This window comes from Cellulosimicrobium composti, assembly GCF_009711085.1.
GTDB classification, from domain to species: domain Bacteria; phylum Actinomycetota; class Actinomycetes; order Actinomycetales; family Cellulomonadaceae; genus Cellulosimicrobium; species Cellulosimicrobium composti.
Map to the genome: position 1 here is coordinate 111,630 of NZ_WMKA01000006.1, position 48,086 is coordinate 159,715.

Annotated in this window: 43 protein-coding genes, 1 pseudogene and 1 riboswitch (1 of these 45 only partly in view); of the genes and pseudogenes, 22 read left to right on the plus strand and 22 right to left on the minus strand. The window is 75.4% G+C overall.

Translation table 11 applies throughout. From position 1 onward, the window contains the following. The 4 genes in view from tsaE to GJV82_RS04500 are tightly spaced (at most 31 nt apart) and all read left to right on the plus strand, a layout consistent with a single transcriptional unit that may run on beyond the window. Positions 1-112: the final stretch of a tRNA (adenosine(37)-N6)-threonylcarbamoyltransferase complex ATPase subunit type 1 TsaE gene (gene tsaE / locus GJV82_RS04485; protein WP_155098374.1), read on the plus strand. It extends 431 nt beyond the left edge of the window; 112 of the gene's 543 nt are visible here — the last part of the coding sequence; the start codon falls outside the window, past its left edge; it ends in the stop codon at positions 110-112. Between the two features lie 31 nt (positions 113-143). Next, positions 144-878: a tRNA (adenosine(37)-N6)-threonylcarbamoyltransferase complex dimerization subunit type 1 TsaB gene (tsaB, locus tag GJV82_RS04490; protein ID WP_318657264.1), complete on the plus strand. Its 735-nt coding sequence runs from the start codon at positions 144-146 to the stop codon at positions 876-878. Continuing rightward, positions 875-1,426 (plus strand): ribosomal protein S18-alanine N-acetyltransferase, encoded by a 552-nt coding sequence (gene rimI, locus GJV82_RS04495; protein ID WP_024840354.1) that lies wholly within the window; start codon positions 875-877, stop codon positions 1,424-1,426. Before tsaB ends, rimI begins: the two co-directional genes overlap by 4 nt. Continuing rightward, entirely contained in the window at positions 1,423-2,325 is a 903-nt protein-coding gene (locus tag GJV82_RS04500) for a sulfurtransferase (protein ID WP_404812921.1), read from the plus strand. Before rimI ends, GJV82_RS04500 begins: the two co-directional genes overlap by 4 nt. A gap of 95 nt (positions 2,326-2,420) precedes the next feature. Here GJV82_RS04500 and GJV82_RS04505 read toward each other — a convergent pair whose 3' ends face one another. After that, the gene (locus GJV82_RS04505; RefSeq protein WP_155098375.1) at positions 2,421-3,068 is read right to left on the minus strand and encodes a malonic semialdehyde reductase; all 648 of its coding nucleotides are present in this window, start codon (positions 3,066-3,068) and stop codon (positions 2,421-2,423) included. 101 nt (positions 3,069-3,169) lie between these two features. Between GJV82_RS04505 and tsaD the strand changes: the two genes are divergently transcribed. Beyond that, positions 3,170-4,237, plus strand: coding sequence for a tRNA (adenosine(37)-N6)-threonylcarbamoyltransferase complex transferase subunit TsaD (gene tsaD / locus GJV82_RS04510; protein ID WP_155098376.1), 1,068 nt, complete (start codon positions 3,170-3,172; stop codon positions 4,235-4,237). Further along, positions 4,234-5,436 carry a hypothetical protein gene (locus GJV82_RS04515; RefSeq protein WP_155098377.1) on the plus strand — a complete coding sequence of 401 codons (1,203 nt, stop codon included), beginning with the start codon at positions 4,234-4,236 and terminating at the stop codon, positions 5,434-5,436. Before tsaD ends, GJV82_RS04515 begins: the two co-directional genes overlap by 4 nt. A 44-nt stretch (positions 5,437-5,480) precedes the next feature. Here GJV82_RS04515 and GJV82_RS04520 read toward each other — a convergent pair whose 3' ends face one another. Both GJV82_RS04520 and GJV82_RS04525 read right to left on the minus strand, forming a co-directional pair. Next, positions 5,481-6,641, minus strand: coding sequence for a glutamate--cysteine ligase (locus tag GJV82_RS04520; protein ID WP_155098378.1), 1,161 nt, complete (start codon positions 6,639-6,641; stop codon positions 5,481-5,483). Then, entirely contained in the window at positions 6,638-7,918 is a 1,281-nt protein-coding gene (locus GJV82_RS04525) for a class I SAM-dependent methyltransferase (protein ID WP_155098379.1), read from the minus strand. Before GJV82_RS04525 ends, GJV82_RS04520 begins: the two co-directional genes overlap by 4 nt. Before the next feature lie 239 nt (positions 7,919-8,157). Here GJV82_RS04525 and groES point away from each other — a divergent pair, with 239 nt between their 5' ends. Further along, positions 8,158-8,454 carry a co-chaperone GroES gene (gene groES, locus GJV82_RS04530; protein ID WP_021482870.1) on the plus strand — a complete coding sequence of 99 codons (297 nt, stop codon included), beginning with the start codon at positions 8,158-8,160 and terminating at the stop codon, positions 8,452-8,454. A 206-nt stretch (positions 8,455-8,660) separates the two neighbouring features. Here the strand turns inward: groES and GJV82_RS04535 are convergent, their stop codons facing one another. Then, positions 8,661-8,951: a WhiB family transcriptional regulator gene (locus GJV82_RS04535; RefSeq protein WP_115943554.1), complete on the minus strand. Its 291-nt coding sequence runs from the start codon at positions 8,949-8,951 to the stop codon at positions 8,661-8,663. Positions 8,952-9,265: 314 nt separating this feature from the next. Between GJV82_RS04535 and GJV82_RS04540 the strand changes: the two genes are divergently transcribed. Further along, the gene (locus GJV82_RS04540; protein ID WP_225873079.1) at positions 9,266-10,348 is read left to right on the plus strand and encodes a MerR family transcriptional regulator; all 1,083 of its coding nucleotides are present in this window, start codon (positions 9,266-9,268) and stop codon (positions 10,346-10,348) included. Positions 10,349-10,451: 103 nt separating this feature from the next. Continuing rightward, a complete protein-coding gene (gene guaB / locus GJV82_RS04545; protein WP_024840363.1) occupies positions 10,452-11,981 on the plus strand; it encodes an IMP dehydrogenase in 1,530 nt (509 codons plus the stop codon). Between the two features lie 84 nt (positions 11,982-12,065). Here guaB and GJV82_RS04550 read toward each other — a convergent pair whose 3' ends face one another. Next, positions 12,066-13,679 (minus strand): flavin monoamine oxidase family protein, encoded by a 1,614-nt coding sequence (locus GJV82_RS04550; RefSeq protein ID WP_155098381.1) that lies wholly within the window; start codon positions 13,677-13,679, stop codon positions 12,066-12,068. Between the two features lie 357 nt (positions 13,680-14,036). Here GJV82_RS04550 and GJV82_RS04555 point away from each other — a divergent pair, with 357 nt between their 5' ends. Further along, positions 14,037-14,675 carry a Rid family hydrolase gene (locus GJV82_RS04555; RefSeq protein WP_024840365.1) on the plus strand — a complete coding sequence of 213 codons (639 nt, stop codon included), beginning with the start codon at positions 14,037-14,039 and terminating at the stop codon, positions 14,673-14,675. 96 nt (positions 14,676-14,771) lie between these two features. Here GJV82_RS04555 and GJV82_RS04560 read toward each other — a convergent pair whose 3' ends face one another. Together GJV82_RS04560 and GJV82_RS04565 are read right to left on the minus strand one after the other, a co-directional pair. Beyond that, positions 14,772-16,307, minus strand: coding sequence for a helix-turn-helix domain-containing protein (locus tag GJV82_RS04560; protein ID WP_196217184.1), 1,536 nt, complete (start codon positions 16,305-16,307; stop codon positions 14,772-14,774). Between the two features lie 135 nt (positions 16,308-16,442). Then, positions 16,443-17,144 (minus strand): exonuclease domain-containing protein, encoded by a 702-nt coding sequence (locus GJV82_RS04565; protein WP_155098382.1) that lies wholly within the window; start codon positions 17,142-17,144, stop codon positions 16,443-16,445. A 136-nt stretch (positions 17,145-17,280) separates the two neighbouring features. Here GJV82_RS04565 and GJV82_RS04570 point away from each other — a divergent pair, with 136 nt between their 5' ends. Genes GJV82_RS04570 through GJV82_RS04585 form a run of 4 tightly spaced genes read left to right on the plus strand, consistent with a single transcriptional unit; the run spans position 17,281 to position 21,708 of the window. Further along, on the plus strand, positions 17,281-18,405 hold the full coding sequence (locus GJV82_RS04570; RefSeq protein WP_318657265.1) for a GuaB3 family IMP dehydrogenase-related protein: 1,125 nt from the start codon (positions 17,281-17,283) through the stop codon (positions 18,403-18,405). 8 nt (positions 18,406-18,413) lie between these two features. Then, a complete protein-coding gene (locus GJV82_RS04575) occupies positions 18,414-19,010 on the plus strand; it encodes a GNAT family N-acetyltransferase (protein WP_318657266.1) in 597 nt (198 codons plus the stop codon). Then, positions 19,007-20,068 carry a GNAT family N-acetyltransferase gene (locus GJV82_RS04580; RefSeq protein ID WP_155098383.1) on the plus strand — a complete coding sequence of 354 codons (1,062 nt, stop codon included), beginning with the start codon at positions 19,007-19,009 and terminating at the stop codon, positions 20,066-20,068. Before GJV82_RS04575 ends, GJV82_RS04580 begins: the two co-directional genes overlap by 4 nt. Further along, a complete protein-coding gene (locus GJV82_RS04585) occupies positions 20,065-21,708 on the plus strand; it encodes a succinic semialdehyde dehydrogenase (RefSeq protein ID WP_155098384.1) in 1,644 nt (547 codons plus the stop codon). Before GJV82_RS04580 ends, GJV82_RS04585 begins: the two co-directional genes overlap by 4 nt. A 66-nt stretch (positions 21,709-21,774) precedes the next feature. Here GJV82_RS04585 and GJV82_RS04590 read toward each other — a convergent pair whose 3' ends face one another. From GJV82_RS04590 to GJV82_RS04610, 5 genes are all read right to left on the minus strand, one after another. After that, entirely contained in the window at positions 21,775-22,431 is a 657-nt protein-coding gene (locus GJV82_RS04590) for a SanA/YdcF family protein (RefSeq protein ID WP_318657267.1), read from the minus strand. Positions 22,432-22,530: 99 nt separating this feature from the next. After that, positions 22,531-23,484 (minus strand): DUF4031 domain-containing protein, encoded by a 954-nt coding sequence (locus tag GJV82_RS04595; RefSeq protein ID WP_318657268.1) that lies wholly within the window; start codon positions 23,482-23,484, stop codon positions 22,531-22,533. A 70-nt stretch (positions 23,485-23,554) separates the two neighbouring features. Then, entirely contained in the window at positions 23,555-24,814 is a 1,260-nt protein-coding gene (locus tag GJV82_RS04600; protein WP_155098385.1) for an acetate/propionate family kinase, read from the minus strand. Beyond that, the gene (pta, locus tag GJV82_RS04605) at positions 24,811-27,009 is read right to left on the minus strand and encodes a phosphate acetyltransferase (RefSeq protein WP_318657269.1); all 2,199 of its coding nucleotides are present in this window, start codon (positions 27,007-27,009) and stop codon (positions 24,811-24,813) included. The genes GJV82_RS04600 and pta overlap by 4 nt, the downstream gene beginning before the upstream one ends. After that, positions 27,006-29,501: a phosphoketolase family protein gene (locus GJV82_RS04610; protein WP_155098386.1), complete on the minus strand. Its 2,496-nt coding sequence runs from the start codon at positions 29,499-29,501 to the stop codon at positions 27,006-27,008. Before GJV82_RS04610 ends, pta begins: the two co-directional genes overlap by 4 nt. 280 nt (positions 29,502-29,781) lie before the next feature. Here GJV82_RS04610 and GJV82_RS04615 point away from each other — a divergent pair, with 280 nt between their 5' ends. Both GJV82_RS04615 and GJV82_RS04620 read left to right on the plus strand, forming a co-directional pair. Then, complete coding sequence (locus tag GJV82_RS04615) at positions 29,782-30,639, plus strand: SURF1 family protein (protein ID WP_318657270.1); 858 nt, start codon at positions 29,782-29,784, stop codon at positions 30,637-30,639. Between the two features lie 127 nt (positions 30,640-30,766). Continuing rightward, entirely contained in the window at positions 30,767-31,030 is a 264-nt protein-coding gene (locus tag GJV82_RS04620) for a hypothetical protein (protein ID WP_155098387.1), read from the plus strand. Positions 31,031-31,129: 99 nt separating this feature from the next. Here GJV82_RS04620 and GJV82_RS04625 read toward each other — a convergent pair whose 3' ends face one another. Both GJV82_RS04625 and GJV82_RS04630 read right to left on the minus strand, forming a co-directional pair. After that, the gene (locus GJV82_RS04625) at positions 31,130-32,167 is read right to left on the minus strand and encodes a GNAT family N-acetyltransferase (RefSeq protein ID WP_225873080.1); all 1,038 of its coding nucleotides are present in this window, start codon (positions 32,165-32,167) and stop codon (positions 31,130-31,132) included. Positions 32,168-32,185: 18 nt separating this feature from the next. Continuing rightward, positions 32,186-33,274, minus strand: coding sequence for a hypothetical protein (locus GJV82_RS04630; protein WP_225873081.1), 1,089 nt, complete (start codon positions 33,272-33,274; stop codon positions 32,186-32,188). 96 nt (positions 33,275-33,370) lie between these two features. On the opposite strand from GJV82_RS04630, the gene GJV82_RS04635 reads away from it, so the two are divergent. Next, the gene (locus GJV82_RS04635; RefSeq protein WP_155098389.1) at positions 33,371-33,943 is read left to right on the plus strand and encodes an SbtR family transcriptional regulator; all 573 of its coding nucleotides are present in this window, start codon (positions 33,371-33,373) and stop codon (positions 33,941-33,943) included. 19 nt (positions 33,944-33,962) lie between these two features. On the opposite strand, the gene GJV82_RS04640 is transcribed toward GJV82_RS04635, so the two are convergent. Both GJV82_RS04640 and GJV82_RS04645 read right to left on the minus strand, forming a co-directional pair. Continuing rightward, the gene (locus GJV82_RS04640) at positions 33,963-35,696 is read right to left on the minus strand and encodes an ABC transporter ATP-binding protein (protein ID WP_155098390.1); all 1,734 of its coding nucleotides are present in this window, start codon (positions 35,694-35,696) and stop codon (positions 33,963-33,965) included. Continuing rightward, positions 35,693-37,489 carry an ABC transporter ATP-binding protein gene (locus GJV82_RS04645; protein ID WP_318657271.1) on the minus strand — a complete coding sequence of 599 codons (1,797 nt, stop codon included), beginning with the start codon at positions 37,487-37,489 and terminating at the stop codon, positions 35,693-35,695. The genes GJV82_RS04640 and GJV82_RS04645 overlap by 4 nt, the downstream gene beginning before the upstream one ends. A gap of 119 nt (positions 37,490-37,608) precedes the next feature. Here GJV82_RS04645 and GJV82_RS04650 point away from each other — a divergent pair, with 119 nt between their 5' ends. After that, complete coding sequence (locus tag GJV82_RS04650; protein WP_155098391.1) at positions 37,609-38,043, plus strand: DUF3817 domain-containing protein; 435 nt, start codon at positions 37,609-37,611, stop codon at positions 38,041-38,043. Then, on the plus strand, positions 38,040-39,305 hold the full coding sequence (locus GJV82_RS04655; protein WP_155098392.1) for a ThiF family adenylyltransferase: 1,266 nt from the start codon (positions 38,040-38,042) through the stop codon (positions 39,303-39,305). Before GJV82_RS04650 ends, GJV82_RS04655 begins: the two co-directional genes overlap by 4 nt. Positions 39,306-39,404: 99 nt before the next feature. Here GJV82_RS04655 and GJV82_RS04660 read toward each other — a convergent pair whose 3' ends face one another. The 3 genes from GJV82_RS04660 to thiO are packed head-to-tail and all read right to left on the minus strand — an operon-like array spanning position 39,405 to position 41,846. Beyond that, positions 39,405-40,250, minus strand: a complete 846-nt coding sequence (locus GJV82_RS04660) for a thiazole synthase (RefSeq protein ID WP_318657272.1) — start codon at positions 40,248-40,250, stop codon at positions 39,405-39,407. Positions 40,251-40,260: 10 nt separating this feature from the next. After that, complete coding sequence (gene thiS / locus GJV82_RS04665; protein WP_155098393.1) at positions 40,261-40,494, minus strand: sulfur carrier protein ThiS; 234 nt, start codon at positions 40,492-40,494, stop codon at positions 40,261-40,263. A gap of 5 nt (positions 40,495-40,499) precedes the next feature. Then, the gene (gene thiO, locus GJV82_RS04670; protein WP_155098394.1) at positions 40,500-41,846 is read right to left on the minus strand and encodes a glycine oxidase ThiO; all 1,347 of its coding nucleotides are present in this window, start codon (positions 41,844-41,846) and stop codon (positions 40,500-40,502) included. 4 nt (positions 41,847-41,850) lie between these two features. Beyond that, positions 41,851-41,930, minus strand: a riboswitch (TPP riboswitch). Between the two features lie 52 nt (positions 41,931-41,982). On the opposite strand from thiO, the gene thiE reads away from it, so the two are divergent. Continuing rightward, a complete protein-coding gene (gene thiE, locus GJV82_RS04675) occupies positions 41,983-42,696 on the plus strand; it encodes a thiamine phosphate synthase (RefSeq protein WP_318657273.1) in 714 nt (237 codons plus the stop codon). Positions 42,697-42,739: 43 nt separating this feature from the next. After that, positions 42,740-44,353 carry a glutamine-hydrolyzing GMP synthase gene (gene guaA, locus GJV82_RS04680; RefSeq protein WP_318657274.1) on the plus strand — a complete coding sequence of 538 codons (1,614 nt, stop codon included), beginning with the start codon at positions 42,740-42,742 and terminating at the stop codon, positions 44,351-44,353. A 4-nt stretch (positions 44,354-44,357) separates the two neighbouring features. On the opposite strand, the gene GJV82_RS04685 is transcribed toward guaA, so the two are convergent. Then, on the minus strand, positions 44,358-45,512 hold the full coding sequence (locus GJV82_RS04685; protein WP_318657275.1) for a glycosyltransferase family 4 protein: 1,155 nt from the start codon (positions 45,510-45,512) through the stop codon (positions 44,358-44,360). A 213-nt stretch (positions 45,513-45,725) separates the two neighbouring features. Here GJV82_RS04685 and GJV82_RS20650 point away from each other — a divergent pair, with 213 nt between their 5' ends. After that, a complete protein-coding gene (locus GJV82_RS20650; RefSeq protein WP_318657276.1) occupies positions 45,726-46,514 on the plus strand; it encodes a hypothetical protein in 789 nt (262 codons plus the stop codon). A 143-nt stretch (positions 46,515-46,657) separates the two neighbouring features. Here the strand turns inward: GJV82_RS20650 and GJV82_RS04695 are convergent, their stop codons facing one another. Continuing rightward, a complete protein-coding gene (locus tag GJV82_RS04695; protein ID WP_155098396.1) occupies positions 46,658-47,152 on the minus strand; it encodes a hypothetical protein in 495 nt (164 codons plus the stop codon). Next, positions 47,152-48,086: pseudogene (locus GJV82_RS04700) on the minus strand (LiaF domain-containing protein); the annotation flags it as partial. The gene GJV82_RS04695 and the pseudogene GJV82_RS04700, both read right to left, overlap by 1 nt.

The following is a 48,086-nucleotide window of genomic DNA, read 5'->3' on the forward strand; positions in this document are numbered from 1 at the left end:
CGCGGGCGGCGACGCGGACGACGACGCCCCCGAGGCGGGGGAGCGGCGCGTGACCGTGCGCGGCGTCGGGGCGCGCTGGGCGGACCTCGACGTCGCCGCGCTCGCGGGCTGAGCGGGCCGCCGCGCCGCCGTAGGCTGGGACCGTGCCAGTTCTCGCGCTCGACACCTCCGCCTCGGTCACCGTCGCCGTCGTCGCCGACGACGGCGCCCGTCTCGCCCGCCGCGACGCGCCCGAGCGCCGGCGCCACGCCGAGGCGCTCGCGCCCCTCGTCGAGGAGGCGCTCGCCGAGGCGGGCGTCGACCGGCGCGACCTCACGGCGGTCGCCGTCGGCACGGGGCCGGCGCCGTTCACCGGGCTCCGCGTGGGGCTCGTGACGGCGCGCGCGCTCGGCTTCGCGCTCGGCGTCCCCGTGCTCGGCGTCCCGAGCCTCGACGCGGTCGCCGCGCAGGCCGTGAGCGATCTCGGCCTCGAGCCCGACGACGAGGTGCTCGTCGCCACCGACGCGCGCCGCCGCGAGGTGTACTGGGCGCGGTACCGCGTCGTCGCGCACGAGGGCCCGCACGCCGTCCCCGTCCTGGCGACCGTCGCGGGCCCCGACGTCGGACCGGCCGCCGCGGCCGCGGAGCACGCCGCGGGCGCCGTCGTCGTGGGCGAGGGCGCCGAGCTCTACCCGGACGTGCTCGACGCCGCCGACGACGCACCGCTCGTGCCCGACGCCGCGGTGCTCGCCCGGCTCGCCGTCGCTCGCCGGGAGGCAGGCGCGGACCAGCCGACGGAGCCGCTCTACCTGCGGCGCCCGGACGTGCACGAGGCGGCCGCCCGCAAGCGCGCGAGCGACGGCGGCGCCGTCCCGGTCGAGGCGGAGCGGGCCCGATGAGCGCGCGCCGCTACGAGATCCGCCTGCGCCCGCTCAGGGCGGCGGACCTCGACCGGGTCGTCGAGCTCGAGCGCGAGCTGTTCGGGCGGGGCGCGTGGACGTACGGGATGCTCGCCGACGAGCTCGCGGGCCTCGGCCGCTGGTACGTCGCGGCCGAGCCGGTGCGCCTGTACGCTGCCGGGCCGCAGCCCCTCGTCGGCTACGCCGGCCTCTGGTACGACGGCGACGTCACGCAGGTCATGACGATCGGCGTCGACCCCGCCTTCCAGCACCAGGGCGTCGGCTCGACGCTGCTCGAGGCCCTGATCGAGCGCTCGCGGGAGCTCGGCGCGAGCGCCGTGCTGCTCGAGGTGCGGGTCGACAACGACCCTGCGCTCGCGCTCTACGCGAAGTACGGGTTCGAGCAGCTCGGCATCCGCAAGCGCTACTACCAGCCCGAGGACGTCGACGCGTACACCATGCGGCTCGAGCTCGGAGCGACCGCGCCGTCCGACGAGCCGGACGCCCCGGACCACGGCACCGCGACCGAGACGGGCGTCGTCGCGTGACCGGCGCGCCGCTCGTCCGCGAGCCGGGCGAGGACCTCGACGCCGCGCGCCGCGAGCGCGTGCTCGTCGGCGCGCAGGCGCTGGCCGTGGCGCTCGCGGGCGAGGCGCCGCCCGTCGTGCTCGACGTCCGGTGGGCGCTCGGCGTCACCGACGGCCGCGAGCAGCACCGCGCGGCGCACGTCCCGGGCGCGGTGTACGTCGACCTCGAGACCGAGCTCGCGGCGCCGCCGTCGCCCGCCGCGGGACGCCACCCGCTGCCCGACCCCGGCGACCTCCAGGCCGCGGCACGGCGCTGGGGCGTGCGCGCCGCCCGTCCGGTCGTGGTCTACGACGCCGTCGGCGGCACGTCCGCGGCGCGCGCGTGGTGGCTGCTGCGCTGGGCGGGCCACGACGACGTGCGGATCCTCGACGGCGGTCTGGCCGCGTGGCGCGCCGCCGGGCTCCCGCTCGAGGAGGGCGAGGTGCGGCCCGAGCCGGGCGACGTCGTCGTCACCCCGGGCGGCATGCCGGTCCTGGACGCCGACGGCGCGGCCGACCTCGCGGCGTCGGGCGTGCTGCTCGACGCGCGCGCGGGCGAGCGCTACCGGGGCGAGGTCGAGCCGGTGGACCCGCGCGCCGGGCACGTGCCGGGCGCGGTGAGCGCGCCGACGACCGAGAACCTCGCCGACGACGGCTCGTTCCTCCCTGCCCGCGCGCTGCGCGAGCGGTTCGCCGGGCTCGGCGCGCTGCCCGGGGCGACGCCGGACGGCGCGCGCCCGGCCGTGGGCGTGTACTGCGGCTCGGGCGTCACCGCGGCGCACGAGGTCGCGGCGCTCGCGACGCTCGGCGTCGACGCGGCGCTCTACGCGGGCTCGTGGTCGCAGTGGTCGAACGACCCGGAGCGGCCCGCGGCGACCTGACCTCCCGGCGCACGCACGACGGCGCGCCGTCCCGGACGCGACGAGGCGGCACCCCGCGGGGGTGCCGCCTCGCGTCGGACGGTGACGGACGGGAGTCAGAGGACCTCGGCGACCTGGTGGAAGTCGAGGCGGGCCTGGCGCGGGAAGTGCGCGCCCTCGTCGGCGGGGTAGCCCACGTTGATCGCGACGAGCGTGCGCCAGCCGGACTCGCCGAAGAACTCGGCGTCGATCCCGGCGGCGTCGAAGCCGGTCATGGGGCCGACGGACAGGCCCGCGGCGCGCAGCCCGACGATGAGGTAGCCGATCTGGATGAGGGCGTTCGTGCGGGCCATGCCCTCGCGCAGCTCGGTCTGCGGGTCGAGCTGGTCCGCCAGGCCCTCGCGGAACGGCGCGAGCGTGGGGAGGTGCCGGTGGAACGCGGGGTCGGCGGCGGCGATGATCGTCACCGGCGCGGCGAGCGTCTTGTCCCGGTTGAAGTCCGCCATGTGCACGCCGAGGCGCTGCTTCGCCTCGGGGGTGCGGACCACGAGCAGCCGCAGCGGGAGGATGTTCATCGACGTGGGCGCCCAGCGGACGAGGTCCCAGGCCGCCTGGATCTGCGCGTCGGTGACGGGCTCGTCGGAGAAGGCGTGGGTCGTGTGCGCGGCGCGGAACAGCCGGTCCGCGGTCTCGGCGTCGATCGCCAGCAGGTCCCCCGGCCCGCTCGTCGCGGTCGAGGACTCGATGAGGGTGTCGGTGGTCATGCCGCGCTCAACATTTGAGCCTTGAATCATCTTCCCGGCAGACGGTGTGACGTGCGCGACGTCGCGCGGAGGCCTCCGCTCGCCCGACTACCCTGGAGGCCATGGTCCCCACCGCCCCCGCGAGCGCCGGCGAGCCCCTCGTCCTCGGCATCGAGACGTCCTGCGACGAGACCGGCGTCGCGCTGGTCCGCGGCCGCGAGCTGCTGGTCGACACGGTCGCGAGCTCCATGGACGAGCACGCGCGGTACGGCGGGATCATCCCCGAGGTCGCGTCGCGCGCCCACCTGGAGGCGATGATCCCCACGCTCGAGCGCACGCTCGGCACGGCCGACGTCGACCTGTCCGAGGTGGACGCGATCGCCGTGACCGCCGGTCCCGGCCTCGTCGGTCCGCTCACCATCGGCGCGGCGGCGGCGAAGGCCCTCGCGCTCGCGCTCGGCAAGCCGCTCTACGGCGTCAACCACGTCATCGGCCACGCGGCCGTCGACGAGCTCGTGCACGGCGCGTTCCCCGAGCGCGTCATGGCGCTCGTCGTGTCCGGCGGGCACAGCTCGCTCCTGCTGGTCGACGACGTCGCGACGGCGGTGACCGAGCTCGGCTCCACGCTCGACGACGCCGCGGGCGAGGCGTTCGACAAGGTCGGGCGCCTGCTCGGCCTGCCGTACCCCGGGGGCCCGCACATCGACCGCCTCGCGCGCGAGGGCGACCCCACGGCGATCCGGTTCCCCCGCGGTCTCACGGCGCGCAAGGACCAGGAGAAGCACGCGTACGACTTCTCGTTCTCCGGGCTCAAGACGGCCGTCGCGCGGTGGGTCGAGGCGCGCCAGGACTCCGGGGAGGAGATCCCCGTGCACGACGTCGCGGCGTCCTTCGCGGAGTCCGTCGCCGACGTGCTCACCGCCAAGACGATCGCGGCGTGCGAGCGGCACGGCGTCTCGACGCTCGTCGTAGGCGGCGGGTTCAGCGCGAACTCCCAGCTGCGCGACATGGCCGCGACGCGCTGCGCCGAGGCCGGCATCGAGCTCCGCATCCCGCCGATCCGGTACTGCACGGACAACGGCGCGATGATCGCCGCGCTCGGGTCCGCCGTGGTGCGGGCGGGCGTCGCGCCGTCGCGCCTCGACATCGGCGTCGACTCGTCGATGCCGCTCACCGTGACGCACGTGTGATCGGGCACGTCGAGCCGGGGCTCACGCCCGACGAGGCGCTGCGCCGCGCGGACGCGTGGGCGCGCGCCGCGGCGGGGGCGGTCGGTCACGAGCGCGCACGCGCCGAGCACGCCGCCGCGTACTGGGCGGCGCAGCACCGGGCGCTCCTCGCCGCCGCGCCGTCGTACGGCACACCCCCGTCGTACGGCACGGCGCCGTCGTACGGCGCACCCCCGCCCGGCACGTCCGCGTACTCTGCGACGCCGCACACCGCGCCTCCGCACGCGGCGGCGCCGCACACCTCCGCCCCGTACGGCGCGGCCCCGGTCGCCACCGCCTCGTACGGCCCCTCCGCCGCGACCGACGTCGCGCCCCGCGACGCGCCCTCGGCGGTGTGGCAGCCGGCACCGCTCGCGTCGTCGTACGGGACGCTCCCGTACGAGCCGCCGCGCCGCCGTCGTGGCCGTGCCGGGCGGCTGGCCATGATCGCCGTCGTGCTCGTCGTGTCCGTCGGCGTCTCCGTCGTGACGAACGTGCGCGAGCGGGCGGTGCAGGACGGCAGCGTCCTGCCCACCGCGCACGAGGGCGCGGTCCCGCCGCCCACCGTCTGGGACGACCCGAGCCCCGACGCGGCGCCGTCGCCGTCCGGGCTGGAGGCCGCGTGGAAGGCCGGCGAGCACGCGGAGCCGCTGCCCGACCCCGTCCCGGGCACCGCCCCGGAGACGCCGTTCCTGCCCGCGTACCCGGACCCCGCCGAGTGGCTCCTCGCCCTCAACCCGGAGAACGAGGGCGTGCGCGTCGTCGTCACCGACGACCCGGGGCTCAACTGCGGCATGGCGCACGTCGCGGAGCACGACGCGTGGGACACCGGCGCGGCGGGCTGCTTCCAGCCCGCGCACCCGACCGTGCTCTTCGTGTGGTGGGGCGACGACGCCGACGCGCGGACGAAGCAGCTCGTGCTCGCCCACGAGCTCTCGCACATGCTCCAGTGGTGGCACGAGTTCGACCTGCTGCAGTCCGCCGTCGACTCCGGGCTCGCCGAGGACGAGGAGTGGCAGCACGCCGTCGAGACCGACGCGACGTGCCGCGTCCTGTCGTGGGGCGGGTACTCCGAGACGGCCGCGGACCGCACCTCGTCGCCGTGCGACACGGACGACTGGTCGCCCACGTGGCTCGCCGAGCGCGCGGCCGCGCTCGGCGTCGTCGTGCGCGACTACTGATACTGACGCGCACCCGCGGGCCGGGTGCGGCAGCTGTCCGCCGCTCAGAGCGGGCGGCCCGCCCGCATCTCGGCGACGAGCGAGCGCACGACGGCGTCCAGCTCGCCCCCGTTGCGGCGCGCGACCGCGCGCTGGCGCTGGTAGGACGCGCCGCGCCGGACGATCGTGCGCACGCCGTCGAGCTCGTCGAGGCACCCGAGGCGCGCGGCGACCGGCTCGAGCTCGACGAGCAGGCGGCCGACGGCGTCGGTCACGAGCTCCTCGTTGCCCTCGCGGTCGAGGATGATGATCGCGTCCATCCCGTACCGCGCCGAGCGCCACTTGTTCTCCTGCGCGAACCACGGCGGGATGCTCGGGAGCTCGCGGCCCTCGTCGAGCATCGTGGAGTAGTGCTCGACGAGGCAGTGCGTGAGCGCCGCGAGCGCGAGGAGCTCGGCGACGTTCGTGACACCGTCGCAGATGCGCGTCTCGAGCGTGCCGAACTGCGGGGCCGGGCGCAGGTCCCAGCGGATCTCGTCGAACGCGTCGATCACGCCGGTGTGCAGCATGTCCGCGACGTAGCCCTCGAGCTCCTCCCACGTCGCGAACTGGAACGGCAGCCCCGCCGTGGGGAGCTGCTGGAACATGAGTGCGCGGTTCGACGCGTACCCCGTGTCCTTGCCGCCCCAGAACGGCGAGCTCGCGGAGAGCGACTGGAGGTGGGCGAACGTCGTGAGCATGGCGCGCTGGATCGGCAGCACCTTGGCGCGGTCCTCGATGCCGACGTGCACGTGCACGCCGTAGATGAGCATCTGCCGGCCCCACCACTGGGTCCGGTCGATGAGCGTGGTGTACCGCTGCTTGTCCGTGACCTTCTGCTGCGCCCAGCGCGCGAACGGGTGCGTGCCCGCGCTCATGAGCTCGACGCGCAGCGGGTCGGTCACGGCGCGCAGCTCCTCGATCGAGCGCTGCAGGTCGCGACCCGCCTCCCCGACGGTGCGGCACACGCCGCTGACGACCTCGACCGTGTTGAGCAGGAGCTCCTGCTTGATCGACGGGTGCGCGCCCCCGCTCGCCGGCTGCACGGCGTCGAGGACGGTCTGCGCGACCTGGCGCAGGTCGCCGGAGTCGGCGTCGACGAGCGCGAGCTCCCACTCGAGCCCGACCGTCGAGCGCTCCGAGCGCGCGAACGGGATCGGGGTCCGCCGGGGCAGCGTGGCGCTCATCGGGGGCCGTCCTGGCGGGCGTCGTCGCCGGGTGGTGCCTCGAGCGGCTCGACGACGAGCACCTGCTGGGAGCCGCCCACGCGCGTGAGCACGATCGTGGCGCTCGCGTCGCCCGTGAGCGCGAGCTGGCGTCGCAGCTGCTCGGGCGTCACGGCGGTGCCGCGCTTCTTGATCGTCAGGCGGCCCACGCCGCGCGCGCGGAGGTACGCGCGCAGGCGCTTGAGCCCGAACGGCATGGTGTCGAGCACGCGGTACCCGCGCGCGAGGCCGTCCGCGAGGCCCGTCGCGTCGAGCGCCGCGGGGGAGTCGGTCGTCACGTACGCGATCGTCCGGTCGAGCAGGCGCCCGCCCAGCCCGCGCGCGGCGTGGGCGACGAGCCCCGCCCGGATCACGGCGCCGTCGGGCTCGTAGAGGTACTGCCCGACGCCGCCCACGTCGGGCACGACGTCCTCGTCGCCGGGGCGGTGCGCGAGCCGGCGGGTCGTGGTGCGCTCGGTCCCGTCGGGCCCGGTCCACGACGACAGGACGAGCGCCGAGCGACCGGGGCCCTCGGGCGCGAGCGGGCCGAACCACAGCCCGGCCTCGACGACGTCGCCGTCGACCGAGACCCACTCCGTCTCGGCGTCGTCGGGCAGTCCTTGGTGCGGGATCCCCGGGCCGACCTTGATGCCGACGGCCGGGACGCGCTCGCGCAGCGCCCACACGGCGTCGAGCGGCGGGGCCCAGGCCGACGGGTCGAAGACGCGGCGGCCGCCGCGCGTGCGCCGCGCCGGGTCGGCGTACACGCCCTCGACCCGCTCGCCCTCGAGGTCGAGCGCGAGCCCGTCGCCGTGCCGCACCTCGGCCTCGGGGAAGTGGCGCAGATTGACGGTCGCGATCGCGGCGGTGAGCTCGTCGACGTCGGTCGCGAGCACCTCGAGCTCTGCGGCGGCGAACGCGAGCGCGTCGACCCCGATCCCGCTCGTGAGGTCGGCGACGCGCCGGATCCCGGCCTCCTGGTAGCGCCGCGCGTGCAGGCCGGCGACGACGAGACGGCTCGCCTGCTCGAGACCGGCCTGGGTGAAGAGCATGCCGTCGGCGAACGCGCCGAGCTTGCCGCGCGCCGCGGCGCGCAGCCGCGACTGGGTGAGCGCCGCGGCGGCGAGGTCGGGGTCGACGCCCTTGGCGCGCAGTCCCGCCGCGAGCACGAGCGCCTGCTGCTCGTCGTACGGCGGCAGCGCGCCCAGCAGCGCCCAGCCCTCGGGGCTGAGCAGCTTGGTCAGCGTGGCGGCGTCCATGTCGACGATCCTTCCACGGAGGACGGGGACCGCGCGCAGCCGAGGGCGTCCGCGTCCGAGGGGCGGACGTTGGCACTCGCCTTGACCGAGTGCTAACCGCGACCTAGATTTGAGACGTGCCGCAGCCGTCCGCGGAGGCGGCACCACGTGCGACCAGGCTGTCCGGCACCCGCGACGACGGCCAGCCGGTGCGCTCGACCCATCCGTTGCAGTTCTCACCGCGAAAGGGGAGGTCCGACGTGTCGGTCCCCATCAAGCCGCTCGAGGACCGGATCGTCGTGAAGGCCCTCGAGGCCGAGACCACGACCGCATCCGGCCTGGTCATCCCGGACACCGCCAAGGAGAAGCCCCAGGAGGGCGAGGTCCTGGCCGTCGGTCCGGGCCGTGTCGACGACAACGGCAACCGCGTCCCGCTCGACGTGACGGTCGGCGACAAGGTCATCTACAGCAAGTACGGCGGCACCGAGGTCAAGTACGGCGGCGAGGACTACCTCGTCCTGTCCGCGCGCGACATCCTCGCCGTGGTGGTCGGCTGACGCCGACCCGTGCAGCAGCAGGGCCCGCGACCGTCCGGTCGCGGGCCCTGCTGCGTTCCGTGGGCGGTCGCCCCACCGGCGCCACGGGGTCGTGCGGCACGTGCCCCCGGTACGACGTCGGACCGGTGCCGTGCGGGTCTGCGGGTGGTGCCGTGCGCGGGCGCGCGAGGGGGCCGTCGTCGGCCGCCCGGGCGGTGCCGGCGGGGTCAGCCCGTGCGGCGGGCGCCGCCGGCGAGGATCGCGGCGCGCTCGTCCTCGCTCAGTCCGCCCCACACCCCGTACGGCTCGCGCACGCGGAGCGACTGCTCGCGGCACTGCATCATGACGGGGCACGTGTGGCAGATCGCCTTCGCGGCCTCCGCACGGCGCCGTCGCGTCGAGCCGCGTTCGCCCTCGGGGTGGAAGAACAACGTGTCGTCCGCGTCGCGGCACGAACCCTGGTACTGCCATTCCCACAGCTCCATGACGGGCCCGGGGAGCCTCGAGATCTCTGCCATGCCGAACAACCTACAAGCGTTGCAGAAGTTGTTCAAGTCCCCTGTGAGGAAAAGGTGAACGGGCAGGTCGCCGCACGACGGCGCGATCGTGGCGCGGTCGGTCTGGGCGAAACGATGCACCGGGCGACCGCCGCCTGGCGCGATCGATCGCAGTTGGCCCGTTTGCGCGAGAACTGAACAAACCCTGCACAAGACTGGCGCGAAGGGTGCACGACTGTGACCTGCACGAGGTGGCGAGACGGGTGGTCCGTCGGCAGAATCGATGCATGACCTCAGTCCGGTCCGCCCCCGACCAAGAGGGAGCCCGACCGAGCATGTCCACCTCTCCCGGTCTCGCCGTCGCAGCCGTCGCGCGCCGGCTCGGCGTCGCGCCCGCGACGCTGCGGACGTGGGACCGGCGCTACGGGCTCGGTCCCTCCCAGCACCGCGCGGGCTCGCACCGTCGGTACACCGACGACGACGTCGCGCGCCTCGTCGTGATGCGGCGGCTCACGCTCGACGGCGTCGCTCCCGCCGACGCGGCCCGTGCGGCGCTCGCGGCCGACGACGAGGAGCTCGACGCGCACCGCGGCACCGTCTCGTTCGACGAGCGCGGCGCGGACACCGGGGCGGACGCGGACGAGCCCGACGACCCCGACGACTCCGCCGAGCAGGAACCGCCCTCGCGGCCGTTCCTGCGGGCCGTCCCGGGCGGCGAGGCGGCGCAGGCCCCCGGGCCCCGGCCGCTCGGCGTGCGCGAGGCTCCACGGCCCACCCGCGTGTCCGACGTCGTCGACGCCGCGATCGCCTACGACCAGCGCACGTGCGACCGCCTCCTGCGGATCCCCGCGGGCGGCGACCCCGCCGCGTGGTGGTCCGACCTCGTCGAGCCCGCGCTCGAGCGGCTCGCCGAGCGCACCGTGCTCGCCGGGCCGGGCGAGGTGCCCGAGGTGGTGCTCGCGAACGCGACGCTCGGCGCGCTGCGCGAGTACACGCAGGCGAGCGAGGACGCGATCGTCGCGGCCGGCGGCCCGCCCCGCAACCACCCCTCGCGCATGCGCCGCATCGTCCTCGTGTTCGCCGCTCCGGACGAGCCGCTGCCCCTGGCCGCGCACGCGCTCGCGGCGTCGCTCGCGTCGCACGGCGCGATGGCCCGCATCGTCACGGGGCCCGCGAACGTGCACCGCACGCTCGAGATCGTGACGATGGTCCGCCCGGCGGCCGTCGCCATGGTCACGACCCAGGCGCGGCCCGACCTGGGGATCGTGCACGCCGCGCACGAGGCGAACCCGAGCCTGCCGTTCTTCGTCGGCCTCCCGAGCGACGACGTCGCCGACGAGCTGCCCCTCGCTTCCACGGTGCACCGCGTGCGGAGCTTCCCCGGCCTGCTGCACGAGCTGCTCGCGGTCGTCCGCTGACGGCCCCGGTGCCGCCCGACCGCTCCCTCGGGCCCCGTCCGGGGTGCTCGCCGTGCGGGCAGCGCCGGGAATACGGCGGGGGCCCGGCGCGTAGAATCCTGGTGTGACCGACTCGCCCGTCCCCGCCGCCGTCCCCGACCGTGACCCCTTCGGATTCCTGGGTCTCACCTACGACGACGTCCTGCTGCAGCCCGGCTACTCGGACCTGGCGCCGTCGGACATCGACACCACGACGCGCCTGACGCGCGAGATCTCGATCCGCGTGCCGCTCGTCTCGGCCGCGATGGACACCGTCACCGAGGCGCGCATGGCCATCGCGATGGCGCGCCAGGGCGGCATCGGGGTGCTGCACCGCAACCTGTCGATCGAGGACCAGGCGCTCCAGGTGGACCTCGTCAAGCGGACCCAGACGGGCATCATCGACAACCCGGTGACGATCGGCCCGGACGCGACGCTGGAGGAGCTCGACAAGACGGCGGGCGAGTACCGCATCTCCGGGTTCCCCGTGCTCGACGCCGAGCGCCGGCTCATCGGCATGGTCACCAACCGGGACCTGCGCTTCACGCCCGTCGCGGAGTGGGCCACGACCAAGGTCGACGAGGTCATGACCCCGCAGCCGCTCATCACGGGCCCGGCGGGGATCTCCCGCGAGGAGGCCACAGCTCTCCTGCGCAAGCACAAGCTGGAGCGCCTCCCGCTCGTCGACGCCGACGGTCGCCTCACGGGCCTCATCACCGTGAAGGACTTCGTGAAGTCCGAGCAGTTCCCGAACGCGTCGAAGGACGGGCAGGGCCGCCTGCTGGTCGGCGCGGCGATCGGCTACTTCGGCGACGCGTGGCAGCGCGCCACGACGCTCATCGACGCGGGCGTGGACGTGCTCGTCGCGGACACGGCGCACGGCAACGTGCGCATGCTCATCGAGATGGTCGCGCGCCTGAAGTCCGACCCGGCGACGCGCGACGTCCAGGTCATCGGCGGCAACGTCGCGACGCGCGAGGGCGCCCAGGCGTTCGTCGACGCGGGCGCGGACGCCGTCAAGGTCGGCGTCGGCCCGGGCTCGATCTGCACGACGCGCATCGTCACGGGCGTCGGCGTCCCGCAGGTCACGGCCGTGTACGAGGCGTCGCTCGCCGCGCGCCCCGCGGGCGTCCCGGTCATCGCCGACGGCGGCATGCGGCACTCGGGCGAGATCGGCAAGGCGATCGTCGCGGGCGCCGAGTCCGTGATGCTCGGCTCGATGCTCGCGGGCACCGAGGAGTCCCCGGGCGAGACGATCCTCGTCAACGGCAAGCAGTACAAGGCGTACCGCGGCATGGGCTCGATGGGCGCGATGTCCTCGCGCGGCAAGAAGTCGTACTCGAAGGACCGCTACTTCCAGGCCGAGGTCACGAGCGACGACATGATCGTCCCGGAGGGCGTCGAGGGCCAGGTGCCGTACAAGGGCTCGCTCGGCACGGTCGCGCACCAGCTCGTGGGCGGCCTGCACCAGACGATGTTCTACGTCGGTGCGCGCACGGTCCCCGAGCTGCAGGAGAAGGGCCGCTTCATCCGCATCACGTCGGCGTCGCTCAAGGAGAGCCACCCGCACGACGTCCAGATGACGGTCGAGGCCCCGAACTACACCGGCTTCTGAGGCTTCTCGCACCGACGGCCCCGTCCCGACCCTCGAGGGTCGGGACGGGGCCGTCGGCGTGTCAGGGCTGCGGCGCCTCGCGGCTCACGACGACATGACGCGTGCGTGCAGCGCCTGGACCGCGTACCGGGCGGACCAGAACGCGCCGTGCTGCCAGGCCGAGATCTCCGACATCCAGTCGCCCGCGAAGTAGACGTTCCCCGCGCCCTGCTGGAGCTGCTTGAAGCGCGACGACTGGGTGTTGGGGTAGGCCCACGCGCCCTCGATGTAGGGCACCTTGTGCCACGCGATCGAGAACGACGACTCGAGCTCGGTCCGGTACTTCTCGCCGTGGATCTTCACGCCCTGCTCGACGGCGCGCATCTCGCGCTGGCGCGGCGTCATGTCCGCGTAGGTGCGTGCGTTGGCCCCGGTGTTGTAGTAGCCGACGACGAGGCCCCGGCGCTCGCCGTACCCGTACGACGGGTACCAGATGTGCGCGAGGTCCATGTCGGTCTCGGTGATGCCGCCGAAGATGCGGTGGTCGTCCTCCCAGAACCGCGAGCGGTACTGCAGGCCGATCTTGCCGGCGGGCGAGCCGACCGCGAACTCCCCGAGGGCGGCGTCGATGTCCGGTCCCCAGTTGGTGTCCCAGCGCCGCATCAGGCCCGCGGGGGCGGAGACGATCGCGAAGTCCGCGTCGACCTGGCGCGTCTTGCCGTTGTGCGCGGTGTAGGTGACCGTCACGCCCTTCGACGTGTTCTGCACGCCCGTGACGGGCGAGTTGAACTGCACGTTCTGCTTGCCGATCGCGCGGACGAAGTAGTCGTACGTCGTGTCCATGCCGCCCTTGGGCTGGAACATGAGCATCGACTGCTCCCAGTTGATCTCGAACGGGAAGTACTGGCCCACCTTCGAGGCCAGGACCTCCGACACCGAGCCGGGGCCCGGGAGCGGCGTGCCGTGCTCGTTCCACGCCGAGGGGTAGACGGAGTACCCGCGGTTCGCGCCGCCGCGGTAGGTGCCGTCGGACTGGAGCGAGCCCCACGAGCGCAGGAACGAGCGCAGGTTCTCCTTGTCCGCGTCGGTGAGCTTCTGGTCCAGGGCGCCCTGGTCGGTCGCGTAGCTCAGCAGCTCCGACGTGTAGCCGAACACGTCGGCCTTCGCGGTGCGGTAGCGGATCGGGTTGCCGGGCGTCGCGCCGGAGCGCTCGTTGTAGAGGTAGGCGTCCGCGTTCGCGTTCGTGAACACCTCGTAGGGCACGCCGAGCTCGCGCAGGTAGTCCATGGTGACCATCCACTGCGCGATGCGGCCTGCGCCGGCGTTCATGTAGATGCCGTCGGCGAAGTTCGCCTTCTGCGTGACGCCGTTGATGTCGGTCTCGGAGTCGCCCCCGCGTATCGTCAGCGTGCGGCCGCCGGGGCGGTGGCGCGCCTCGAGCACGGTGACCTTGTAGCCCGCCTTCTGCAGCTCGTACGCCGACGCCAGGCCCGCCGGCCCGGCGCCGACGATCACGACCTTCTTGGCGGACCGACCGGTGAGCGTGAAGTCGCTGCCCTTCGGCGGCGTCCACGAGTCGGCCTTCGGCTGCGCGGCGGCGGTCGGGGCGAGCCCGACCGCACCCATCGTCGCGAACATGACGCCGGCGCTGGAGCCGACCCCGACGGCCTGGAGGAAGCTGCGGCGCGAGACGCCGGACGTCTTCTCGTCAGTGACCATGTGGCTGGAGCCCTCTCGTCCACGGCCTGACGGACGGTCGGCCCGGCCCACGATGCCGGGTGCCTCCGTCAGCGCCGCGCCCGACGTTAAGGACGCCGCGTCGCGTGCCGGGGTCCGGCACGTTTCGGGTCCGTCAACGCGACATCGATCTCGTAAACGTTCTGTGACATCGCTGTCGGACCGACCCGCGGGAGGACGCGGAAGAGGGCGTCACCTGCGGCGACGCCCGACGCCGACCGGACACGTGGCCGTCACGACGCCGAAACGGCGGGTGTCTAGCGTCGCCGCTCCGGTCGCCCTCGGGCCGCCGGGACGAGGCGCCACGGTGGCGCCCGTCGTCTTCGCCTGGAGGCATGCATGAAGAACCGCAGCAAGGTCGTCCTCGCCGTCGCCCTCACCGCCGCCGTCGCCGTCCCCGGGACCGCGGTCGCCGCGGGCAAGCTGTTCGAGCCCAAGCCGACCGAGGCCGTCTCCTTCATCACGGGGGACACGGCGCAGATCGCGGACGGCGTGGCCATCGGCAAGAACGTCTCCTGGTACAAGTCGTCCGGCCTCGGGCCCTCGGCGATGAACTCCGGGGCGGGCGTCACGGCCGAGCAGCGCTACATCCCGACCGACGTGTTCCCGGGCGGCGTCCTGCCCGCCGGGGTGACGATCACGGAGGCGCAGGGCATCAACGCCCTCATGCGCATCGGGGAGAACCTCGAGAAGGCCGGGCTCTCCTACGACGACGTCGTCTCGATGCGCGTCTTCCTCCAGAACCCCGAGGGCGAGGAGAAGATGGACTTCGCCGGCTGGAACCGCGCCTACCGCCAGTTCTTCGCCAACACGAACCTGGCGACCGGCGCGACGCTCGACGTCCAGCTCGGCTCGACGACGACGAAGCCGATGGTCGTGAACCCGGCGCGACCGTCGCGCTTCGCGCTCGAGATCGAGAACCTGCCGGTCAACGGCTGGCTCGTCGAGGTCGAGGTCGACGCGGTCTACCCGAAGTGACGCCACGGGCCGGCCTCCCGGCGGGGAGGCCGGCCCGGAGCGGCCGTCGTGCGGCCCGCGGTCGCCCGGGCTCCGGGCGTCGCGTCGGGCGGCGCGTCAGTCGCGGAACGTCTCGATGTTCGCCCCGAGCTCGCGAAGGCGCTCGGTGAGGCCCTCGTACCCGCGGGCGATGATGTCGACGCCGCGGAGCACGGACGTGCCCTTCGCGGCGAGCATCGCGAGCAGGATGACGACGGCGGGGCGCAGCGCGGGCGGGCAGCTCACCTCGGCGCCGGACCAGCGCGTCGGGCCCGTGACCTGGAGGCGGTGCGCGTCGAGCAGGCGCACGTCCGCGCCGAGCCGCGTGAGGTCGGTGAGGTGGATGGCGCGACCCTCGTAGACCCAGTCGTGGATGAGCGTCGTGCCGTGCGCGTTCGCGGCGATGACCGCGAAGAACGGCAGGTTGTCGATGTTGAGGCCGGGGAACGGCATGGGGTGGATCTTGTCGATCGGCGCGTGCAGCTCGCTCGGGTGCACGGTGACGTCCACGAGCCGCGTGCGCCCGTTGCGCGCCACGTACTCCGCGCTCAGCGTGTAGCGCAGGCCCATCTCCGCGAGGGTCGCGAGCTCGATCTCCATGAACTCGATCGGCACGCGCGCCACGGTGATCTCGGAGCCGGTGACGATGCCCGCGGTGAGCAGGCTCATCGCCTCGACCGGGTCCTCCGAGACGGCGTACTCCACGTCCACGTCGATGTCCGTGCGGCCGTGGACGCGCAGCGTCGTCGTGCCGATGCCCTCGACGCGCACGCCGAGGAGCTCGAGGTAGAAGCACAGGTCCTGGACCATGTAGTTCGGGCTCGCGTTGCGGATCGTCGTGACGCCGTCGCGGCGGGCCGCGGCCATGAGCGCGTTCTCCGTCACCGTGTCCCCGCGCTCGGTGAGCACGACGGTCAGGTCGGTGCCGGACGCCGGCGCGACGGTCGCGTGGTAGTTGCCGCCCGTGGCGGTCACGGCCAGGCCGAAGGGCCGCAGGGCGATCATGTGCGGCTCGACGGTGCGCGTGCCGAGGTCGCAGCCGCCCGCGTAGGGCAGCTCGAACGCGTCCCGCAGGCCGAGCAGCGGGCCGAGGAACATGATGATCGAGCGCGTGCGACGCGCGGCGTCGACGTCGATCGCGGCGAGGTCGAGGCGGTCCGGCACGACGATCTCGAGGTCGCGCCCGCCGGTCGTCCAGGTCGCGCGGACGCCGATCGAGCGCAGCACGTCGACGATCCGGTCGACCTCGACGATGCGCGCGACCCCGCGCAGCGTCGTGCGGCCGCGGTTGAGCAGCGACGCGCACAGGAGCGCGACGGCGCCGTTCTTCGAGGAGTTGACCTCGATGCGCCCGGACAGGGTGTGGCCGCCCTGCACGCGCAGGTGGGCGTGCTTGGGGCCACCGAGGCTGATGATCTCGGAGTCGAGCGCGAGGCTGATGCGGTTGAGCATCTCGAGGCTGAGGTTCTGGGCACCCTGCTCGATGCGGTGGACGGCGCTCTGGCTCGTCCCGAGCCGCTCGGCGAGCTGGGTCTGCGTGAGGCCCCGGTTCTGGCGGGCGCCGCGGATGAGCGCGCCGACCTGCGTCAGGGGGGCGTCGTCGATCATGGTCATGCTGGCGACCATAACTCATCCATGAGATATCGGCCCCTCGACGCGTGGCTGCAGGCCGGTGATCATCCTTTCCTCACACGTTCTCCATCCGTTTCATGAGATAGCGGCGTGACGGGTGGCACAACCACGCGCGGCTCACGCGGGCCAGCGGCCGTCCGCCCCGGCGCCGACGTACGGCTGGTCGCGCTCCGGGTCGAGCGCGTCCACCCAGCGGCGGTGGGCGTCCACCTGGAGGTCGTGCAGGGCGTCGGCGCCGAGCGCGGCCAGCCCCGGGAAGGCCCGCGCGAGCGCGTCGAGCAGGTCGAGCGTCGCGAGCACGTCGGCGTCCGCGGTGTGCAGGGGGCCGACGTCGAGCACCTCGTACCGCGCGCACAGGTCGACGAGCCGGCGCTTGCCCTCGCGCGCCGGGTCCCACGCCCGGTCGAGCACGAGCGGGTCGAGCACCGGCCGCACGGGCCGCCCGAGGCGTGCGGCCAGCGTCGGCAGGCCGTGCCGGACGAGCTCCGCGTCGAGGATCGCGAGGTCGAACGCCGCGTTGTACGCGACGAGCGGCACGCCGTCGCGCTGCGCGTCCACGACGAGCGTCGCGATCTCGTCCAGCGCCGCGGCGGGCGCGCTCCCGTGGGCGGCGGCGTGCGCCGTCGTGACGCCGTGGATCGACGTCGCCTCGGCCGGGATGTCGATCCCCGGCGCGAGCAGCCACGTGCGCACGTGCGTGGAGCCGGGCTCGCGCAGCACGAGCGCCGCCGTGACGACGCGGTCGGTCGCGACGTCGACGCCCGTGGTCTCCGTGTCGAGACCGAGGAGCGGTCCCGCCGTCCAGGGCGTCGTCGTCATGGTCCACCTCGTGCGGGTCGCTCGTCGCCGTCGCTCGTCGCGCCGGCCGTCGCCGGTCGTCCCGGCGACGACCGTCACCCTGCCAGCGCCCACCCACACGGCGGTGGCGCCCGCGGCCCGCCGGTAGGCTGGCCCGGTGAGCAACGAGATCGAGATCGGACGTGGCAAGCGCGGTCGGCGCGCGTTCTCCTTCGACGACATCGCCGTGGTGCCGTCCCGGCGCACGCGCGACCCGGAGGAGGTGTCGGTCGGCTGGCAGATCGACGCGTACCACTTCGAGCTCCCGATCCTCGCGGCGCCCATGGACTCGGTGATGAGCCCGGCCACGGCCGTCGCGCTCGGCAACCACGGCGGCCTCGGCGTGCTCGACCTCGAGGGCCTGTGGACGCGCTACGACGACCCGACGGCGCTGCTCGAGGAGATCGCCGCGCTCGAGCCGGTCGAGGCGACGCGGCGCATGCAGGAGATCTACGCCGAGCCCATCAAGCCGGAGCTCATCACGCAGCGGCTCAAGGAGATCCGCGCGGCCGGCGTGACCGTCGCGGGCGCCCTGTCGCCGCAGCGCACGCAGGAGCACTACCAGACGGTGGTCGACGCGGGCGTCGACCTGTTCGTCATCCGCGGCACCACGGTGTCGGCCGAGCACGTCTCGGGCGTCGCGGAGCCGCTCAACCTCAAGCGGTTCATCTACGAGCTCGACGTCCCGGTCGTCGTGGGCGGCGCGTCCACCTACACCGCGGCGCTGCACCTCATGCGCACGGGCGCGGCCGGCGTGCTCGTCGGGTTCGGCGGGGGAGCGGCGCACACGACGCGCGTCTCGCTCGGCATCCACGCGCCCATGGCGACGGCGGTCGCGGACGTCGCGGCGGCCCGTCGCGACTACCTCGACGAGTCGGGCGGCCGGTACGTCCACGTCATCGCGGACGGCGGCGTCGGGCGCTCGGGCGACCTCGTCAAGGCGGTCGCGTGCGGCGCGGACGCCGTGATGCTCGGCGCGGCCCTCGCGCGCGCCGAGGAGGCGCCGGGCCACGGCTGGCACTGGGGTTCCGAGGCGCACCACGCGCAGCTCCCGCGCGGCGAGCGCGTCCGCGTCGGCACGGCGGGCACGCTGGAGGAGATCCTGTTCGGCCCGGGCCGCCAGGCGGACGGCACGCTCAACCTCGTCGGCGCGCTGCGGCGCGCGATGGCCACGACCGGGTACTCCGACCTCAAGGAGTTCCAGCGCGTCGAGGTCGTCGTCTCGCCGTACCAGCCGCGCTGACCCGCACCGTGGCCGGACGGATCGCGGACGGGCCCCGGCTGACCCTCGCGGGCGACGGGGAGCCGGGCGCCCTGCCGGGTCCGGGCGGGGACGTCGTCCTCTCCGAGGTCGTGGACGACGACGTCGAGGCGGTCGTCGCGCTGTGGCGCGCGTGCGGCCTCACCCGCCCGTGGAACGACCCGTACCGCGACCTCGCCGACGCGCGCCTCGGCGAGACCTCGACCGTGCTCGTGGGCCGGGCGGCGCGCGACCTCGCCGCGCTCCGTGACGGGGCGGCGGAGTCCGACGACGCGGGGCCGGGCGACGTCGTCGTCCGCGCGGGCGAGGTCGTCGCCACCGCGATGGCGGGCATCGACGGGCACCGCGGGTGGCTCTACTACGTGGCCGTCGACCCGCGCCTGCAGGGGCGCGGCACCGGGCGCGCCGTCGTGGTGGCCGCCGAGGCGTGGCTGGCCGCGCGCGGCGCCCGCGCCGTGCGTCTCATGGTGCGCTCGACGAACGAGGCCGTGCGCGGCTTCTACGAGCGGCTCGGCTACGTCGACCAGGACTGCGTCGTGCTCGGCAGGCCGCTCGGGGCGCCGGACGCCTGCGACGCCGGGCGATGACCCCGGCGGTCCGCGCCTGGGAGCCCGACGGCGACGACCTCGCCGCGCTCGAGGCCGAGCACCGGGCACGCGTCGCGGCGCACGACGCGCTCGTCGCGGTCCCCGACCTCGGCGCGGTGCCGGGCGACGAGCGCCTGGTCGCCGTGCGCCTCCCGGACGGCTCGCGCGCCGCGGGGCTCGCGACGTCCGGGGACGTGCCTGCCGGGTCGGCGGCGGCGACGTTCCGGCCGCTGCGCGAGCACCGGCTGCGCGCGCGTGCCGCGGGCCCGGACGTGGGGGGTGCGGTCCGCGCCCTGGTCGACGCGTGGACCACGCGCGTGGGCGGCGCACCCGGCGTCGCGCCCGACGGCGACGGGCGGCCCGAGCGCGGGCCCGCGCCGCGCGACCACGGCCTCGTGCTCCTGTGGCCGAGCCGGGACGTCGAGGCGGTCGGGGCGCTCGCGGCGAGCGGGCTGCGTCCGACCGTCCACCTCGCCGCGCGCCGGGACGCCCCGCCCGCGTCGCCGCGCGTCGCGCCGGGGGTCGTGCTCGCGGACGCCGGTCCCTCGGACGTCACGGACGTCGTCGAGCACCAGCTCGCCGAGCTCGAGTACGACGAGCTCGTCGGCGCGGCCCGCGTGCGGCCCCGGGCGCGCGAGCACCTCGCGGCGCAGGTCGCGGGGGCGGTCGCGAACCCGGCGACGACGGTGCTCGTGGCCCGCCGGTCCCCGGCGCGCGGCGAGGACGCGGGCGAGGTCGTGGGCGTCGTCGCCGTCGAGCCGCCGGAGCGCGCCGGGGCGGTCGCGGGGACCGTGACCGCGGGACCGGTCTCCTACCTCGTGCTCCTCCACGTCACGGACGGGTCCCGCGGCGGCGGGGTCGGCGGCGCGCTCGTGGACGCCGCGCTCGCGCGCGTGCGGGACCGGCTCGGCCCCGGCGCCGTCGTGCTGCTCCACCACGGCGTCCTCAACCCGTTGTCCGCCCCGTTCTGGGCGCGGCAGGGGTTCCGACCGGTGCTCACCACCTGGGAGCTCCCGGTCGGGGCTCTGTCACCCGGAGCACGTAGCCTGTCCCCATGACGAGCTCCTCCGGCACACCCGGTTCCGGGCACGGCGACGGCGCCGCGCTGGACGGCCTGATCGACCCCGAGAACCCGGCCGCGACGTACGTCCTCGAGCCGGACGTCGTGGCCCCCCTCGCGCGCCGCCTCGTCACGGGCAACGAGGCGGGCATGCACCGCTCGGTCCTCCCGTTCACGGGCGCGCCCCTCGCCGCGATCCCCGTGTCCTCCACCGACGACGTCGCCCGCGCCGTCGAGCGCGCCCGCGCCGCGCAGCCCGCCTGGGCCGCGCGGTCCGTGCGCGAGCGCGCGGCGGTGGTGCGCCGGTTCGGCGAGCTCGTGCTCGCGCGCCAGTCGGACGGCCTCGACCTCGTCCAGATGGAGTCGGGCAAGTCGCGGCGCAGCGCGTTCGAGGAGGTCGCGGACGTCGCGATCCTCACGCGCCATTACGCCCAGCGCGGGCCGCGCTACCTCGCGGACCGGCGCGCGCCCGGGATGCTGCCCGTCCTGACGGGGACGCGCGTGCACCGCCGCCCGGTCGGGGTCGTCGGTGTCATCGCACCGTGGAACTACCCGCTGACGCTCGCGTTCGCCGAGGCCGTGCCCGCGCTCGTGGCGGGCAACGCCGTCGTGCTCAAGCCGGACCTGCAGACGACGCTCACCGCCCTGTGGGGTGCCGAGCTGCTCGAGGAGGCGGGCCTGCCCGCGGACCTCTTCCTCGTCGTCGCGGGCGGCGGGGACGTCGGTGCCGCGCTCACCGACCACGTGGACCACATCGCGTTCACCGGCTCGACGGCCACGGGACGCAAGGTCGCGGCGCGCGCGGGAGAGCGGCTCATCGGCGCGACGCTCGAGCTCGGCGGCAAGAACCCGCTCTACGTCGCGGCGGACGCCGACGTGCGCGCGGCCGCACGCGGCGCGGTGCGCGCGTGCTTCTCGAACTCCGGCCAGCTCTGCGTGTCGATCGAGCGCCTCGTGCTGCACGAGGACGTCGCGGACGCGTTCCTCGACGAGTTCGTGCCGCTCGTGCGCGAGATGCGGCTCGGCGCGGGCCTCGACTACTCCGCGGACATGGGCTCGCTCACGTCGCAGGACCAGCTCGACCGGGTCGTCGCGCACGTCGAGGACGCGATCGCCCGGGGCGCGCGCGTCCTCGCGGGCGGCGTGCACCGGGCCGACATCGGGCCGTGGTTCTACGCGCCCACCGTCCTCGACGACGTGCCCGACGACGCCGCGTGCGCCCGGGAGGAGACGTTCGGCCCGGTCGTGGCCGTGCGCCGCGTCGCGAGCGACGACGAGGCCGTGCGCGTCATGAACGACTCCGAGCTCGGGCTCAACGCGAGCGTCTGGACGCGCGACGTCGCGCGCGGCCGGCGGATCGCGGCGCGCGTCGAGGCGGGGACGGTCAACGTCAACGACGGGTACTCGTCCGCGTGGGGGTCCGTCGGGGCGCCGATGGGCGGGTTCAAGGCGTCGGGGCTGGGGCGCCGGCACGGGCGCGAGGGGATCGAGGCGCTCACCGAGGCGCAGACGATCTCCGTGCAGCGCGGCGCGAACCAGGGCCTCACGCTCGACACGCTGTACCAGCTCGGCGGCGAGCTCCCGAGCAAGGTCCTCACGTCCGCGCTCGACGTCATGCGCCGCCTGCGGATGCCCTGAGCAGCCCGCTCGGGTGCACGGACCGGGCGGGTCGGGTGTCCCGGCCCGGCCGGCCCGGCGCCGGGTTCAGCGACGTACGGCGTCGAGCAGGGCCTTCGTCGCCGCGGGGACCTCGCGCACGCGGTAGAGCACGGCCTTCCACGGCTCCACGCTCGCCGCGCTGACGCCGACCCCCACGGCGTCGAGGCCCGCGACGCGGCACGAGAACAGCGTGCGCGGCAGGTGGTAGCCCTGCGTCACGACCACCGCCGCGCCGAGGCCGAGCTCCGACACCGCGCGCGTGCACGTCGCGTGCGTGTCGTAGCCCTCGCGGTCGAGCACGATCGCGTCGTCGGGCACGCCGCGGTCCAGGAGCCACGCGCGCATCGAGCCGGGCTCGTCGTAGTCGTCGTGCGCGTCGCCGCTCACGAGCACGACGGGGGCGAGGCCCCGCGCCCAGAGGTCCGCGGCGGCGTCGAGCCGGCGCCGCAGGTAGGTGGACGGCGTGCCGTCCGGCCGCAGCCCCGCGCCGGGCACGACGATCGCGTCACGCTCGGGCACGGCGTCCGCCGCGACCACGCGGGTGCGCCCGACGGCCTGCACGACGACGAACGGCGCCAGCACGACCACCGCGAGCCCGGCGGCCGTCCACAGGGTGGAGCGCCGCCGTCGTGCACCGCGGGGCCGGACCCTCGACGCCCGTGGGGATGCGACGGAGCGCGGGGCCGGCGGGTCGTCGGTCACGGCCCGACCCTAGCGCCGACCATGCGCTCGTAGCCCGCCGACCATGCTCTTGTCGCCCGTCGAGCGTCCGCGACGGGAGACAAGCACATGTTCGGCGGGTCAGGTGGGGGAGTCGAGGGCCGCGAGCTCCGCGGTGAGGTTCGCGCGGGCACGCTCCTCCCAGCGCGTCGCGCCCTCGGCCGTGCGGAGCAGCGCGTCGCCCGCGAGCAGCGCGCGCAGGACGGCGGCGCGGCCGGTGCGGAACGCGTCGTCGGGCACGTGCGCGTACTCGGCGCGCACCTGGCGCACGTACCGTGCGTACCGGTCGGGCGCCGACGCGAGGACCGCGAGGTCCGCGTCGGACACGAGGGCCCCGGTCCGGTCGTCGGCGGCGGGGGAGTGGTCCGTCGTGACGAGCACCAGCCGCACCACCTCGTCGACCGCACCCGCGTCGAGCCGCCCCGCCAGCCGGGCCCCGGCGAGCGCGGCCGACCGCTCCTCGTCCCGGCCCGCCTCGCCGTCGTGCACCGCGTCGTGGAACCACAGCGCGAGCTGCGTCACCCCGGGCGTCGTGGCGCCGGGAGCCGACGGCGCACCCGTCCCCGCGTGCCCGGGCGAGCCCGCGGCGTCGGGCACGCCCGGCGGACGCCCCTCCAGGAGCGCGAGCGAGTCGAGCGCGTGCACGAGGTGCTCGGGACCGTGGTAGACGCGGTGCGGCTCGTGCCAGCGCTCGACCAGTTCGACGCCGACCTCGCGCGCGCCCGGCAGGAGCGCGTCCCACCGGGCGAGCAGCGCGTCCGCCTTCGCCGCACGACGCGCCCGGCCCGGCACGCGCAGGCCGGACGCGCCGAGCCGACGCGCGAGCTCGCGGCCCCCAACCGGCACCGCGCCCGCCGCGACCGCGACGTCGTACCGCTCGGCCGCGACGTCGTAGTGGTCGAGGTCGAACGCGCGCGGGCTCACGCCGATGCTCGCGGCGAACGCGTGCAGCTCGGCGAGCGACGTGTCCGAGACGAGATGGCTGAACAGCGTCCCGTGCGCGGGCCACGCGGGCGGGTCGATGAGAACGGTCACCGCCCGAGCATCCCACCGCCGACGCGACCGCGCGGCGGCGTCCGACCCGGCGGGGTCGGGCGCGTTCCCGTCAGCCGGCGCGGGACGCGGCCTCGACGGCCTCCACGCACTGGCGTGCGATGGCGAGCTCCTCCATGGTCGGCACGACCATGACGAGCGTGCTCGTCCAGTCGGGCGAGACGACGCGCGGCTCGCCGGACTGCACGGCGTTGCGCTCCGGGTCGACGGCAAGGCCGAGCGGCTCCAGGCCCTCGACGACGGCGGCGCGCACGTGCGCGTCGTTCTCGCCGACGCCCGCCGTGAACGCGAGGACGTCGACGCGGCCGAGCACGGCGTGGTAGGCGCCGACGTACTTGCGCAGCCGGTGGATGTACACCTCGAACGCCTGGCGCGCGTCCTCGTCACCGGCGTCGATGAGCCGGCGCAGCTCGCGGAAGTCGTTGACGCCGGACAGGCCCTTGACGCCCGAGCGCTTGTTGAACAGGTCGTCGATCTCGTCGATGCTCATGCCCGCGTTGCGCGCGAGGTGGAACACGACCGCCGCGTCGATGTCGCCGGTGCGGGTGCCCATGACGAGGCCCTCCAGCGGGGTCATGCCCATCGACGTGTCCACTGCGACGCCGCCGCGCACGGCCGACGCGGACGCGCCGTTGCCGAGGTGCAGCACGATCGTGTTGAGCCCCTCGATGCGGCGCCCGAGGACGCGCGCGACCTTGCCGGACACGTACTGGTGGCTCGTGCCGTGGAAGCCGTACCGGCGCACGCCGTGCTCCTGCGCGACGGCCCGGTCGAGCGCGTACGTGGACGCGGCGTCGGGGAGCGTCGAGAAGAACGCGGTGTCGAACACGGCGACGTGCGGCACGTCCGGCAGCAGCTCGCGCGCGACCTCGATGCCCTTGACGTTCGGCGGGTTGTGCAGGGGCGCGAGGGGCGACAGGTCGGAGATCTGGCGCACGACCTCGTCGTCCACGAGCACGGGCGACGAGAACACGGCACCGCCGTGCACGACGCGGTGGCCGACCGCGTACACGTCGGCGTCCGCGAGCGTGGGGCCGACCTCGTCGAACAGGCCGAGGGCGATGCGCAGCGCCTCGCCGTGGTCCGCGACCGGCTCCTCGCGCGTCGTCGTGTTCCCGGCGAACCGGTGCTTGATGATGCCGGAGTCCTCGCCGATGCGCTCGATCGTGCCGGCGGCGATGGCCTCGCCGCCGACGGGGTTGACGAGCTGGTACTTGAGCGAGGACGACCCCGAGTTCATGACGAGCACGGACCCGTGCGCGCCGTACGCGCTGTAAGGGTTCGGGCGCTCGCCCTCGGGCAGGATCGTCATGAGGTGGCTCCCTGGGGGACGGGGGTCGTGGACGGGGCGGGCACGTCGGCCGGGGCCTGCGCCTGGATCGCGGTGATGGCGACGGTGTTGACGATGTCCTGCACGAGCGCGCCGCGCGAGAGGTCGTTCACCGGCTTGTTGAGGCCCTGGAGGACCGGTCCGACCGCGACGGCGCCCGCGGAGCGCTGCACGGCCTTGTAGGTGTTGTTGCCCGTGTTGAGGTCCGGGAAGATGAACACCGTCGCGCGGCCCGCGACGTCCGAGCCCGGCATCTTCGACGCCGCGACGGACGCGTCCACGGCGGCGTCGTACTGGATCGGCCCCTCGACGAACAGGTCGGGGCGGCGCTCGCGGACGAGCGCCGTGCCGCGTCGCACCTTGTCGACGTCGGCGCCCGAGCCGGACTCGCCCGTCGAGTACGACAGCATCGCGACCCGCTGGTCCACGCCGAACTGCTGCGCGGTCGCGGCCGACGAGATCGCGATGTCCGCGAGCTGCTCGGCCGTCGGGTCGGGGATGACGGCGCAGTCGCCGTACACGAGCACGCGGTCCTGCAGGCACATGAGGAACACGGACGACACGACGGAGACGCCGGGCTGGGTCTTGATGATCTCGAACGACGGCTTGATGGTGTGCGCCGTCGTGTGCTTCGCCCCCGAGACCATGCCGTCCGCGAGCCCGAGGTGGACCATCATCGTGCCGAAGTACGACACGTCCTGGACGCGCTCGCGCGCCTCCTCGAGCGTCATGCCCTTGTGCGCGCGCAGGCGCTGGTACTCCGCGGAGAAGCGCTCGACGAGCTCCGGGTCGTGCGGGCTGACGACGTGCGCGGCGTCGATGTCGAGGCCGAGCTCGGCCGCGCGGGCCCGCACCTTCTGCTCGTCGCCGAGGATCGTCAGCTCGGCGACATGGCGGCCGAGGAGCGTCGACGCGGCGCGCAGGATGCGGTCGTCGTCGCCCTCGGGCAGCACGACGTGCTTGCGGTCCGCGCGGGCACGCGAGAGCAGCTCGTACTCGAACATGAGCGGCGTGACGACCTCGGGGCGCGGCACGTCGAGACCCGCGAGGAGCGCCGCGCCGTCGACGCTCTGCTCGAACAGCGCGAGCGCCGTGTCGACCTTGCGCTGCGACTCCTTGGTCACGCGGCCGCGCGCGCTCGCGGCGGCGCTCGCGGAGCGGAACGTCCCGAGGTCGGTGCGGATGATCGGCAGGCTCGGGTCGAGGTCCGCGACGAGGCGCGCCGTCGACTCGGGCGGGAAGAACCCGCCGTTGAGGATGACGCCGGCGAGCGACGGGAACCCGGACGCGGAGTGCGCCGCGAGCAGCCCGATGAGGATGTCCACGCGGTCGCCGGGCGTGATGACGACGGCGCCGTCGGTGAGCCGGTCGAGGAGGTGCTCGAACGACATGGCGCCGACGAGCAGGTCGGTGGCCTCGCGGCCGAGGAGCGCCTCCTCGCCGAACGCGAGCGACCCGCCCACGGCCTCCATGAGCGCGCGCACGGTCGGGGCGTCGAGGAACGGGTCCTCGGGCACCGCCCAGCCGGGCAGTCGCGTGCCCGGTGCGTGGTCCGCCGTCGTGCCCGACGCCGTCCCCGCCCCGGCGATCGGCTCGCCGTCCGGGCCGAGCGCGCCGAGCAGGGCGCGCACCGCGTCGAGGTCGCCCGGGTCGACGCGGTTCGCGACGACGCCGATCGGCTGCGCGTGCTGCGACCGGAGCTCGGCGACGCTCACCTCGATGAGGTTGCCCACGGCGTCGGGCGTGCGTCCCTTGCCGGACACGACGAGGAGGACCGGCGCGCCGAGGTTCGCCGCGACGCGCGCGTTGAACGACAGCTCGGTGGGGCCCGCGACGTCGGTGTAGTCCGTCCCGACCACCACGACGAAGTCGCACTGGCTCGCGACCTCGTGGTACCGCGCGACGATCTGCGAGAGCGCGGCCTCCGGGTCGGCGTGCACGTCCTCGTACGTGACGCCGATCGCCTGGTCCGCGGTGAGCTCCACGCCGTCGTGCGCGAGCAGGAGCTCGAGCACGTAGTCCTGCACGTCCGGGCCCGCGGCCCGGGTGACCGGCCGGAAGACCCCGACCCGCTGGACCTTGCGGACCAGCAGGTCGAGGACCCCCAGCGCGATCGTGGACTTGCCCGTCTCGCCCTCGGGCGAGGTGATGTAGATGCTGCGAGCGGTGTCGCTCACTCGTTGTCTCCTCCGGTGTCCTGCGCAGCGGCGCTCGCGCCGTTGTACTGCGGACCGCCCTCCTCGGTCGCCGTCTCGCCGACGTCGGGCCAGACCCAGTCGCGGACCTCGGGGATGTCCTCCCCGTGCTCGCGCGTGTACTGGCGGGCCGCGAGCCGGGCGTCGACCATCTCCTGGCGCAGCCCGGCGTACGTGGAGCGCAGGGACGGCACGCGGTCGATCACGTCGATCACGAGGTGGTAGCGGTCGATGTCGTTGAGCATCGCCATGTCGAACGGCGTGGTGGTGGTGCCCTCCTCCTTGTAGCCCCGCACGTGGATGTTGGGGTGGTTCGTGCGGCGGTACGTGAGCCGGTGGATCAGCCACGGGTACCCGTGGTAGTTGAAGATGACCGGCCTGTCGGTCGTGAACAGCGTGTCGAAGTCCTTGTCCGACAACCCGTGCGGGTGCTCGTTGGCGTCCTGCAGGCGCATGAGGTCCACGACGTTGACGACCCGGACCTTGAGGTCGGGGATGCGCCGCCGCAGGATGTCCGCCGCGGCGAGCACCTCGAGCGTCGGGACGTCGCCCGCCGAGCCGAGCACGACGTCCGGGTCCTCGCCCTCGACCTCGGTGCCCGCCCACTCCCAGATGCCGAGGCCGCGCGTGCAGTGCGCGATCGCCTCGTCCATGGACAGGAACTGCGGCGCGGGCTGCTTGCCCGCCACGACCACGTTGACGTACTGGCGCGAGCGCAGGCAGTGGTCGTAGGTCGAGAGCAGCGTGTTCGCGTCCGGCGGCAGGTAGACGCGGACGATCTCGGCCTTCTTGTTGACCACGTGGTCGATGAAGCCCGGGTCCTGGTGGCTGAAGCCGTTGTGGTCCTGGCGCCACACGTGGCTCGACAGCAGGTAGTTGAGGCTCGCGACGGGCCGGCGCCACGGGATGTGGTTGGTCACCTTGAGCCACTTCGCGTGCTGGTTGAACATCGAGTCGACGATGTGGATGAAGGCCTCGTAGCTCGTGAACAGGCCGTGCCGCCCGGTGAGCAGGTAGCCCTCGAGCCAGCCCTGGCACTGGTGCTCCGACAGCATCTCCATGACCCGGCCGGCGCGCGCGAGGTGCTCGTCGACGTCGGGCCCGAAGAAGTCCGCGTTCCACTGCTTGTCCGTGACCTCGTACACGGCCTGGAGCCGGTTCGACGCCGTCTCGTCGGGCCCGAAGATCCGGAAGTTGTCCGGGTTCAGGCGCACGACGTCGGTGAGCCACTGGCCGAGGACGCGCGTCGCCTCCGCGACGGCGCTGCCCGGGCCCTCGACGTCCACCGCGTAGTCGCGGAAGTCGGGAAGGCGAAGGTCCTTGAGCAGGAGACCGCCGTTCGCGTGCGGGTTGTCGCTCATGCGCAGCGCGCCCTGCGGCGCGAGCGCGGCGACGTCGTCGACCAGGCGGCCGTCCTCGTCGAACAGCTCGTCGGCCCGGTAGGACTCGAGCCAGCCGCGCAGCACCTCCAGGTGCTCCGGGGTGTCCCGGGCGCTCGCGAGCGGCACCTGGTGCGCGCGCCACGAGTCCTCGGTCTTCTTGCCGTCGATGTCCGGCGGGCACGTCCAGCCCTTGGGCGTGCGGAAGACGATCATCGGCCACGCGGGGCGCTCGTCGTTGCCCGCGGCGGCGTCGGCCTTGATCTGCGCGATGTGGTTGAGGACCTCGTCGAGGAGCGTCGCGAAGCGCCGGTGCACCTCGACGTGGTCCTCGCCGTCGAACCCGCCCGTGAAGAAGTAGGGCGTGTGGCCGTAGCCGATCATGAGGTCGCGCAGCTCGTCGTCGCTGATGCGCGCGAGCACCGTCGGGTTGGCGATCTTGTACCCGTTGAGGTGCAGGATCGGCAGGACGACGCCGTCGTTGCGCGCGTTGACGAACTTGTTCGAGTGCCAGCTCGTCGCGAGCGGGCCGGTCTCGGCCTCGCCGTCGCCCACGACCGCGGCGACCAGCAGGTCGGGGTTGTCGAACGCGGCGCCGTACGCGTGGGAGAGCGCGTAGCCGAGCTCGCCGCCCTCGTGGATCGACCCGGGCGTCTCCGGCGCGACGTGGCTCGGGATGCCGCCGGGGAAGGAGAACTGGCGGAAGAGCCGCCGCAGGCCCTCGGTGTCCTGCGTGACGTCCGAGTACGTCTCGGAGTACGTGCCCTCCAGGTACGCGTTCGCGACGAGGCCGGGGCCGCCGTGGCCCGGGCCCGCGACGTAGATCGTCGACTGGCGGCGCTGCGCGATCGCGCGGTTGAGGTGCGCGTAGAGGAAGTTCAGCCCGGGCGTCGTGCCCCAGTGGCCGAGGAGGCGGGGCTTGACGTGCTCGCGGTCCAGCGGGGTGCGCAGGAGCGGGTTGTCGAGCAGGTAGATCTGCCCGACGGACAGGTAGTTCGCCGCGCGCCACCATGCGTCGACGCGGCGCAGGGTGGCGTCGTCGAGGGGCTCGACCTCGGCGCTTCTCCAGGCGGTGGGCTCGGTGGTCGTGCTCATCTCACGCTCCTGCAGGGGGAAGGGATTCGTGAACGACTACGGCTTCATACAACCGCATCGACCGGGGCGGTGCACGGTCCGTGACGGCCGCCCGCGGTGTGACGTGCGTCGGGACGGGCACAAAGGGCCGAAGGTCCCGTCCGCCCGCCGCGCCGCCGGGGACGTCCGGCCCTCATCGCCCGGGCCCTCGCCGCTGCCGGGACCGCGCGCGGCGTGTGACGTTCGCCCGCGCGGGCCCGCGGATTCGGGGACTCGCCGCGGCCCCGGATACCGTGGGCACGTGCCCGAGCCCACCGCCCCCCGGTCCTTCTGGGCGGTCGCCCGCCAACCGCGCGTCGTCGGGCTGCTCGTGCTCTTCCTGCTGGCCGCGTTCGTCTGCGCGCGGCTCGGCGTCTGGCAGCTCGACCGCGCGCAGCAGCGCGCCGAGCTCGCGGCGCAGCAGGAGGCCGCGGAGGTCGAGGCGGCCGGGCCCGAGGGCGTCGGGGTGCTCCTGCCGCCGCAGTCCACGTTCCCCGGGGAGCTCGTCGGCCGGCAGGCGTGGGTCGAGGGCGAGTACGACGCCGACGGCCAGCTCCTCGTCGAGGGTCGTGCGCTCGACGGCCGCGTCGGCTACCTCGTCCTCACGCCGCTGCGCGTGACGGACGACGGCACGCAGGGCGCGTCGTGGGCCGAGCTCTCCGGAGCCCCCGTGCTGCCCGTGGTCCGCGGCTGGGTCGCGACCCCCGAGCAGGGCGCCGCGCTCGAGCCGCCGGCCGGCGTCGTGCGCGTGACCGGCTACCTCCAGGCGTCCGAGGCCGCGGGCCAGGGCGGCTCCGCGCCGGGGCTCACGGACTCCGTGTCGACGGGGGCGCTCGTCAACGAGTGGGGCGGGCCCATCTACTCGGGCTACCTCGTGCTCCGCTCGTCCGACCCCGAGCAGCCGCCCGCCGCCGACGGCGGTCCGGCGCAGCTCCCGCGCCCGACGATCGAGGGCGGGACCGGGCTCAACCTGCAGAACCTGTTCTACGCCCTGCAGTGGTGGGTGTTCGGCGGTTTCGCCGTGCTGCTGTGGGTGCGCCTCGTCCGTGACGAGGCCGCGGGCGTGCGCCGCCACGGCCGCCGCGAGAGCAGCGGCATCGCCGGTCTCCCCGGCGACTGACCCGGCCTGTCCGCGTCCGTCGCCGTGCCCCTCTGGCCGGTCTCGGGGCTGACGCACCCCTGCGGGACGGCCCCCTCCGGGCCGACGCACCCCTGCGGGACGGCCCGGCGACCGTCAGGATGGGCGCGTGAGCGTGTACCTGGCCTGGACCGAGCAGGAGCCCGACGCGCTCGACGGACCCTGGAGCGAGGCGCGCGCCGTCGCGCCCGGCCTGCTGCTCGTCGAGAGCACCGCGTCGCTGTCGACCGTCTACCACGCGCTGAAGTGGTCGCTGCCCGACGGCGCCGCGCTCCTCGTGACGCCGGTGGACCGGACGCCGAAGCTGCGCGGCCTCGCCCCCGGCACGACGACGTGGCTGCGCGACCGCACGCGCCCCGTGGGGAAGGCGTGACGCCCCGCGCGTGACGCCCGGCGCCCGTGAGGTCCGCGGCCGGTGGCGTCCGGGGGCCCGCGACGTGCGTGCGTCCGGCCCCCCTCGGCGTCGACCGCGTCAGCCGTCGAGTTCGAGGTCCTTGAACCACGACTCGGTGACGTGCTCGGTCTCCCAGCCGAGCGACCGGTACAGCTCGTCGGCCCGGGTCGGGGAGTCGGCGTCGACCTCGAGGGCCACGCGGTCGCGGCCGCTGCGCGCGGCGTCGGCGATCACCGTGGCGAGCAGCGACTTGGCCACGCCGCGACCGCGCGCGGCGCGGGTCACCCCGATGTACTCGACGTACGTCCCCGGCGCACCGCCCGCGGGCGCCGCGAGCGACGAGCACACGACCGTGCCGGCGGGCACGGGCCGGCCGTCGTCGTCCTCCACGTACGCGAGCCACCAGTGGTCCCAGCTGTGCCCGGGGTCCTCGCGCAGCCGCTGGACGAACTCCGTGAAGCTCTCGCGGTACGAGTTGAAGTGGTCCTGGAACGACGTCTCGAGCATCTCGTGCACCGTCTGGAGGTCGGTCGCGACGGGCAGCCCGTTCTCGTGCCGCTCGACGGGCCGCACGCTGACGCCCGGGCGCGCGGTCAGCCGGGCCTCGTCGGGGGTGACCGGGCGCACCATGTGCAGCCACGTGCGGCGCTCCGCGTAGCCGGCGCGCGCGAGCCAGCCGAGCTGGCGCGTGTCGCCCGCGAACGGGTTCTCGTCGAGCCGCGTGGCGGTGACGCCGCGCAGCCGCGCCATCGCGACCGCGGCGTCCTCGGCCCAGCGGTAGAACGTGTCGGCGATCGCGTCGACCTCGGGCACGTCGCGGTCGAAGTAGCCCCACACCGTCGCGCGCCCCGCGGCGCGGTCGTGCACGGTGATCCACGCGCACGGCACGTCGTCGTCGCCGACGGCGACGAGCTGGCGCCGCGTCCACGACGCGAGCCCGACGACCTCGGACTCGATGCCGGGGCGGGCGGCGTGGCTCTCCCCGGTGCCCTGGAGCTCGTCGAGGCGCCGCAGCGCGACGAGCGCGTCGACGTCGGCGTATCGGGGCACCCGGGCGCGCCAGGGGCTCGGCAGGGCGGGGACGGTGTGCGTGGTGTCGTGCGCGGCGTCAGGCATCGGCACCATGGTGCTCGATCAGACGCCCGCCGTCACGCGCGCGGCCGCCCGCCGCGTGCCCACGACGTGCAGCAGCGCGCCCACGACGACCCACGCCACGAGGGTCAGCGCCGCACGGAGGCCGCCCGCGCCGTCGAAGTACGCGGCCGAGCGCACGAGGGTCCCGGCAGCGCCGGGCGGCAGCACCTGTCCGAGTGCGCCCAGGCCCGGCGGCAGCCACGCGCCGGTGGTCGCGATGCCCGCGAGCGGGTTGCCGAGGAACATCATCGACATGGCGCCGAGCGTGAAGCCCTTCGCCCCGAACGCCTGCTGCAGACCGGCGAGGGGCACGGCCAGCGCCGCGACGCCCAGCGCCATCGCGCCCGCGACGGGCCAGAACACGCCCTCGACGCTGCCGAACCAGAGCTGCAGCACGGCCGCCACGACCGTCCCGCCGACGGCGGCGAACGTCACGAGCCCGGCGAGCTTCCAGCCGTCGCTGCGCGGGAAGACCTTGCGGAACGCGACGACGGGCACGATCCCGCCGAAGACCAGGGGGAACGCGAGCCCGCCGACGCCGATGCCGGTGGGGTCGTCCGCCGGCAGCGGCACGACGTCGCTGACGGTCACGGGCAGGCCCGTCGCCTGGCCGACCGCGTTCGCCGCCGCCGTGAGGGAGCCCGAGATCGCCGTGGACCCGGCGCTCGCGACGACCGCCTCGAGCCCGTCCGCGGTGACCACGAGCCCGCCGACGACGTCGCGCTCGCGGACGGCCTGCGCGAGGTCGTCCGCGGTGCCGAACGCCTCGACCGCGAACGCGCCGGGTGCCGCGGTGCCGAGGGCGGACTCGACCGGGGCGGTCGGCGCGGGGTCGCCCACGACGCCGATCGGGAGGTCGTGGGCGCCGCTCGCGAGCGACGGGAGGATGAACAGCGCGAGGAGCGCCACGAGGATCGCGCCGAGCCCGGCCGTCAGTCCCGCGAGCCGGACGACCGGGGGCGTCGCGCCGCGCGCGCCGGGGGCGCGGCCGCGGGGGCTCTCCTCCGGGGTGGTGCCGGGCGCGCCGGTCGCGCTGGTCGCGCTGGTCGCGCCGGCGGTCGAGGTGGTCGTGGTGGTCGCCGCGCTCATCAGGTCCTCAAAAGTGGAGAATATTCCTCCGCTTGTTTACCGGACGATCTTCCTCCGGTTAGGGTGGGAGTCAAACCGCCAGGTCAGGAGGAGCGGATGCGCGCGGACGCGCTACGGCGCCGGACGGCGGTCGTGCAGGCGGCGAGGTCCCTGATCGCCGCACGGGGCAGCGACGTGGCGCTCGACGCCGTCGCCGACGCGGCGGGGGTCGGGATCGGCACGCTCTACCGCAACTTCGACTCCCGGGCCGCGCTGCTCGACGCGGTGGCGCTCGCGATCCTCGACGAGGTGCACGCCGTGACCCAGGAGGCGGCGCAGGCGCTCGCGCACTCTCCGCAGGACGCCTGGGACGACTACGTCCGGCGGCTCGTCGGCCTGGAGCTCGGCGCGCTCACCGCGGCGCTCGCCGACCACGCGGGCGACGCGCTCGCGCGCGACGTGCGCGAGGCGCAGGACCGCGCGCTCGACGGCGTCGGGAGCCTGCTCGCCGCCGCGCAGGGGGAGGGGCTCGTGCGGGACGACCTCACGCCCCTGGAGCTCGTGACCGCGGTGGGCATGATCACGCGCCCGCAGCCCGAGGCGGTGCGGCGCGCGGCGCCCGACCTGCGCGAGCGCATGGTGTCGATCCTGCTCCAGGGGCTGCGACCGGAGCAGCGCGGCGCCCGGTGACCCGGGCGCCGCGCGGCGGCTACTCCTGCTGCCAGGAGTGCCAGAGGCGGGCGTAGTCGCCGCCCGCGGCGACGAGCTCGTCGTGGGGCCCGATCTCGCGGACGCGGCCCCCGTCGACGACGGCGACGCGGTCGGCGTCGTGCGCCGTGTGCAGGCGGTGCGCGATCGCGACGACGGTCCGTCCCGCGAGCACCGCGTCGAGCGAGCGCTCGAGGTGCCGGGCCGCGCGCGGGTCGAGCAGCGACGTCGCCTCGTCGAGCACGAGCGTGTGCGGGTCGAGCAGCACGAGCCGCGCGAGCGCGACCTGCTGCGCCTGGGCGGGCGTGAGCACGTGCCCGCCCGACCCCACCGACGTCCCGAGCCCGTCGGGCAGCGCCTGCGCCCAGCCGCGCGCGTCGACGGCGTCGAGCGCGTCGAGCAGCTCCGCCTCGGTCGCGTCGACCTTCGCGAGGCGCAGGTTGTCCGCGAGCGTGCCGACGAACACGTGGTGCTCCTGCGTGACGAGCGCGACCTCGCGGCGCAGGTCCTCCAGCGGGAGGTCGACGAGGCGCACGCCGCCCGAACGGACCGACCCCGCGGTCGGGGGGTGGATGCCGGCGAGCATCCGCCCGAGCGTCGACTTGCCCGCGCCCGACGGCCCGACGACGGCGAGCCGCTCGCCCGGCTCGAGGTCGAGCGAGACGCCGTGCAGCACCGGGTGGCCCTCGCGGTAGGCGTACTCGACGTCGCGCGCGACGAGCCGGTCGTCGTCGGGCACCTCGCCCGAGGGGGTGCGGTCGCCGGGCACCTGCGCGACGCCGACGATCCGCGCGTACGAGGCCGCGGCGACCTGGATCTCGTCGAGCCAGAAGATGAGGTTCCACACCGGCCCGGCGAGCTGGAACGCGTACGTCGTGATCGTCGCGACGGCGCCCAGCGTCGTCTGGCCCTGGGAGAGCAGCCACGCGCCCCACACGAGCGCGGCCACGGGCGCGATCGCGATCGCGAGGTCGATGCCCGGGAACAGCACGGTGCGCAGGCCGAGCGTGTACCGCTCCGCCTCGAACGCCTCCGTGAGGTCGGCGCGGACGCGGGCACGGCGGTGCTCGGCGAGCGAGAGCGCGTCGACCGTGCGCGCGCCCTCGACGCTCTCGGTGATCGTGCCGTTGAGCGTCGCGTACGCGGCGGCCTCGCGCTGGTACCCGGCCGACGCGCGCCGGAGGTACCAGCGCGAGACGACGACGAGCAGCGGCACGCCGACGAACAGCGCGAGCGCGACGAGGGGCGCCACGACGACCGCCGCCACGACGGTGAGCAGGAGCGTGACGACCGCGACGAGGAGCTGCGGCACGCCGAACCGCACCGCGTGCTGGATCCGGTCGACGTCGTTCGTGGTGCGCGCGACCAGGTCGCCCGTGCCCGCGCGCTCGACGGTGGACAGGGGGAGCGACGTGACGGTCTCGACGAGGTCCTCGCGCAGCTCGGCGAACACCGTCTCGCCGAACACCATGGACAGCCGCTGCGCGTACCGGCGCAGCACGGCCTGCGCGACGACCGCGCCCGCGCCGAAGGCGACGACGGTCGTCACGTACGCGGACGTGGTGCCGTCCGTGACGGCGTCGACGAGGCGGCCGAGCAGCCACGGCCCGACGAGGCCCGCGACGGCGGCGAGCGTGTGGAGCACCGCGATGAGCACGAACGTGCCCCGGTGGCGGGCGAAGAGCCGCCCGGCGGCGGCGCGGACGGCGGGGCCGTCGGCGACGGGGAGCCTCATGGGGTGCCTCCGGCGGGTGCGGTGCGGGCGAGCGCGGGCGTCTCGTCGAGCGAGCGGCCCACGACGCGCAGGTAGCGCGCCGCGGCGTCGTCCGGGGAGGTCCCGTCGGCGTGCGCGCGGTCGACGAGGTCGCGGTGGGTGCCGCGCGCGGTCACGCGCCCGCCCTCGAGCAGCAGCACCTCGTCGACGTGCTCGAGCACGAGCGGCGACGCGGTGACGACGAGCGTCGTGCGGCCGCGCCGGACCTCGGCCAGGCGCGCCGCGATCCGCGCCTCCGTGTGCGCGTCGACGGCGCTCGTCGGCTCGACGAGCACGAGGATCTCCGGGTCCGTGAGCAGGGCGCGCGCGAGCGCGACGCGCTGGCGCTGCCCGCCCGAGAGCGACCGGCCCTTCTCGGGCAGCTCGCCCGCGAGGCCGTCCGGCACGGAGTCGAGCACGTCGTGCGCGTCGGCCGTCGTCACCGCGGCGAGCACGTCCGCGTCCGACGCCGTGCCGCGCGGGTCGAGCTCGTCGCGCAGTGCGCCCGAGAAGAGCTGGGGAGTCGCCTCGGCGACGACGACCCGGCGGCGCAGCGCGTGCTTGTCGAGCTCGGCGAGGAGCGTGCCGCCGAGCCGCACGGGCGTCGCGGCCTCGGCGGCGTCGTCGAACCGGCCCAGGCGCGTCGCGACCGCCGCCGACGCGTCGGGGTCCGCCGAGACGAGCGCGACGACGCGACCGGGCTCGAGGACGAGCCCGCTCGTCTCGTCCACGAGAGGGCTGCCCGCGGGCGGCATGGGCGCGGTGGCCGGGGCCGCGCCCGCGGCGGGCTCGACCGCGAGCACCCGCACGACCTTGCGCGCCGCGACGTGCGCCCGCGTCGCGATGTTGAGCATCTGCGTCGCGACCTGGAGCGGCCAGCCGAGGAACGCGGCGTACCCGTAGAACGCGACGAGCTGGCCGGGCGTGATGTCCCCGCGCAGGGCCGCCGTCGCGCCGAGGTAGACCACGAGCACGACGAGCAGGCCGGGCAGGAGCACCTGGAGCGCGTCGAGCGTCGCCTGCGTGTGCGCGACCTTGACGCCTGCCTCCCGCACCGTCTGCGACTGCCGCGCGTAGCGGCCCACGAACACGCCCTCGCCGCCGATGCCGCGCAGGATCCGCAGGCCCGAGACGGTGTCGGCGCCGAGCGTCGTCAGGCGGCCCTGCGCCTCGCGCTGCGCGGCCTGGCGCTGCTGGAGCGGCTTGACGAGCAGCGCGAGCACGGCGGCCACGACCGGCAGGCCGAGCACGACGACGAGCCCGAGCGGGAGCGACGTCGAGAGCATGATGACGGCCACCACGACGTACGCGCCCAGCGCACCGAGGAACTGGCCCATCATCGAGAAGAGCTGACCGACGCGCATCGCGTCGCTCGCGACCGTCGACACGACCTCGCCCGTGGGGAGCTCCTCGGTGATCGCGGCGCCCGATCGTGCCGTGACGTCGCCCACGAGCTGCGACGTCGTGAGCGCGGAGCGCAGCCAGTTCGCGATGTCGAACCGGTGCTGCGTCACGCCGGTGACCACGATGCCGAGGCCGAGCGCGAGCAGGAGCCCCGCCCACCGCCACAGGTCCGGGCCGAACCCCGCCGTCAGGCCCTCGTCGAGCGCGCGGCCCAGCATGTAGGGCTGGAACGCCTGGCACGCGAAGTTCACGAGCCCCAGCAGCACGGCGACCGTGAGGATCCCCCGCTGCCGCCGGGCGATCCACAGGAGGTAGCGCGTGGGTCCGCGCAGGTCGGGGGTCCCCGGGTCGGGGAGGGGGAGGGGTCGCACGGTGTTCTACCCTAGGTTCGGCGTCCGACACGCGGCGACGCTTTAACGCCGCGCGCGCGTCCCGCCCCGCGCGGCGCAGACCGCCGCGGTCGTCTCGCCCGGAACGAGGAACCTCTCCCATGACCACGCAGGACCCGGCCACCCCCACCGACGCGCCCGCCGACGCGGCCGCCCCCCGTGCGGAGGCCGCGCGGACCGCGATCCGCAAGGCGCGCGGCGCGCTCTCGCGCTACCGGGTCCTCGCGATCGTCACCGGCGTCATGCTGCTGGTCCTGTGCGTCGAGCTGCTCGTCAAGTACGGCGTCGGCGCGGTCGTCGACGTCGACCCGGTGATGCGGTACGTCTCCTGGATCCCGTTCGCGCACGGCTGGATCTACGTCGTCTACCTCGTCACGGTCCTCGACCTGTGGACCAAGATGCGCTGGGGCTGGGGACGCCTCGCGACCATGGTGTTCGCCGGCGTCGTCCCGGTCATGTCGTTCGTCCTCGAGAAGAAGGTGCACGCCGAGGCCGAGGCGAAGCTCGCCGCGCTGGAGGAGCAGTACGCGTCATGACGGCCCTCGCGCCCCTCGTCGCTCCCGGCCCCGAGCTGACCGCCGCGGAGCTCGAGCGGTACGCCCGTCACCTGTCGCTGCCCGGCGTCGGGCCCGAGGGCCAGCGCCGTCTCGCCGCGGCCCGGGTGCTCGTCGTCGGCGCGGGCGGCCTCGGCAGCCCCGCCCTGCTGTACCTCGCCGCGGCGGGCGTCGGCACGATCGGCATCGTCGACGACGACGCCGTCGACACGTCCAACCTCCAGCGTCAGGTGATCCACGGCGGGTCGGACGTCGGGCGGCGCAAGGTCGACTCCGCGCGCGAGACCGTCGCGGACGTCAACCCGCACGTGCGCGTCGTCGAGCACGCGGTGCGCCTCGACGCGGACAACGCGCTCGACGTGCTGCGCGGCTACGACGTGGTGCTCGACGGCGCGGACAACTTCCCCACGCGCTACCTCGTCTCCGACGCGGCCGAGGTGCTCGGCCTGCCCGTGGTCTGGGGCTCGATCTACCGCTTCCAGGGCCAGGTGAGCGTCTTCTGGGGCGCGCCGCGCCTCGCGGTGCCCGACGACGTCCCGCACCCCGGCGACGCGCCCGCCGGGGCGACGGGGCCCGAGGAGGGGCAGGTGCGCGGCGTCACGTACCGCGACGTGTTCCCCGTCCCGCCCCCGCCCGGCGCCGCGCCCGACTGCGCGACCGGCGGCGTCTTCGGCGCGATGTGCGGGACGGTCGGCTCGGTCATGGCGACCGAGGCGATCAAGCTCGTCACGGGCGCGGGGACGACGCTCCTCGGGCGCCTCGCCGTGTACGACGCGCTCGACCTCTCGTGGCGCCAGCTCACCGTGCGCGCCGACCCGACGCGCGAGCCCGTCACCGCCCTCCTGCCGGGCGACGACGCCTACGCCGCGTTCTGCGGGCTGGCCCCGGCGGGCCCGGCGCCGGTCACGGGGGAGCGCGACGTCACCGCGCGCGACGCCGCGACGCTCCTCGCCGACGCGTCCCCGGCGCCGTACGTGCTCGACGTGCGCGAGGACTGGGAGGCGCGGGTGCGCCCGCTCCCCGGGTCGACCCTCGTCCCGAGCGGCGCGTTCCTCGCGGGCGACCCGTCGTCGGCGCTCGCCGACCTCCCGGCGGACCGGCCCGTGCTCGTGGTGTGCGCGGTCGGCGCCCGGTCCGCGCGCGTCGCCGACGTCGCCCGCGCCGCCGGGGTCGACGCGCGCTCCGTCGTCGGCGGCGTCCCCGCCCTCCTCGACGCCCTGGCCGCGAGCTCCCCGGTCGCCTAATACGCACCCACCCCGCCGAACATGTGGTTACGGAGCGTCCCGGGCGGGTGACGGGCGACGACGACATGCTCGGCACGTCGGACGGGACGGGCGGCGCCGTCAGAGCGCGAGGTCGAGACGGCCCTCGGGCGACGAGCTCGCGAGGGCGCCCTCGCGGCGCGGGATGCGGCCTGCGCGGGCGGCGAGACGGCCCGACTCGACGGCGAGGCGCATCGCGTGCGCCATCCGGACCGGGTCGGCGGCGCGTGTGACCGCGGTCGCGAGCAGCACGCCGTCGCACCCGAGCTCCATCGCCTGCGCCGCGTCCGACGCCGTCCCGATCCCCGCGTCGAGGATGACGGGCACGCGCGCGGCGGCCGCGATCGCCTCGATGTTGCGCGGGTTGAGGATGCCGAGCCCCGTGCCGATGGGCGCGCCGAGCGGCATGACGGCCGCGCAGCCGACGTCCTCGAGCCGGCGCGCGAGGATCGGGTCGTCGTTCGTGTAGGGCAGCACGACGAAGCCGTCGCGCACGAGCCGGTCCGCGGCCTCGACGAGGCCCACCGGGTCGGGCAGGAGCGTGACGTCGTCCGCGATCACCTCGAGCTTGACCCACTCGGTGCCGCACGCCTCGCGCGCGAGGTGCGCGGTGAGCACGGCCTCCCGCACCGAGAAGCACCCCGCGGTGTTGGGCAGCGCGCGGATGCCGAGGCGCGCGAGGAGCGCCCAGATGCCCGCGTCGGGGCTCGCGTCGCCGCCCGCACGGACGGCGACGCGGCGCATCGCGACCGTCGTCAGCGCGGTGCCCGACGCGACGAGCGCGTCCTCGAGCGTGAGCAGGTTCGCGGCCCCGCCCGTGCCCATGACGAGGCGGGACCCGACGGCGGTCCCGGCGACGACGAGCGGGTCGGCGCCCGCGGGGTCGGTCGCGGCGGGGCGGGACGCGGGGGAGAGGTCGGTGGTCACGGTGTCCTCCTCAGCCGCCCTGGACGGCGGTCACGATCTCGATGCGGTCACCGGGTGCGACGACGGTGCTCGCCCACGCGCCGCGCGGCACGACGGCGTCGCCCACGGCGACGGCGACGCCCTGCGGCGTGCCGTCCGCGACGTACGCGGGCACGAGCGCGGCGACGAGCCGTTCGAGGTCGACGTCGCCGTCGAGCGGGTAGGGCTCGCCGTTGACGAGCGCGGTCGGTGCGGGTGCGGTCACGGGGATCACCTCGGTGCGGTCGGGGCCGCGGTCGGCACGGCCCGGCGGTTGCCGGACGCGGGGTCGTCCCCCGGTCCGGGCACGGTCCCGGGAACGGTCCCGGGCCGGGTGAAGCGGTCGGTGCGCGTCGCGGCGAGGGCGGTCGCGACGTCGGGGGGCAGGCCGTCGCCCGTGAGGCCCGCGACGACGGCCTCGGCGGTGAGCGGCGCGAGCAGGACGCCGTTGCGGCCGTGGCCCGTCGCGACGTGCAGACCGGGGACGGAGGTCGGCCCGACGAGCGGCAGGTTGTCCGGGGTCGCGGGCCGGGCGCGCGGCGTCACGTCGACGAGCGCGGCCTCGTCGATCCCGGGCAGCAGGGCGCGCGCGTCGCGCAGGAGGGCGAAGACGCCGCCCGCGGTCGCGCGGCGGTCGTCGGGGTTCTCCTCGGTCGTCGCGCCCACGACGACCTCGCGGTGCCCGGCGCGCGGGCCGTCGGACACCGGGGCGCGGGGCACGACGTACACCGGCCGGCCCTGCACGACCCCGCGCACGACGTGCTCCAGCGCGAGGTCGGGCCCGGCGTCGAGGCGCAGGGTCTGGCCCTTCACGGGCCGTGTGGGCACGACGACGCCCGGCACGTCGGCGAGCAGCGCGCCCGACTCCCACCCCGCCGCGACGACCACCGCACCGGCCGCGTGGAGGTGGCCCGCGTCGTCGTGCACGCCGACCGCGCGCCCCGCGGCGTCGCGCGCCACCCGGGTCGCGGCGGCCCGCACGACGACGGCCCGCGCCGCGGTGCCCGACCCCGTGCCCGGGGCGTCGAGCGCGGCGAGCAGCGCGGCGTGCGTCGCGCGGGGGTCGACCGCGTGGTCCGCGGGCGCCCAGGCCGCGCCCGCGACACGGGGGCCGAGGTAGGGCTCGCGGCGGCGCGCGTCCGCGACGGTGAGCTCGTGCGAGGCGAGGCCGTGCGCGGCGTGCAGGGCGAGGACGCGGCGCAGGAGCGCGAGGTCGTCCGCGTCGTACGCGAGGGTGAGCGTCCCCGCTGGGCGCAGCCCGACGTCCCGCCCGGTCGCGGCGCGCAGGTCGGCCGCGAAGCCCGGCCACGCGGCGGCCGCGGCCAGGTGGAGCCGCAGCGCGTCGTCCTCGCCGAAGTCGGCCTCGGTCACCGGGGCGAGCATCCCCGCGGCGGCGTGCGTCGCGCCGTCGCCCGGCGCGGGGTCCAGCACCGTGACGGTCAGCCCCGCGCGCGCGGCGCACCACGCGACGGCGAGCCCGACGATCCCGCCCCCCACGACGACGACGTCGCGCAGGCCGTCGGGCGACGGCCCGGCGAAACCGGCCGTGCGGGGCCGCGGACGGACAGGGGTGTGCATGTGCGCTCCCTTCGCTGGCATGACCCAGATCAGGTTCGACGGTCGGCTCCGACGCCCTCTCAGCCCCGTGCGGGGCTCCCGTGCTGTCGGCCACAGTACCGCCTGCGCCCGGCGTGCCGGGGCTAGGCTCCGGCGGGTGAGCACCGAGACCTTCGCCACGCCCACGACGGCCGCCGCACCGGCCCCGGACGCCGCGCGCGCCCGGCTCGCGGACGCGCGCCTCTACCTGTGCACCGACGCGCGCGAGGAGCGCGGCGACCTCGAGGACTTCCTGCGGGCGGCGCTCGCGGGCGGCGTCGACGTGGTCCAGCTGCGCGACAAGGGCCTCGACGTCGCGCGCGAGCTCGAGCTGCAGGCGCTCGTCGCGCGCGTCGCGACGGAGCACGGCGCGCTGTGGGCCGTGAACGACCGGGCCGACGTGGCGCGTCTCACGGGCGCGCCCGTCGTGCACATGGGCCAGGGCGACCTGCCCGTCCCGGCGGTGCGCGCGCTGCTCGGCGCCGGGCCCGTGCTCGGCCGCTCCACGCACTCCGCCGCGCAGGCCGCCGCGGCCGAGGCCGACCCGGCGGTGGACTACTTCTGCGTGGGCCCGCTGTGGGCGACGCCGACGAAGCCGGGGCGGGCCGCCGTCGGGCTCGACCTGCTGCGCGACGTCGCGGCGACGCGGCCGACCACGCCCTGGTTCGCGATCGGCGGGATCGACGCGGACCGCCTCGACGCGGTCCTCGACGCGGGCGCCACCCGCGTCGTCGTGGTGCGCGCCATCACCGGCGCGCGCGACCCGGAGGCCGCGGCACGGGCGCTGCGCGAGCGCGTCGCCGAGCGGGCCGCGGCGCGCGACGGCGCCTGAGACGGCGGACGGTGCCGCGCCGCACGGCGACTATCCTGGAGCGGTGACGTCACCCGCCACCGCTCCCGACACCCCCACCACCGCCGAGGTGGCCTCGACCCCGCGGCCCGTGCTCGTCGTCGACTTCGGCGCCCAGTACGCGCAGCTCATCGCGCGCCGCGTGCGCGAGGCCAAGGTCTACTCCGAGATCGTGCCGCACACGTTCACGGTCGAGCAGATGCTCGCCAAGGACCCGGCCGCGATCATCCTCTCCGGCGGCCCCTCGTCCGTGTACGCGACCGGTGCGCCGTTCGTCGACCCGGCGCTCTTCGAGGCCGGCGTGCCCGTCATGGGCATCTGCTACGGCTTCCAGGCCATGGCGAAGGCGCTCGGCGGCGAGGTCGCCCAGACGGGGCTGCGCGAGTACGGCGGCACCGAGGTCGAGGTGTGCGCCGCGGGCGTGCTGCTCGACGGGACGCCGACGAACCAGACCACGTGGATGAGCCACGGCGACGCGGTGCACCGCGCGCCGGAAGGCTTCGAGGTCCTCGCGACGTCGTCGGGCTCGCCGGTCGCCGCGTTCGAGGACCGCGAGCGACGCCTCTACGGCGTGCAGTGGCACCCCGAGGTCAAGCACTCGGCGCACGGCCAGACCGTGCTGGAGCACTTCCTCTACGAGGGCGCGGGGCTCGCCCCCGACTGGACGCCGGGCAACGTCATCGCCGACCAGGTCGCGGCGATCCGCGCCCAGGTCGGCGACGCGCGCGTCATCTGCGCGCTGTCCGGCGGCGTCGACTCCGCCGTCGCGGCGGCGCTCGTGCAGCGCGCGGTGGGCGACCAGCTCACGTGCGTGCACGTGGACCACGGCCTCATGCGCGCGGGCGAGGTCGAGCAGATCGAGCGCGACTTCGTCGCGGCGACGGGCGTCAACCTCGTGATCCGCGACGAGAAGGAGCGGTTCCTCACGGCGCTCGCCGGGCACAGCGACCCGGAGACGAAGCGCAAGATCATCGGCCGCGAGTTCATCCGCGTGTTCGAGGACGCGGCGCGCCAGATCGTCGAGGACGCGGGCGAGCACGGCGCCGAGGTGAAGTTCCTCGTGCAGGGCACGCTCTACCCGGACGTCGTCGAGTCGGGCGGCGGCGAGGGCGCGGCGAACATCAAGAGCCACCACAACGTCGGCGGCCTGCCGGACGACCTGCAGTTCTCGCTGGTCGAGCCGCTGCGCACCCTGTTCAAGGACGAGGTCCGCGCCGTCGGCCGCGAGCTCGGCGTGCCCGAGGAGATCGTCGCGCGCCAGCCGTTCCCCGGCCCCGGGCTCGGCATCCGCATCGTCGGCGAGGTCACGGCGGACCGCCTGGAGACGCTGCGCGCGGCCGACGCGATCGCGCGCGAGGAGCTGACGAAGGCCGGTCTGGACGGCGAGATCTGGCAGTGCCCGGTCGTGCTGCTCGCCGACGTCCGCTCGGTCGGCGTCCAGGGCGACGGCCGCACCTACGGGCACCCGATCGTGCTGCGGCCCGTCTCGTCCGAGGACGCGATGACGGCCGACTGGACGCGCCTGCCGTACGACGTGCTGTCCGTCATCTCGACGCGCATCACCAACGAGGTGCCCGAGGTCAACCGCGTGGTGCTCGACGTGACGAGCAAGCCCCCGGGCACCATCGAGTGGGAGTGACCCCCTAGGGGTGGGTCGGACGGGCTGCGACGATCGTCGCAGCCCGTTCGTATGCGGCCTGCACGTCGGCGAGGACGCGCGGCCATCCGGCCGACGAGGGCACGTCCCGGTTGTGCGCGACGATCCGGTCGAGCAGGCCGTCCTCGGTGACGAGGCGCACGAGCGCGTCGGCGAGGCCCGCGTCGTCGTCCGCGAGGAGCGCGTCGACGCCGTCGGTGAGCCGCTCCGCGACGCCCGACTGCGAGCGCGTCACGACCGCGAGCCCGGCCGCCTGGCCTTCGAGCGCCGCGATGCCGAACGCCTCCTCGACGGCGGGCGCGGCGAACACGTCGGCGCGCGCGTACAGGCGCTTGAGCCCCGTCGCGTCGAGGCGGCCGGGGAGCGAGACGACCGACCCGAGCCCGTGCTCCGCGACGAAGCGCCGCGCGTCGGCCAGCTCGGGGCCGTCCCCGGCGAGCGTCACGTGGAGAGCGTCCTGCGGGAGGCGGGCGACGGCGTCGCGCACGACCCCGAGCAGCGGGAGCACGCGCTTGCGCGGCGCGAACCGTGTGGCGGCCACGACGTGGACGGCCGAGCCCTCCATGCGGTCGGCGCGCTCGGTGCGCGGTATGCGCCACGCGTCGAGGTCGAGGCCGTTGTGCAGCACCGTGACCTCGCCGTGGTCGCCGACGATGCGGCGCAGGGGAGCGGCGGTGAGCTCGCTCACCGCGGACCACAGCACGGGCCACCGCGACCACCGCACGACGCGGTCGAGGCTGGCGAACACCCTCTCGGCGCCGCCCCAGACGCTGTGCACGGTGAGGACGGCGGGCAGCCCCGCTCGCACGACGGTCCGCAGCGACGCCTGGGTCGACGGCGTGAGGACGCCCATGTGCAGGTGCACGACGTCGGGCCGGTCGGCGCCCAGGATCCGCGCCACGTGGTGCGGCGCGCGCGGGTGGACGGGGTAGCCGCCCGGGACGCGCGCGGCGAGGCGGTGCACGGTGACGTCGCCGTCACGCTCGGTCGAGACGCCGTGCGCCCCGGGGCGTGCGGGCGTCGTGCAGATCACCGACACGTCGTGCCCCGCCGCGGCCTGCTGCCGCGCGAGGCGGGCGACCTGGGTCTCGATCCCACCGAGCAGCGGCAGGTAGCAGTCGGTCAGGTGGGTGATGCGCACGGACGGCATCCTCCCATCCCCGCCCGGACCCGCCGCGACGCGTCCTCGGGCGGCGCAGCCCCGCGAGGTGCGGGTTCGCCGCGCGGTCGACCCCTCTCGTCGCTACCGTTGCTCCCGTATGGGTGGTTCGACCGTCCCGTGACCGACCGGCGCCGTGCAGGTCGCCTGACGAGGGCGGACGCAGGTGGGTCCTGACGAAGGGGAGAACGCGCCATGTCGAGCACCGTCACCGTCACTCCGGCCAGAGGGGCGCGGGGCATCGGCCTCGTGTCGATCATCGCCGGCATCATCCTTCTCCTCGCGGGCATCGGCACGTGGATCGTCGTGGCGAACCAGCTCTCCGCCGAGGAGATCACCGTCTCCGACGACGCGGCGTTCCTGGCGGGCCGGCACGTGAACGGGCCCCTCACGGCGTACGCGCAGGCCGAGGTCATCAACAAGCACGCGCTCGAGGCGACCGACGGCCAGACCTACGCCCAGCTCGACCAGGACGACCCGGCGCGGCAGACCGTCATGACGGCGTCGTTCCTGCGGGCGTCGCTCTTCACGTCGGTCGTCGCGTTCGGCGTCTGCCTGCTCGTCATCGGCCTCGGGATCCTGTTCGTCCTCGTGGGGATCGCACTGCGCCGGCTCGCGGGCGGGCCGAGCGTCGCCGTCGAGACCCCGGCCGCGTACACGTCCTCGGGCGACCTGTCCGACGCCGGGCGCCACGCGGCCCCGGCGCACGCCCAGCCGCCGCCGACCACGCCGCCCGTGCGCCCCGAGCCGACGACGCCCGAGCGCACCTCGGCGCTCTCGACGCCCGGGGCCGAGGCCCGCGCGGCCGCTGCCGGGGCCCCGGCCGCGACGACCGCCGCTCCGGTCGAGGCGACCGGGGCACCCGGGACGGGCACGCCGTCCGCGCCGGGCTCGTCGCCCGCCGCGTCGCCCGACACGCCGACCACCACCGACGGGCCGGGCGTCGTCCCGCCCGAGCGCCGGGGTGACGAGCCGCCCCGCTGATCGTTCCGGCCGTCCGTCCGGACGCCGAGGACCCGCTCCCACCGGGTCACGCACCGGGGGGAGTGCGCGGGGCGGCGTCGCTCGGACACGTCGAAGGGCCGTGGCGCCACGCCACGGCCCTTCGGTGTGTCCGGGGACGGTCGTCAGCCGCGCCGTCGGCGCGCGCCGGAGACGATCGAGCCGACGACGAGCGTGACGCCCGCGGCGGCGAGCACGACGATCGACGCGAGCCCCAGGTCGACGCGCGCGCCGAGCGCGCCCGCGAGGACGACGGCGCCGAACGCGACGACGACGAAGCCCCACACGATCGTCGCGACGCGCGGGCCGCGCCGGGGTGCGACGGGCGCCGACCCCGTCGGGCCGGGCTGCCCCGCGGAGGTCGTCGGCCCGGTCTGCCCGGCGGGCGCCGCGGGTCCGGGGTCCTGCGCCGGTGCGGCGGGCCCCGGATCGTGCGCGGGCCCCGCATCGTGCGCGGGGGCCGGGTCGGCCACGTCGAGGACGGTCGTGTCGTCGTCGCGACCGGCGGTCGGCAGCGGCTCCGTGGGCCGGGCGCCGGCCGCCGAGCCCGCGTCCCGCCGGCCCTCGAACAGCTCGTCGCCGAGCGGCCGCGTGTCGTCGCGGCGGGTGTCGTCGTTCATCAGTCCTCCTCGATCGTGACCTGGCCGGCGCCGACCTCGACGTGCAGCACGAGCAGCGGGTCGTCGCCCGCCTGGACCTCGTCGTTGTCGAACGTCACCGGCTGGGTGCTGACGCCGCCGATCTGCTGCCGGTCGCCGTCGACGTGCCAGCGCGCGTTGCCCGCGAGCACCTGGACCTCCGCCCGCACGGGCACGCCGTCCGGCACGACGACCGTCACGTCGCCCGCGCCGAGCTGGACGGGGACGTCGACGGGGGAGCCGGGCGTGGCGTCCGACAGGTCGAGCCCCGACAGGTCGATCGTCGGGTCGCCGAACGACACGCCGAACCCGCGCTCCGCGACCTCGGGATCGGACACGCGGTGCGTGCCGTCGGTCACCGTCCGCACCGAGTCGTCCAGGAAGAACGTCGCGGGCGCCGCGCGCCACGCCGAGGCGGGCACGGCGACGAGCAGGACGATCACGGCGAGCCAGCCGAGGCCTCCGCTCGTGCGTCCGCGCAGGCCGCTCACGACGATCGCGAGGCCGGCGAGGATCGTGGACAGCGCGGCCCACGTGAGGAACACGGGCCAGGGGAGGTCGCCCGAACGCTCGACGACGAGGAGGAACGCACCCAGCAGGAGGCTGATCCCGACGACGACGCCCGTCGTCGTGGCCCCCGGACCGCCGGGACGTGGCGGCTTCGGCGGCTTCGGCGGCTCGGGCGCACGCGGGGGCGCGACCGGCGGCGGGGCGGCACCGAGCGGCGCCCCGGTCCCCGGTGCGTACGGGGGGAGGGGAGCTGTCGTGCGCGGGGCGGCCGCGGCGTAGGGGCTCGCCTCGGCCGTCCACGGTGCTCGGTCCTGGACGCCGGGCGCGGGCGCACCCGGGCCGGTCGCGCCGTACGGGGCGCCGGCCGGACGCGCGGGGCCGGGCGAGCCCCACGGGGCGTCGGCGG

Excerpts from the sequence above, each read along its gene's own strand:
- GJV82_RS04555 (WP_024840365.1), top strand. The coding sequence starts at position 14,037 with ATGAAGAACCGCAGCAAGGTCGTCCTCGCCGTCGCCCTCACCGCCGCC.
- GJV82_RS04630 (WP_225873081.1), bottom strand. The coding sequence starts at position 33,274 with ATGAGCGCGGCGACCACCACGACCACCTCGACCGCCGGCGCGACCAGC.
- GJV82_RS04520 (WP_155098378.1), bottom strand. The coding sequence starts at position 6,641 with ATGAGCGCCACGCTGCCCCGGCGGACCCCGATCCCGTTCGCGCGCTCG.
- GJV82_RS04505 (WP_155098375.1), bottom strand. The coding sequence starts at position 3,068 with ATGACCACCGACACCCTCATCGAGTCCTCGACCGCGACGAGCGGGCCG.
- GJV82_RS04560 (WP_196217184.1), bottom strand. The coding sequence starts at position 16,307 with ATGACCATGATCGACGACGCCCCCCTGACGCAGGTCGGCGCGCTCATC.
- GJV82_RS04635 (WP_155098389.1), top strand. The coding sequence starts at position 33,371 with ATGCGCGCGGACGCGCTACGGCGCCGGACGGCGGTCGTGCAGGCGGCG.
- GJV82_RS04550 (WP_155098381.1), bottom strand. The coding sequence starts at position 13,679 with ATGGTCACTGACGAGAAGACGTCCGGCGTCTCGCGCCGCAGCTTCCTC.
- tsaD (WP_155098376.1), top strand. The coding sequence starts at position 3,170 with ATGGTCCCCACCGCCCCCGCGAGCGCCGGCGAGCCCCTCGTCCTCGGC.
- GJV82_RS04565 (WP_155098382.1), bottom strand. The coding sequence starts at position 17,144 with ATGACGACGACGCCCTGGACGGCGGGACCGCTCCTCGGTCTCGACACG.
- GJV82_RS04640 (WP_155098390.1), bottom strand. The coding sequence starts at position 35,696 with ATGAGGCTCCCCGTCGCCGACGGCCCCGCCGTCCGCGCCGCCGCCGGG.
- rimI (WP_024840354.1), top strand. The coding sequence starts at position 875 with ATGAGCGCGCGCCGCTACGAGATCCGCCTGCGCCCGCTCAGGGCGGCG.
- GJV82_RS20650 (WP_318657276.1), top strand. The coding sequence starts at position 45,726 with ATGTCGAGCACCGTCACCGTCACTCCGGCCAGAGGGGCGCGGGGCATC.
- GJV82_RS04695 (WP_155098396.1), bottom strand. The coding sequence starts at position 47,152 with ATGAACGACGACACCCGCCGCGACGACACGCGGCCGCTCGGCGACGAG.
- GJV82_RS04580 (WP_155098383.1), top strand. The coding sequence starts at position 19,007 with ATGACCCCGGCGGTCCGCGCCTGGGAGCCCGACGGCGACGACCTCGCC.
- GJV82_RS04650 (WP_155098391.1), top strand. The coding sequence starts at position 37,609 with ATGACCACGCAGGACCCGGCCACCCCCACCGACGCGCCCGCCGACGCG.
- GJV82_RS04600 (WP_155098385.1), bottom strand. The coding sequence starts at position 24,814 with ATGACGATCCTGCCCGAGGGCGAGCGCCCGAACCCTTACAGCGCGTAC.
- GJV82_RS04655 (WP_155098392.1), top strand. The coding sequence starts at position 38,040 with ATGACGGCCCTCGCGCCCCTCGTCGCTCCCGGCCCCGAGCTGACCGCC.
- thiO (WP_155098394.1), bottom strand. The coding sequence starts at position 41,846 with ATGCACACCCCTGTCCGTCCGCGGCCCCGCACGGCCGGTTTCGCCGGG.
- GJV82_RS04585 (WP_155098384.1), top strand. The coding sequence starts at position 20,065 with ATGACGAGCTCCTCCGGCACACCCGGTTCCGGGCACGGCGACGGCGCC.
- GJV82_RS04525 (WP_155098379.1), bottom strand. The coding sequence starts at position 7,918 with ATGGACGCCGCCACGCTGACCAAGCTGCTCAGCCCCGAGGGCTGGGCG.
- GJV82_RS04610 (WP_155098386.1), bottom strand. The coding sequence starts at position 29,501 with ATGAGCACGACCACCGAGCCCACCGCCTGGAGAAGCGCCGAGGTCGAG.
- GJV82_RS04625 (WP_225873080.1), bottom strand. The coding sequence starts at position 32,167 with ATGCCTGACGCCGCGCACGACACCACGCACACCGTCCCCGCCCTGCCG.
- GJV82_RS04540 (WP_225873079.1), top strand. The coding sequence starts at position 9,266 with ATGTCCACCTCTCCCGGTCTCGCCGTCGCAGCCGTCGCGCGCCGGCTC.
- GJV82_RS04535 (WP_115943554.1), bottom strand. The coding sequence starts at position 8,951 with ATGGCAGAGATCTCGAGGCTCCCCGGGCCCGTCATGGAGCTGTGGGAA.